The organism is Kouleothrix sp. 19917 (genome assembly GCF_057073505.1).
Window position 1 is genome coordinate 7,494,851 of sequence record NZ_CP097099.1, and the last position, 57,671, is coordinate 7,552,521.

Below are 57,671 nucleotides of genomic sequence, written 5' to 3' on the forward strand. Positions count from 1 at the left end.
AGAAATTCCGTCGCCGGCAGCTCAAACTCGCTCCACACCTCGGCCTCGGCGCCGCGCTTGAACTGCGTGGCGGCGCGACTGCGCGTGCGCTGCTCGGTCATCGCCCGGTCGTAGGCTGGCTCGTCCACCTCCAGCCCCTGCTCGGCGGCGATTTTCTGCGTCAGGTCGAGCGGGAAGCCATACGTGTCCTTGAGCGTAAACGCATCTTCGCCCGGCAGCACGGTGCTGCCCGTCGCCTTGACCTGATTGATCACCGCGCCCAGCCGCGTGATGCCGCCGGCCAGGGTGCGCAGGAACTGGCGTTCTTCAACATCGGTGGTTTCGAGAATGAACTGGCGGCGCAGCTTCAAATCAGGGTAGGCGTCGCCCATCTGCTCGATTACCGTTTCGATCACATCGGCCAGGAACGGCTTCTCGAAGCCAATCGTGCGGCCCTGGTAGGCGGCGCGGCGCAGAATACGGCGCAGCACGTACGAGCGGCCAGTGTTGCCCGGCAGCACGCCATCGGCGATCAGAAACGCCACGGCGCGGCTGTGGTCGGCCACGGCGCGGTAGGGCGCGAAATTGGCGCGGTAGTGCGCTTCGTCGCTGCCAAGCAGGGCAATCGTGCGCTGGATGATCGGCGTGAATGCGTCGGTGTCGTAGTTCGCCTTCACGCCCTGCAAGACCATCGCCATGCGCTCCAGGCCCATGCCGGTATCGACCGAGGGGCGCGGCAGCGGCTGCATGGTGGCGCGGTCGAACTGCATGAACACGTTGTTCCAGATCTCGACATAGTCGGGGTCGTCGCTGTTCACGCCGTCGGGGGTCATCTTGCTCAGGTCGTCGCCCAGGTAGACGGTGATCTCGGAGCAGGGCCCGCACGGGCCGGTGTCGCCCATCACCCAGAAGTTGTCTTTGCGGCCAAAGCGCAGCACGCGGCTCGGGTCGGCACCCGCAGCGATCCACAGCTGCTCGGCTTCTTCGTCCGGCCCGAGGCCCCACTCGTCGTCGCCAGCAAACACCGTGAACCACAGGCGCTCGATCGGCAGCTCAAAGGTCTTGGTCAGCAGGTCCCACGCCATGTTGATCGCATCGCGCTTGAAATAATCGCCAAACGAGAAATTGCCCAACATTTCAAAGAAGGTCTGGTGGCGTGGCGACGGCCCAACTTCCTCAAGGTCGTTGTGCTTGCCCGACACGCGCATGCACTTCTGCGCCGTCACGGCGCGCGAGTAGGGGCGCTGCTCGAGGCCCAGAAACGTGTCTTTGAACTGCACCATGCCCGAGTTCGAAAACAGCAATGTTGGGTCATTCCCCGGTATCAGCGACGAACTCGGCACAATCGTGTGCCCGCGCTGCTCAAAGAACTGTAAATACGTGCGGCGAATCTCCGCGCTCGAAAGATGCTTCATAGAATTAAACATTCCTCACAATGTGCTGATTATCGCGCGCACCCGCAGCAAATGGGCGCAACAATGGTGCAGCGGCGCCGTGGCGATGGGCAGTGCAGCATTTCCATCCGCACTCTCAAGCGCGCCGTAGTACAGCAGGCACAGCAGCTATCGCAACCATTTCATATGGCAGCCATAAAGGCAGAATCGCGCATTCATCTGCGGCATTGTACGGCATCCCACGCGAAACCGTCAACCCTGCACCGGCGTGCGGCGCAAAGCCCGAAACCCTTGCGTTTTGACTTCCGACGCCGTATAATGACCCCATGCTACCGGGTAGCTACGCATCCAGCCCGTCTATTAGGGAAGGCGCATGGAAGAGCAAGAACGAGCTACAGCCGACGAGCACGTTGATCTCGAAGCAAACCACGCCAACGGAACGCCCCACGAGTTGTCTGCTGAAGAGGCAGAAGACCGCGCTTTGATGGAGCAGTTCCTCCGCAACCCCGCGCACGACTACCGCAACCTTCAGTATGGCGACACCGTCGACGGTACCATCATGCGCGTCGACCGGGACGAGATTCTGGTCGACATTGGGTCCAAGGCCGAAGGGGTAGTGCCAGCGCGCGAAATGCAGTCGCTGGCGTCCGAAGACCGGGCTGCGCTGCGGCCGGGTGATGAGCTGCTGGTCTTCGTCGTCCAGATCGAAGACAAGGAAGGGCGCGCGGTACTCTCTGTCGATAAAGCGCGCCAGGAGAAGAGCTGGCGGCGGCTCCAGCAGAGCTTTGATAACAACGAGGTTATCGAGGCCAAGGTCATCAATTACAACAAGGGTGGGTTGCTGGTCAATCTCGACGGTGTGCGGGGCTTTGTCCCGTCGTCGCAGGTCAGCGGCATTAGCCGCGGGCCCGAGACGCAAAAGCAGTCGGATATGGCCAGGATGGTCGGCAGTGCCATGCCGCTCAAAGTCATCGAGATCAATCGTAATCGTAACCGGCTGATTCTTTCCGAGCGCCAGGCCGTCCAGGAGGTTCGCGAGGGCCGCAAGGACGAGCTGCTAACCACCCTGAAGGAAGGGGATGTGCGCACCGGCATGGTCACATCGATCGCTGATTTCGGCGCATTTGTCGATATTGGCGGGGCGGATGGGCTGGTGCACCTCTCGGAGCTATCGTGGAGCCGGGTCAAGCACCCTAGCGAAGTGCTCAAACCAGGCGATAAGGTCCGCGTCTACATCCTGAGTGTCGACAACGACCGCAAGCGCATTGCACTGTCGATCAAGCGCACGCAGAACGAGCCCTGGTCGACGGTCAACGAGCGCTACCAGCTGGGCCAGGTTGTTGAGGGAACAATTACCCAGCTGGCATCATTCGGCGCGTTTGCGCGGATTGAAGATGGTGTCGAAGGCTTGATCCATGTTTCGGAGATGGGTGATGGCCGCGTCCAACATCCCCGCGATGTGGTGCAGGAAGGCGATGTCATCAAGGCGCGAATTATTCGCATCGACCCAGCGCGCAAGCGTATGGGCCTGAGCATGCGCCAGCCTAGCGAGGCAGGTGATTCCAGTACGCCAGAGGCGGAGGAAGAGCCGGAATAGCGCGATGGGGCGGCGGCTGCGAGGGGAGAATACTAGTGGAGAACTACTATGTCCGAACGGGCGTTTGATAAATTTACCAAGCGCGCCAAACAGGTGCTTCAGATTGCCACCGAAGAGGCCCGCGCGTTCAACCATCCATATATTGGCACCGAGCATATTCTGCTTGGCCTGATCAAGGAAGGCGAGGGCGTGGCCGCCCGCGTACTCGATGATCTGGGCGTCAAGCTTTCGCAGGCCCGCCACGCCGTCGAGTTCATCGTCGGCATGGGCGAAGGGCCGACGCGCGAAGGCCAGGATCTGACGGCGCGCGCCAAAAAGGTGATTGCCTACGCGGTCGATGAGGCCAAACGCCTGAACCACCACTACATCGGCACCGAGCACCTGCTGCTTGGGCTGGTGCGCAATGGCGAGGGCGTGGCCACTGGCGTGCTCGATATCATGGGCGTCTCGCTTGAGCAGGTGCGCACCCAGGTGATGCGCGTGCTGCGCCAGGGCACCGGCGCCAGCATGGAGCGATCGTCGTCGGGCTCGCAATCGAACCAGCCGCAGCAGTCGCAGTCGCAGCGCCAGAGCAAAACCCCCTACCTCGACGCGCTGGGCGCCGACCTGACCGAGATGGCCGAAGCCGGCCGGCTCGATCCAGTCGTGGGCCGCCAGCACGAGATCGAGCGCGTGATCCAGATCCTGTCGCGCCGCACCAAGAACAACCCAGCGCTGATTGGCGAGCCGGGCGTTGGCAAAACCGCGATTGTCGAGGGCCTGGCCCAGCGCATCGTCGCCGGCGATGTGCCCGACAGCATCAAGGGCAAGCGCGTTGTCACGCTCGACATGGGCGCGCTGGTGGCTGGCACCAAGTATCGGGGCCAGTTCGAAGAGCGGCTGAAGCGCGTGGTTGACGAGATCAAGGAAACGCGCTGCATTCTGTTCATCGACGAGTTCCACACGATCATTGGCGCGGGCGGCGCGGAAGGCACGCTTGACGCAGCCAACATCCTCAAGCCGGCGCTATCGCGTGGCGAGCTGCAAACCATTGGCGCAACCACGCTCGACGAGTATCGCAAGTACATCGAGCGCGATGCGGCACTGGAGCGGCGCTTCCAGCCCGTGATGGTCGACCAGCCGAGCGAAGACGAAACGATCGAGATCCTGCGCGGCATCAAGAGCCGCTACGAGGATTTCCACCAGCTGCAAATTTCCGACGACGCGATCAAGGCCGCGGCGCACCTTTCGGCGCGCTACGTGCCCGACCGCTTCCTGCCCGACAAAGCAATCGACCTGATTGACGAGGCGGCGGCGCGCGTGCGCATGACGCGTTCGGCCACCCCGCCCTCGTTGCGCGATGCGCTGCGCGGCCTGGAGGCGATTCGCAAGGAAATTGAAGCGGCGATCGAAGACGAGCAGATTGATCTTGCAGCCGACCTGCGCGAAAAAGAAGAGCGCATGAAAGGCCGGATCGCCAAGATCGAGAGCGACATGGGCATCAACGCCGATGCCGAAGTCTCCGAGCGGCCCTACGTCACCGAGGAAGACATTGCCGAGGTGATTGGCATGTGGACGGGCATTCCGGTCAAGCGCCTGCAAGGCGACGAGACGACCCGCCTGCTGCAAATGGAAGAATACCTGCACAATCGCGTTGTCGGCCAGCAGGAAGCGATCGTCACGATCGCCAAGGCGGTGCGGCGCGCGCGCGCGGGCCTGAAAGACCCGAAGCGACCGATTGGCTCGTTCATCTTCCTTGGACCGACGGGCGTGGGCAAGACGGAGCTGGCAAAAACGCTGGCCGAGTTTATGTTCGGCTCGGAAGAGCACCTGATCAAGATCGACATGTCCGAGTTCCAGGAGCGCCACACCACCTCGCGGCTGGTTGGCTCGCCGCCCGGATATGTTGGCTATGGCGAGGGCGGGCAGCTTACCGACGCAGTGCGGCGCAAGCCCTACAGCGTGGTGCTGTTCGACGAAATCGAAAAAGCGCACCCGGATGCGTTCAACCTGCTCTTGCAGGTGCTCGAAGATGGGCAGCTCACCGACGGCAAGGGCCGCCGGGTCGATTTCCGCAACACCATTATTATTATGACGTCGAACGTCGGCACCGAGCACATTCGCCGGGCGTCGCGGATTGGCTTCTCGTCCTTCTCGACGGGCAGCGAACTCGACACCGACGATGTGCGCAAGAAGGTCGACGACGCGCTGAAGCAGCTGTTCCGGCCCGAGTTCCTGAACCGTATTGACGCGACGATCATCTTCCACGCGCTCACCACCGAGGAGATCCACCAGATCACTTCGCTGATGCTCAAGCGCGTGCAGGAGCAGATCAAGGAGCATGGTCTGTCGCTGGAAGTCCGTCAGGACGGCATCGACCTGCTGGCCAAGCGTGGCTACGACCCGGCCTTTGGTGCGCGCCCGCTGCGCCGCATCATCACCAACCTGATCGAGGACCCGCTGTCCGAAGGCGTGCTGGAAGGCCGCTTCCAGACCGGCGACACGGTGGTGATCGACACGGCGACACTGGAAAGCGGCGAAACCTACCTGCGGCTTCGCCCGGCCCGCGAGGTCAAGAGCGAAGTCGAAGAGGTCGAAGGCGCAATCGCCTAACGGTTCGTTTTGAACGGCGAAGGGCTGCGAGCGAAAGTTCGCAGCCCTTTGTTGTGCCTGCGGGCAATGTACTATGCCGAAATGGGACCTTTCGCCCGCAGCAGTGCCCCCCGATCACCTTTTTCGCCTGGGCTCGCGTGGTATAATTGGGCGTGCATTTCACCACCATACCGCATACGCCTGCCCGAACGGAGACACCCTTTCTTGGCAAAAACACGCACTATTTATGTCTGCCAGCAGTGTGGCTCGCAACAAAGCCGCTGGATGGGCAAATGCCCCGACTGCGGCACCTGGGATAGCCTGGTCGAGCAGACCGAGCGCAAAGAGCCGGCTGGCGGTCGCGGCCGTGGCCCGATTGGCGCAGGTGGCGCAAACCAGCCCGTGCCGCTGCGCGACGTGCCGACGGGCGGCTTCACCCGCCTGCCCGTGCTGGGCGACGAGTTCGCGCGCGTGCTGGGCGGCGGCATGGTGCCAGGTAGCCTGGTGCTGATTGGCGGCGACCCCGGCATTGGCAAAACCACCATTCTGAGCCAGGTAGCCGCGCAGTTCGCCGATCAGGTTGGGCCGGCGCTGTACATTTCAGCGGAAGAGTCAATTCAGCAGATTAAACTGCGCGCCGGGCGCATGGGGCTCGACCCCGAACATTTGCTGGTATATTCCGAAACCAGCCTCGACTCGATTCTTGAGCAGATCGCCAATGTTCGCCCGAAGCTTGTGGTGGTCGACTCGATCCAGACCGTGTATCTGGAAGATCTGACCTCGGCGGCGGGCAGCGTCAGCCAGGTGCGCGAAGGCGCGCTGCGGCTGCTGCGGCTGGCGAAAGACACCGGCATCCCAATGTTTCTGGTCGGCCACGTCACCAAAGAAGGCGCGATCGCCGGGCCGCGTGTGCTTGAGCATATTGTCGATGTCGTGCTCTACCTCGAAGGCGAGCGCTTCCACCAGTACCGGCTGCTGCGCGGCGTGAAGAACCGCTTCGGCTCGACCGACGAAGTGGGCGTTTTCGAGATGACCGAGGGCGGCCTCCGCGAAGTGCCAAACCCCTCGCAGGTCTTTCTGGCCGAGCGCAGCGTCGGCACACCCGGCTCGGCGGTGGCCGTGACGATGGAAGGCACACGCCCGCTGCTGGTGGAAGTGCAGGCGCTCACCGCCAACACCAATAGTGCGCAGCCGCGGCGCACCACAAACGGCTTCGACATGAACCGCCTGCTGATGCTGACGGCGGTGCTGAGCAAACGTGTCGGCCTGCCGCTGTTCAATCAGGACATTTATGTCAATATTGTTGGCGGCCTGCGCATCACCGAGCCTGCCGCCGACCTGGCCGTGGCCATCGCAATTGCATCGTCGTACCGCAACCAGCGTGTGCACAGCGACCTGGTGCTGGTGGGCGAAATTGGCCTTTCAGGCGAACTGCGCAGCACCAGCCAGCTCGACCGGCGGCTGGGCGAGGCGGCCAAGCTTGGCTTCAAGCGCTCGCTCTACCCGCGCACCAGCGCGCCGCCCAAAGTCGAGGGCCTGCGCCTTGCCGAGGTGCGCTCGGTTGCGGATGCTGTAGAACTGGCGCTTGAGCGCGGCGCGGCCCGCGAAAACGAAAACGACGAAGATTAATTGATTGACGCTCGTTTGAGGCCCTTATGAACGTTAGCCTCAATTTTCTGGCGCGAATTCTCGGAATGAGTCTGCTTGCCTATATCGGCCATAGCGTCGGCGAAGCGTTGTCTTCCCCCTCGCCCAACGAAACCGAAGCGCTTGCCACCCAGCTGCTGACGCTGGCGGGCGCGGGCCTGGGCCTGCTAACAACGCACCGCTGGACAATCGAGCCGGCGCAGCGTGGCATTCGCTACATTCGCAACATCTCGATCTCCGAACTGACCGCAATTATTTTTGGCGCGCTGATCGGCCTGCTGTTCGCGCTGCTGCTGGCCGTGCCGCTGGCGCAACTGCCGCGTCCGTTTGGCCAGTTCCTGCCGCTGATTGTGGCGCTGGCGCTGGCCTACCTGGGCGCAACCATCTTCTCGGCACGCAAGAAGGAGTTGGGCGGCCTTCTGCGCTCGACCCGCACACCGCTCATTCTGCCCCAACTGCTCGAAAGCGAGCGGCAAACGCGGCGCTACCTGCTCGACACCTCGGCAATTATCGATGGGCGGATTGCGCAGGTAGGCAAAACCGGCTTTATCGACGGCGCGCTGGTGGTGCCGAATTTCGTGCTGAACGAGCTGCAACTGCTGGCCGACTCGGCCGACGATATGCGCCGCGCGAAGGGCCGCCGCGGGCTGGACATTCTCAACGCGATGCAGAAGGAAGGCACGCCGCCGATTGAGATTGCCGAAGTCGAAAACCTGGGCTCGCAGCCGGTGGACGACAAGCTGGTGTTTCTGGCCCGGCAATATCACTGCCCGGTCATCACCAACGATCATAACCTTGGGCGCGTGGCCGAGCTGCAAGGCGTGAAGATCATGAGCCTGAATCAGCTTTCCGACGCGATCCGGCCGCCGGTAGTTTCGGGGCAGGAGCTGCGCGTGCTCATCCGCGACATCGGGCGCGAGCGCGAGCAGGGCATTTCTTTCCTCGACGACGGCACGATGATTGTGGTGGAAGATGCGCGCCGCCTGATTGGGCAGGAAGTCAGCGCGACAGTGACGCGCGTGCACCAGACGCAAACCGGGCGGATTGTGTTTGCGCATCTCAACAATGGCAACGGTCGATCATAAGGCTTTGGTATGCGTGCAGTGATTCAGCGCGTCAGCGCGGCCTCGGTCAGCGTCGAGGGGCAGGTGGTTGGGGAAATTGAACGCGGGCTGCTGGTGCTGCTTGGCGTGGGGCATGGCGACGGCGCGGCCGAAGCCCAGCAGCTAGCTGAGAAAACTGCCAACATGCGCATTTTCCCTGACGATGATGGGCGCTTCAACCGCTCGGCGCTGGATGTGGGCGGGGCGGTGCTGGTGGTCTCGCAGTTCACGCTTTATGCCGACACGCGGCGCGGGCGGCGGCCGGGCTTCAGCGATGCCGCGCTGCCTGAGCTGGCCGCGCCGCTGGTGGAAAGGTTTGGCGCGGCGCTGCACACACTGGGCCTGCGCGTGGCCTACGGGCAATTTGGCGCGCACATGCAGGTGTCGCTGGTCAACGACGGGCCGGTCACGATCATCCTCGACAGCGCGACCTTGCGCGAGGCGCGGAGCAACCACTAGCCACCCGGGCAAGGTGCCGCTAACTTTTTACCACGAAGGCACGAAGATACGAAGTTGGAGATGGCATACATCATGCCTCAATGCATCTTCGCGCCTTGTTGGCAAGCCTATGTAATTTCCGCAACGCTGCCCGCTACAGCAGTTCGCAGGGTGCAGAAGGCAGGTGCTTTTTCGCACTCCAACGCATTTCCGCCAATGCGTGCTTGGCCAATTGTTCTGCAAACCGCTACAGAAAGCCAAACCCTACTGACTTCTGACATCTGACTACTAAATACTGTAAGGCATTCATGAGCCACGAACAGCGCGCCGCCATTCTGCAACAGCTTGCCCACGCGCTTGAGCGGCGCGGCCTGCTCGCGCCAACGCGCATCGCCCTCGATATCATCGCGCCAATGGGCTTTCTGGCCGGCCAGGCCGCGCTTTTCATCCACCCGTTTATCCCCGAAGGGCGCTGGCATTCCTATGTCGCCGCGCTGAGCGATCAAGATGGATGGAAGGCGCTACACGATCTGGTAACAGCGCGTGACTGTTGACAAACGATCTCTTTTGGTTTAGACTTCAAGCCATGTAAGGCCACATGCTGTAAAGAATTGTAGCGGAGTCCGGCCTTGATACTAGCTCCTGCATCGCTACTCCTGATAGTGATTGTCCTTATTGTCATTGTGCTGACTCTGTTGCACCATGCACGCGCAACAGCCATGCAGCAAGCGCCCTCCCGCCGCCCGCTGCGCGCGCTTGAGCCCATTCGCAGCGCATTGGCGCGTGGTGCCGAAACCGGCAAAGCCATTCACCTTTCTCCTGGAAGCGGCGCAATTGGCGCGCGCGGCAGCACCGTCGAAACCGTGGCGGGTTTGCTGGCCGCCGAACGCGTGGCGGGCGAGGCAGCACTGAGCGGTGCGCCCTTGCTCAGCAGCAGTGGCGACGCAGTTACGCATCTTGCGCTGCGTGGCGCGCTGCGGCAGGCATATCAGCGCGCGGGAATGGGGCAGGATTACGACCCGGCGAATGTGCAACTGCTGGCGCACCAGGACCCTACGGCCTACGCGCTTGGCATGACAACACTGTATGGCCGCCAGAAGCTCGAAGCCAGCCAGCTGGTTGGCAGCTTTGGGCAGGAAGTGCTGCTGGCAACCGAGAATGGCTCGCAGCAGGGCGTTCCGCAAGTTGGCGGCGCAACCACCACAACCGCGCTGCCGCTGCTGTACCTCAGCACCGACTCGACGCTGATTGGGGAAGAAATCTACGCCGCCGAGGCATATCTGTCGCGTTCAACCACCCCGCACGCCCGCCTGCTCACTGTCGATGCCCTGCGCACAGTGATCATCATCGCAATAATTGCGATGGTTGCCCTGGCTGCAGCTGGTTTCCAGATTCCGCTGTAAGTACCCACACAAGAGTACGAGGCTGATCGCGTGTCGTTTCTGCGAGATCCAAAACGATTACTGGCAACATTGATCGCCGGCGTTGCCGGCCTCATTGTCTTGCTCGATTTTGCGGGCGCAATTCCCAGCATCGACCTGACGGCACAGTTGATTATCAACTGGGCGGCGCTGCTGGCCGTGCTTGCGCTGCTGGTGGGCTTGCTGAATGTTGTGGGCAGCCACCTGCGGCGCGTGCTGAGCCGCAGCAGCGACTGGATCTATAGCCTGGTGCTGCTGCTTGCGATGCTGCTGACGATTGTGTTTGGGACGATTATTGGGCCAACGAGCGGTGGCTACACCCTGTTCCCGGCCAGCCTGGTCGAACAGCCGATCCGCGACGTGTTCCACGCCGTCTACGAGCCACTGGCCGCGTCTTTCCTTGCGCTGCTGGCTTTCTTCAGCCTGAGCGCAGCCCTGCGCGCATTGCGCCGCCGCACTGCTGATGCGCTGGTGATTGTGATTGTGGCCGCGCTGGTGCTTGCCATGAACGCCCTGCCGCAACTGGCCGGTCTGCCAGTTTTGGGCAGCAGCATCGGCTGGGTTTCGGATTATGTGGCACTGGCCGGCGCGCGCGGCCTGCTGATCGGCGCGGCGCTGGGCGCGGTTGTGGCTGGCGTGCGCGTGTTGCTTGGGTTCGACCAACCGTATCTTGACCGCTAAGGGAGCGCCTGGTGAGCAGCGATCGCTTTGACGACAATCAAAACCTGCCGCCCTGGCTGCGCGACGTTCCACTGCCGCCGCGCCCGCGCGCGAGCGAAGCCGCGCCGCAAAACGCTGCGCCGCCTCCGCCTGCAAGCCCAGCCAATGATCTGCCCGACTGGCTGCGCGACGTAAGCGCCGAGCCAGCCGCCAGCACGCCTTCCCCGGCAGTAAACATCCCTGCCAGTGCAGCCGGCGACCTGCCCGACTGGCTGCGCGGCTTTTCGAGCAGTAATTCGGATGCAGGCACGCAAACGCCACACGATGCAGGCGAACAAACCCAGCCTGGCCGACCGGCCAGCCCGACAAACAGTGCCCTGCCCGACTGGCTGCAGGATCTCGGCGGCAATGGCGCACCAGCCGCGCCCGCCCAATCCAGCGACGCTCCACAGCGCAGCGACCTGCCCGACTGGCTGCGCGAAGTTCAGGACGCCGCGCCACCTGCGGCACCATCGCCGCCAAGCGCAGCGCCAGAGCCGCCAGCGCCGTCGGGTGATGCGCTGCCAAGCTGGCTGGCCGACCTGGCCGATCCCATTCCTGACAGCGAAGCATCCACACCAGGCAGTTGGATGCCCTCGCCCGAAGCGGCCGCGCAGAACACTCCAACTGACAAAGAGGATATGCCAAGCTGGCTGCGGCCCGACGCGCCGCCCCCGGCACCGCCCGCAGCAGCATCGCAGCCTGGCTGGCTGCAGCCGGAAGAACGTGCGCCGCAAACACCCGCTCCAACACCAGCAGCAAACGAAGACGAAGAAACGCTGCCAAGCTGGCTGCGCAGCACGCCCGAAGAAATTCGCTCAAGCGGCGATCTTGCGCCTTTCGCGCTCGATGAGCCCGGCGATGCAAAAGGCCCAGCCGCATCATCGCGTTCGAACTGGCTTTCGGGTGAAACCGAAGATGACACTGGCATGCCATCCTGGCTCCAGCCAGGCAATGCATCAACCGGGCGGGCTGGTTCTTCCACAGAAGAGCCATCGCAGCGGAACGCCCAGTTCAACACGCATGAAGAACCCAGCGGCGACATCCCAAGCTGGCTCGCTGGCGCTTCGGCTAACGCACCCGAACCGCCCGCTACCGGTGGCGACGTTCCCGACTGGCTGGCTGGCGCGTCCGCAAGCGAACCCGAACCGCCCGCTACCGGCGGCGACGTTCCCGACTGGCTGAGCGAAACCGTCACAAACGCGCCAGAACCGCCCGCTACCGGTGGCGACGTTCCCAGCTGGCTGAGCGAAACCGTCACAAACGCGCCAGAACCAGCCAGCAGCGGCGACGTTCCGGATTGGCTTGCTGGCGCTTCGGCTAACGAACCCGAGCAACCTGGCAGCAGTGATGTTCCCAGCTGGCTGAGCGAAACCGTCACCAGCACGCCCGAAACGCCCAGCAGCAGTGATGTTCCCGACTGGCTGAAGGCCCCTGCGCCGTCTACGCCCGCACCGGGCCAGCCCTCTGCCGACAATCTGCCCGAGTGGCTGCGCGATACAGCTGCTGCACCGACCGAATCGGACGCAGCGCCTGCCTGGCTCGGCAATCAGCTCGGCGAACCCGCAGCGCCGCCCAGCGACGACACCCCGCCCGCCTGGCTTGCCAGCGACAGCGCTACCCCGGCCAGCCAACCCACCGCCGAAGGCAGCGACCGCTTGCCTGGCTGGCTCGCCGACACGGCCCCAGCAGACAACCCGGCCGCGCCGCCCGCCGCCGACGATCTGCCAGCCTGGTTGCGCCCTGGCTCCACTCCCGCCAGCCCGCCGCCCGCGCCGCCAGCCGCCGACGATCTGCCGCCCTGGCTGCGCGACGATGCCGGCCAGCCGCTGCCGGTGGCTGGGCCATCCGGCGACGCGAAGCTGCCAACCTGGCTGCATGGCGCCAGCGACGACATTGCCCCAGCCGCGCCAGCTGAAGAAGCAGCGCCCACAAGCACCTGGCTGAATGAAGCGCCCGCTGCCCCTGCCGCACCCGCCGACAGTCTGGTTGGCGGCGTGGAGCTGCCACCCTGGCTGCGGCCACCGGAAGCCGAGCCGGCCAAAGAAGAAATCAACCCAACCGACGCGCGCTCGCTCGACTGGCTGACGCGCCTGGGCTCGCAGGAAGAAGAAGAAGCCGAGCTTGCCCCGCAAACCAGCCGCCTGCGCCCGCCAGCCGTGCCACAACGCAGCGCCGCCCAGATCGAGGCCATCGCGCTGCTTGAGCAGCTGGCGGCCGAGCCTTTCCCAGCGCCGCTCGCCAGCGAGGCGACCGAAACGCCAGCCGTGTGGCAGCGCGTAGGCCTTGAGCGTTTGCTCTACATTGTGCTGGCCGTTGCGGTCGTTCTTGCGCTGCTGGTACCTGCACCCAACTTTCTTGGTATGAACGAAGCGCCTAGCGCGCCCGGCGCCGCCGCCCTGTTTACGCAGATTGACACACTGGGCGAAAACGACATTGTGCTGGTGGGCTACGAATGGGACGCCCGCCGCAGCGGCGAGCTTCGCCCGCTTGAACAGGCTGTTTTCGACCACCTGACTGCGCGGCATGTCAAGCTGGTGCTGATCAGCACCGACCCCCAGGGCTCGCTGCTGCTCTACGACCTGCGCGACCGGCTGGGCGCGGCGGGGTACAAACCCAGCGGCGAAGACTACCTTCTGCTTGGCTACAAACCCGGCGCCGAGCTGGCATTGCGCGCAATGGCTCAGAACTTCCCGGCCACCCTGACATCGGATTTCCAGGGCAATGACGCATCGGGCAGCCTGCTCGCAACCACTCCCGATCACCAGCAGCGCCTGAAGACGCTTGGCGATTTCTCGATGGTGCTGGTGCTTGGCGACGAAGCCAGCGATGTGCAAGGCTGGATGGAGCAGGTGCGGCCCAGCGCGCAGCGCGCCGACGGCAGCTATGTGCCATTTGTCTTTGTGCTGCCTTCCGAAACTGCGCCAATCGTGCAGCCCTACCTCGGCCAGCCGAATGTGCTGCATCTGGCGGGCAAGCAAGGCGCACTGGCCTACCAGCAGCAGCGCGGCACCGCCGATGCGCAGATCGTGACGGAAACCAGCCAGATGCGCTTTAGCCTGCTGCTCTACCTGGCCTTGCTGGTTGCTGGCGCGCTGGTGGTGGGCATTCATAGCGCGGCGACGCGGGGGAGGAACCGGAAGTGACGCCGGTGATTGTAAACACGATTGCGATTGTGCTGACCCTGATGGTGCTAAGCCGCATTGTGGCCGATAACCCGCTGTTTCGCATTGCGCAATATCTGTTCGTTGGCGTGTCGCTTGGTCTGGCCTTTGTGGTGGCCTACCACCAGGTGCTTGCGCCGGCCGTGCGAGAAGTCAGCGCCGGGCAGGATCGCGCCGTGATCTACGGAATTCCGCTGGCGCTGGGCGTGCTGCTGCTGCCGCGCATCAGCCGGCGGCAGGAATTTTCCTGGCTGGCGAACCTGCCGCTGGCGCTGGTTTTTGGCGTGGGCGCGGCGCTGGCAGTGGGCGGCGCGATCATCGGAACGATTGTGCCGCAGATCACCGATAGCGCCAACCGGCCACTCACTGGCGACCCGGCGCAGGTTGCCGGCACAATCGTTCTGGCGCTCGGCACTATCATCACCCTGGCCGCGTTCTATTACACCACGCCGCGCAGCACCGCACTGGCGCGTGTTGCGGCGCAGGTTGCCGCGCTGGGCCACTGGCTGCTGATGGTGGCGTTTGGCTTTTTCTTCGCCAGCGCGGTGCAAAGCTATATGAGCGCCCTGATCGAGCGTGTTGGCGCGGTGCTCCGCTTTTTCGGCCTGCTTGCATAATTGCCACGGTGCGCGCTTGCCGCCCACCCTGAGTCGGTACATCTATGCCACACAATTCCGGCGCTCTGCTGCTTGCAAATATTGGGAGCGTGACCACCCGCGTCACGCTGATCGACGTGGTCGATGGCGAAATGCGCATGATCGGCCAGGCCAGCGTGCCCAGCACCACCGAGCCGCCGTATGAAAACGCGGTGATCGGCATTCTCGACGCGGCGACGCAACTGAGCGAAATTACTGGCCGCCAGCTCATGCGCGATGGCAGCCTGATGCTGCCGCAAACCAACGAGCGCGACGGCGTGAATTCAGTCGTTGCGCACACCAGTGCAACGCCCCCGCTGAATATCGTGATTGCCGCCGTTTCGAATGAAATGTCGGCCCGCAGCGCCGCGCGCGCCAGCCGCTCGACCTACACCACGATCATGCAAACCATCACGCTCGACGACGCGGCCGGGCGGACGAATGGCAGCGCCAGCGATGGCGAGCGCTCGTGGATCGAGCGGCAGGTGCAGACGCTGATGAGCCTGCGCCCGGATCTGGTGATTATTGCGGGCGGGCTGGAAGATGGCGCGCAGGACGCGCTGGTGCGGCTGGCGCATATTGTTGGGCTCACGGCCTTCACCACGCGCGTGGATTCCGACGGCCAGCAGCGCCAGGATATCAACAAGCGGCGCGTGCTGTTCGCCGGCAATACCTTTGCCCGCGAGCGCGTGATCGAGGCGCTGTCGAGCCGCGCCGACCTGCAGGTGATCGACAATGTGCGCCCGGCCCTCGACGGCGAGCGCCTTGAGCCGGTGCGCCAGTCGATTGTGCGCCTGTACAACGAAACTGTGCTGCCAACCATGCCGGGGGCCGCGCCGCTGCGCCGGCTCAGCAATGCGCCGCTTGTAACCACCAGCGACGCAACCGGCCTGATGACGCGCTTTGTGGCCGAAAACTACCGCCGCGCGACCCTGACGATCGATTGCGGCTCGGCCAGCACCGGCGCGTATTTTGCCACTACCGGCGACTATGCGCCCGTGGTGCTTGGCGGCATTGGCACGGGCTACGGCCTCGGCGAGCTGCTAGCCGAGCGCGGCGTGGCGGCGATTGCGCGCTGGCTGCCCTTCGCCATCAGCGAGCGCGACCTGACGCACTGGCTGCTGAACAAAATGCTGCGCCCGCATCAGGTGCCAGCCACACGCGACGATGTGCTGATCGAGCATGCGGTTGCGCGCGAGGCCCTGAGCATGGCGGTAAATTCGCTGCGCGACGAGCGCGCCGGCCTGGCCTACGATTATGTGATCGCTGGTGGCGGGGTGCTGGCACACGCGCCGCAGCCCGGACTGGCCGCGCTTACTATTCTCGATGCGCTGCAACCGAGCGCCGAGGAAAGCGTGCTGGCGATTGAACTGCACCTCGACATGCTTGGCCTGATTGGCTCGTGCGGCGCGCTGGCATTCAGCAACCCCGAAGCGGCGCTGACCGTGTTCGAGCGCGACCTGCTGCGCAACACGCCCCTGGCGACCTGCGTGGTGGCGCTTGGCAGCGGGCGGCCCGGCGAAGGCGCGATCGAGGCCGAGATCAAGGAAGTTGGCGGGCAGGTGCGGCGCATCACCGTGGCGCATGGCGACATTGGCCGGCTGCCGCTGGCACCCAACCGCCGCGCCCAGCTCACGCTGCGCCCGGCCAGCAATGTGCGGATCGGGCGCAACGCCCCCGGCGAAGAAGTTGCCTCGGAAGTGGCCGCAATCAGCGGCAGCGCGCTGGGCGTAATTATCGACGCACGCGGGCGCCCGCTGCGCCTGGCCGACGAGCCAGCCGGCCGCCAGAAACAGCTGTGGGACTGGCTGGTAGGCATTGGCGCGGCGCAAGGCCCCCTGCCCTACCCGGTGGCCGAGGTCATTCCTTCCCCGCCCGTCAGCGTCGGCACGGCCGGGCCCTCGATCACTTTTACCGACAGCAGCGCGCCGGCCATTCCCACTACCCCACCCGGCCAGGTTTCGCTCGACAACGACCTCGCGAAGCTGCGCCAGTCGATCGAAGAGCCGAAAAAACGCGGCTTCATGCGGCGCAAGTAAAGCCCACTACTTCCTGCACTAAGTCTGGTACAAAGTGTCTACGCATCCTGAGTAGACCGATAGGTCGTATCGAAGGGTGCGTCTACATCAGTTCGCACCCTTCGATACGCGGCTGCGCCGCACTCAGGATGCTCACTCTTTCGGCTTGGCATCAGCCTAGTTTCCGCGCCTCACGAGTTGCGGCACCTGCCGCGCCGTGCTATAATGCACCCCGGTAACAAACCAATGGTGCCGGATTGTGTAATGGTAGCACTACGGACTTTGGATCCGTCTGTCCAGGTTCGAATCCTGGTCCGGCAGCCACACGGCCCTTGCGGACATGCCTCAGCACAACGGCAATATGAATAGCTCAGCGCCTCGGCCGTCGCCGGCAGTGGGGCTGTGGTGCACAGTGAAGAATTGCTTCTTCGCTGTTTTTTTTGACTATGAAAACGCCTGAACTTGGCATTGTGGTGATTGCGGCGGGAAAAGGCACGCGCATGCGCTCGGCCTTGCCCAAGGAGCTGCACGAAATTTGCGGCCGCCCGCTGATTGGGCATGTGCTGGCAGTGGCCGACGCGCTGGAAGCCGCCTACACCGTGCTGGTGCTTTCGGAAGAAAAGCTTGGGCCGGTGCAAAGCGCATTCGGGCCGCGCTACGCCTACGCCGTGCAGCACGATCAGCTTGGCACCGGCCACGCCGTTATGCAGGCCAGCCCCGCCGTTCCGCGCCCCACCGACGACGTGCTGGTGCTGTATGGCGACACACCGCTGCTGCGGCCCGCCACCGCCAGCGCCGTGGTCGAGCTGCGGCGCTCGCGCGGCGCGCTGGTGGGCATTATGAGCATGCACGTCGCGCCGCCTTCGGGCTATGGCCGAATTGTGCGCGACGCCGCTGGCGAGGTGGTGGCAATTGTGGAAGAGCGCAACGCCACGCCCGAGCAGTTCGCCATCACCGAGTGCAACAGCGGCGTGATGTGCTTTGACGCGGCGTGGCTGTGGGAAGCGCTCGGTCGTATCACTCCCAACCCTGTCAAGGGCGAATATTACCTGACCGACCTGGCCGAAATGGCGGTTGCCGAGCGCGGCCCCGGCGCGGCGGTGGCTCTGCCCGCCAGCGACCCGACCGAGGCGCTGGGCATCAACGACCGCCAGCAGCTTGCCGAGGCCGGCGCGGTGCTGCGCGAGCGCATCGCCACCGAGCTGATGCTGGCTGGCGTAACGATCATCGACCCACACACAACCTACATCGACGCGGGCGTGACGGTTGGGCGCGACACAACGCTCTGGCCGGGCACGCTCCTGCGCGGCGCCACCAGCGTCGGCGCGAACTGCCAGATCGGGCCGCACGCCACCCTGATCGACACGGTTGCTGGCGACGGCGCGTGCGTGCGGCACGCGCTGGTCGAACGGGCGGCGCTGCCCGCTGGAGCCACTGTTGGCCCATTTGCCCATGTGATTGGCGAGTGACACATAGCGCGCCGCGATTGGGCTTCCCAATGCGGCGGTTAGGACACAGCACGCACTATGGAAGGGCGACTACAGATTTTCAGCGGTAACGCCAACCGCCCGCTGGCCAAAGAAATTGCCAGCCACCTGAACATCAACCTGGGCCGCGCAATGGTGGGCCGCTTCAAGAATGGCGAATCGCGGGTGAAGCTCGAAGAAAACGTGCGCGGCTCGGATGTGTTTGTCATCCAGCCCACCTGCACGCCGGTCAACGAGCACCTGATGGAATTGCTGCTGCTGATCGACGCGCTGCGCCGCGCTTCGGCCGCGCGCGTGACGGCGGTGATGCCCTACTACGGCTACGCCAAGCAGGAAAAGAAAACCACCGGGCGCGAGCCGATTTCGGCCAAGCTGGTGGCCAACCTGATTCGCACAGCCGGGGCACACCGCGTGCTGACCATGGATCTGCACGCGCCGGCAATCGAGGGCTTTTTCGACATTCCCGTCGATCACTTGCAGGCCGGGCCGCTGCTGGCCGAGTATATTCGCGACCTCAACCTGCCGAAGCCGGTGGTTGTTTCGCCCGACGCGGGTGGCGTGGGCCGCGCCAACAGCTTTCGCGAGCGCATTGGCGCGGGGCTGGCGATTATCGCCAAGCAGCGCCCGCAGCCCGACGTGGCCGAGGTGCTTGAGATGGTGGGCGATGTTGAAGGCCGCACCGCCATTATTGTCGACGACATGATTTCAACCGGCGGCACGCTGGCCGAGGCCGCCCGCTCGCTCAAAGAACGCGGCGCGCTGGAGGTACATGCCTGCGCCACCCACGGTATTTTTGCCGGCGATGCCACCAGTATCATCGAAAAATCGATGCTGGTGGAAACGATTGTAACGAATACGATCCCGCTGCCGCCCAACTGCGAGGGCGCGCGCATTCGCGTAATGAGCGTCGCGCCGCTGTTTGCCGAGGCGATCATGCGCATTCACAAAGATCTTTCGCTTAGCGCGCTGTTTTCGTAGGCGCTGGGCGCTGGCTGGGCGAAAGTGCCCACCACTCTTCTATGCGTTGAGGTATCCAAAACATTGGACGTTGAATCTAGCCTTATTGTGGCCGGCATCATATGCTGCCTGGTGCTGCTGGCCTTTACTTCCGCCGCCGATGCGGCCATGGGCGCGATAGGCCGCCACCGCCTGAATGCGCTGCAGGAAGAAGGCGCGCCGCGCGCCGCCCGGGTTGCGCGCCTGCTGGCCGACCCGTATCGCTTCAAGGCGGCTATTCTGCTGCTGAATGCGGCCAGCACCATCACTGCCACTGCCTTCACCCAACTGCTGACGCGCGACTTCGAAACCGGCTGGCGGCTTGCGGCACTCGGTATTCTGCTGCTGCTCATTCTGGTGTTTAGCGAGGCGCTGCCGAAAGCGCTGGCGCTGCGTAACCCCGCCGGCACCGCGCAGGCACTTTCCGGCCCAATGGCGCTGCTCACCGGGCTGTCGTGGCCGCTGATCAGCCTGATCAATCTGCTGATTGGCCCGGCGCTGCGCAGCGTCAGCGGGCACGACCTGGCGAAAATGCCGCTGGTGACGGAAGAGGAGCTGCGCCTGCTGGTGAATGTTGGCGAGGAAGAAGGGCTGATCGAGCCCGACGAGCGCGTGATGATCGAGGGCATTTTCTCGTTTGGCGATACGGTTGTGCGCGAGGTGATGGTGCCGCGCGTCGATATTGTGGCAATGGAGCAAAACGCCACGCTGAACGAGGCGCTGGAGCTGGTGATCGGCCACGGCCATTCGCGCATCCCGGTGTTCCACGAAACGATCGATCAGCTGGTGGGCATTCTGTACGCCAAAGATCTGCTGCCCTGGCTGCGGCACGGCGAGGCCGGGCAGGCGCCTTCGGTGCCGCTGAGCCTGGCGAGTTTGCTGCGCCCGCCGCACTTCGTCCCCGAAACCATGAAGGTCGACGCGCTGCTGAAAGATTTGCAGGCGCGCAAGGTTCATCTGGCGATTGTGGTCGATGAGTATGGCGGCACCGCCGGCGTGGTCACAATCGAAGATTTGCTGGAAGAGATCGTTGGCGAAATTCAGGATGAATACGACGCCGAGGAACAGTCGATGCGGCTGGTGTCGGAAGGCGAGCTGATCGCCGACGCGCGCGTGCTGCTCGACGACCTGAACGATGTGACGGGTTTGCACATCGAGTCGGACGAGTCCGACCGGATTGGCGGACTGGTGTACGAGCGGCTCGGGCGCGTGCCCAAGGCTGGCGACGAAGTGCAGCTTGGCGATGGTATCACCATCACGGTGCTGTCGGTTGAGGGCTTGCGGCCGCGCCAGCTGCGGCTGACCTACCCGCCCACGCACGACCACGACCTGGAGGCAATTGCATCGAAAGGAGCGGCAGCGGACGATGACGACGCGGCCTGACTACAGCGAACTCGTCGCGCACGCACGCGAGGCGCGCGAACGAGCATACTGTCCCTACTCACACTTCGCGGTTGGCGCGGCGGTGCTCACCAGCTCGGGGCGCGTATTTCCCGGCTGTAATGTGGAAAATGCCGCCTACCCGGCCACAATCTGCGCCGAGCGCTCCGCGCTGATGGGCGCCTACGCGGCGGGCGAGCGCACAATCGTCGCGCTTGCGGTGATTGCCGACACGCCCACGCCCGTGAGCCCGTGCGGCACTTGCCGGCAGGTGATGTTCGAGCTTGCGCCTAACGCCACGATCATTCTGGCGAACACCGACGGCGCGACGCAGCCAACCAGCCCGCAGGCGCTGCTGCCCGGCGGCTTCACGCCCGACGATCTTGGTGGGTTGGCAAGTTAAAAAGTTAGCAGGTTGCAGGTTTGCCGAGCGGTTTGCAGGTTAGAACGTTGGCAGGTTGCAGGTTGGCAGGCAGAACGTTTTAACCTGCCAACATGTAACCTGCTAACTTCCAAACATATCACATGTCGGATTTGACGACGGCGTGGCCACCAAACTCGTTGCGCAGCGCGGCCACCACCTTGGCCGCAAACGACTCGTCCTGGCGCGAGAGAAAGCGCATTTGCAGCGCCAGCGTGATCACCGGCGCGGGCACGCCCAGCTCAATCGTTTCATCAACCGTCCAGCGCCCTTCGCCACTGTCGGCTACGTAACCCTTGATGGCGGACAGATCCGCGTCTTTGCCAAAGGCGTCGGCGGCGAGATCGAGCAGCCACGAGCGCACCACGCTGCCATGCTGCCACAGCTCAGCAACGGCCTGAAGATCGTAGCCAAACTCCTTTTTGGCGCGCAGCACCTCGAAGCCCTCGGCATAGGCTTGCATCATGCCATACTCAATGCCATTGTGCACCATTTTCGAGAAGTGGCCGGCGCCGTTCGGCCCAACCCGCCGGTAGCCGTTTTCGGGTGCGAGTGTCTTCAGAATCGGCTCCACCGTGGCGAACACATCGGGCTCGCCGCCTGCCATCATGCAGAAGCCCTCGGAGTAGCCCCACACGCCACCGCTCACGCCAATATCGAGGAAGTGAATGCCGTGCTGTGCAAGCATTTCGGCGTGGTGTATACTATCGCGGTAGTTTGAGTTGCCGCCGTCGATCACAATGTCGCCGGGGCTGAGCATGCCGGCCAGCGCTTCGATCTGCTGGGTGGTGGGCGGGCCAGCCGGGATCATCACCCACACCACGCGCGGCGCGCCCAGCTGCGCAACCATGTCTTCCACCGTGGCCGCGCCGCCACCCCTGGCCGCCCGCAGCGCATCGATCTGCGCAGGCGCGCGATCGTAGCCAACCACCTGATGCCCGCCATCGATCAGGCGGCGCGCCATATTAAAACCCATCCGGCCGAGGCCAATCATTCCAAGTTGCATGGTGTCCCTCGTTTTGCTACGTCTCGGCGGCGCGCAAAATTGCGCCGTTCCTGCCTTCGTTATAGCAGACAGCATACCAGCGCGCAACTGCCAAAACGCGATACCGAAGGGGCATACTGGCATAGTTCTTGCTTTCACAATAGGGGACTTATTCCCAAGGATCCGAACGATTGTGCAGCCACGTCTCACGCAGCTGAGTGGCGGCAGGCGATGAAATGTACCTGGAAAGTGGAGGAAGCGACTGTGGCTACAGCAGAAGAATCACCGCGCGTTGAAAAGGCGCCGGAGCATATTGCGCACGGCGCGCACGACCTGGGCGAGGGCAAGGTTTCGTTTGCGCTGTGGGCGCCCTGGAAGAAGAGTGTCCACCTGATCGGCGATTTCAATGGCTGGGATGCCAGCGCCGACGCAATGGCGGTGGACGAAAGCGGCCTGTGGTGGATCGAGAAGCAGCTCCACGCGGGCGAACACGCCTACCAGTTTGTGATCGACGGCGAAACGACGATCAGCGACCCGTATGCGCGCAAGCTGCGCTGGGAAGGCGGCGACGTGCCGCACGCAATTGTCGAAGTGAATGCCAAGCCCTACGAATGGCACGACGACGGCTTTGGCATCAAGCCCATGAACCAGCTGGTGATCTACGAGCTGCATGTGGGCGACTTCAGCCCCGAAGGGACGTTTGAAGGCGTTGCGAAGCGGCTCGACCATATTGCCAGCCTGGGCATCGACGCCATCGAGCTGATGCCTGTTCAGGAGTTCCCGGGCGACCAGAGCTGGGGCTACAACCCGGCCTATTTCTTCGCGCCCGAAAGCTCGTATGGCACCGCCGAAGACCTGAAGAACCTGATCGACGCGGCCCACCAGCGCGGCATCGGCATTATTCTCGACATGGTGTTCAACCACACCACCGGCGACGCGCCGCTGAACCGGCTGTATCCCTACGACCAGAACCCCTACATGAGCAGCGACGGCAACCCCTATGGCTTCCCCGACCTGAACCACTGGAACGACGCCACCAAACGCCTGATCGCCGACATCCAGAGCTACTGGCTGAGCGAGTACCACATCGACGGCTTCCGCTACGATTATGTCGAGGGCATCGAGTGGGATGGCGTGAACGGCATGAGCTTTATCACCTGGTCGGCGCGGCAATCCAAGCCCTACGCCTACCTGATTGCCGAGCATATTGTGGGCGACACCGCTGCCGTAGTGCGCGAAACCGAAACCGACGCCTCGTGGCACTGGCAGTTCACGAAAACGCTGGGCGCGCAGCTCCGCGAGGGCGAATACCAGGGCTTCGAGTATGGCGACCTGGGCGCGCTGGAGCGAGTGCTGACCTTTGGCGGCGACGGCTACACCGACAACGCCCAGCCGATCAACTACCTGGAAAGCCACGACGAAGAGCGGATCATGTTTGTGGCGATGAGCAACCCGGCGATTGGCGAGGCCGGCGCAGTGCGCAAGAGCATGCTTGGCGCGATTGCGCTGTTCACCGCGCAGGGCGTGCCGATGCTGTATTCCGGGCAGGAGTTTGGCGCGCATGGCGAAAAAACCATTGGCGTGAGCAAGCTGCCCTGGGAATATATGGACAGCGACTCGGGCAAGGCTATGTACCACCACTACGCCACGCTGGCCTACATGCGCCACACCCAGGCGGCCCTGCAGACCAACAACTTCCAGGTGCTGCTGGCCGACCCCGAAAAGAAGGTGTTTGTTTACCACCGCTGGGCCGACAACGGCAGCGATATTGTGGTGGCGCTCAACTTCTCGCCCGCCGACCAGCACATCGCAATCGATTTCCCGCAGACCGGCACCTGGCACGAATGGCTGCACGACTACGACGAGCAGGTGGGCGACGGCCCGGTCGAGGTCGATCTGCCCGACTCGTTCGGCAAAGTGTGGGTGTTCCAGGGCCAATAACGCATGGGCAGGAAAGAACGCGGAGGCCAGGTGCGGCCTTCGCGTTCTTTTATTTGTAGCACTATGTAACTCGCCTGTTTCCCTGGCACGGCATAATAGCCGTGTCAGACGCGCCGCGCCGCTAGAAAGCGCAGTGCTGGCACACGAAATGGAGCATTGTTATGGCAACCGAGCCCGCAACCCCACCCACACTGGCCGAGCTTGAATCGCGCTTTCCTGTGCAGCACATTCGCGCAGATAGGCAGTCGCTGGCCTACCGGCAGGCTGGCGAAGGCCCGCCGCTGCTGCTGCTGCACGGCTGGGGCGCATCTTCGCGCTACTGGCTGGGCACGCTGGCCCGCCTTGGCACAACGCACACCTGCTACGCGCCCGACCTGCCCGGCTTTGGCGCATCGCCGCCGCTCAGCAGCGCCGCCGGCATTTCGCAGCTCGCCAGCCTGATTGGCGCCTTCGCCAGCGCGCTCGGTCTGGAGCAGTTCGACCTGAACGGCCACTCGTTTGGCGCGTCGGTGGCAATCTGCATGGCGGCGCAGCAACCCGCGCGCGTGCGCCGGCTGGTCGTCACCAGCTTTGGCGTGCGCCCAAACGCCTTCGAGCGGGCTTGGCTGGGGGTCGCGCAGGGCCACGCCGCGCTGGCGCTCGCGGCTAGCCAGCCGCTGGTGGAACTAGCCCGCCCTGTGCTGCGGCCGCTTGGCGCGCTGGCCGCGCAAACGCTTGGCACCAGCCCGTTCGCCGCCGCGCTGGCCGGCTGGTATGTGGCGCGCCTTCCCGACGACCCAACGCTCTTGCAGGCCGGCAGCGACGACATGGCGCGCATGGATTTCGGCGCACACCTGGCCTGCGTGGCCAGCATTGGTGACCCAGCGCTGCCTGCGGCGCTGCGCGCGGTGCAGGCACCTACGCTATTCATCGGCGGCGACCATGATCGCGTGGCCAGCCCCGCAGAGCTGCGCGCCGCCAGCGCACTGGTGCCGGGCAGCACTAGCGTGGTGCTGGCGCGCTGCGGGCACATCCCGATGGTCGAGCAGGAGGCCGCCTACCACGCAGCGATCGGCGCGTTTCTGGCGGCATAATCGCCACCTCGTCTAGCCCAATAACCTTTCAGCGTGGCCACAAAGACTCAAAGACACCAAGATTTTATAGCCTCCTGAAGTCCTTCGTGCCTTTGTGCCTTCGTGGTAATCGTTCCTGGCTGCCGTATTTGAAAGGTATTGCGTCTAGCCCTTGGTCACGCGCGCCTCCACCCGGTCGAGCCGCGCATTGACGTCGTCGAGCATCTCGGTGAGCAGCTCGGTTTTGCTGAGCAGCGTGCTCACGCCTAGCTCGGCCTTCAGGTTCACCTGGTAGTCGAGCTCGCTGCGAATACGGTCTTTCGTATCCTGGCGGTTCTGGCTCATCATAATCACCGGGGCCTGAATGGCGGCCAGCATCGAAAGAAACAGGTTCAACAGAATAAAGGGGTATTCGTCCCAGCGCCAGGGCATGAAAATATTCAGCAGAACCCAGACTGCCAAAAATGCCCCGAAGGAGAAGATGAAGCGCCAGCTGCCGCCGAACTTCGCCACCGCATCGGCCACGCGCTCGCCAAGCGTTTCTTTCTCGTCGATCACTTCGTTGGGGTCGCGGCTGACGCGCCGGCGCAGCAAGTTGTCGGTGCGGCGCACGCGCTTGGCGAGCGCAACCATCACATCCTGCGCCATATGCGGCTTTTGCAGCATCAGGTCGAGAAATTCGTGCCGGTTCAATACGAGCGTGCTGGTGCGCTGCACACTGGCAGCCGTGGCCGAGCGTGTTCCTCCATCCAGCAGCGAAAGCTCGCCAAAGAAATCGCCCGACTCCAGCACTTCCAGCACCAGCTTCTCGCCGTCGTCGTCGATGATCGACAGTTCGACCTGCCCGGCCTGAACGATATACAGCGTGCCGCCAAGCTGGTCGGCACTGAAGATGACCTGACCGGGCCGAAAGTGCTGCTCGTCCATAATGCCGGCAATTGCGGCAAGCTCGTCGTCGTCCATCCCGATAAACAGCGGGATCGTTTTCAGCATGCGCGGCTCGGCTGGCATGGCGTGTCTCCTGCGCTTATTTTCGTAGAAATTGCTTCGCAATTATAGTATGACTTACGCTGCCGCGTTATCTTGCATTCAGGGAGCGAAAAATTGCCGCCTCCTGATTCTGCTAAGTCGCACGGGCAGGCGCGTGGAAGATGGTAAAATACCGCTGCGCGGCACACTGAGCGCCAGCGCCCAAAAGAGGAACTGCGTGAAGATCTATACAAAAACCGGCGACGCTGGCGAAACCGGGCTGTGGGGCGGCCTGCGCGTGCCGAAGGATGCCGCCCGCGTCGAGGCCTATGGCACCGTCGATGAGTGCAACGCCGCGATTGGCGTGGCCCGTGCCGCCCTGGCCGCCGCGCCGGCCGGCAATCTCGACGCGCTGCTGGCCGCGATTCAAAACCAGCTCTTTGTGGTTGGGGCCGACCTCGCCACGCCCGACGAGGCCGCCTACATCCCGCGCATTGGCGACGACGCCATTCAGCAGCTTGAGCAGGTGATCGACAGCGCCGAGGCCGAGCTTGAGCAGTTGCGCCAGTTTATTCTGCCGGGCGGCACAGCCGCAGCCGCGCAGCTGCACCTTGCGCGCACGATCTGCCGGCGTGCCGAGCGCTGCGTGGTGGCGCTGGCCCGCGAGGAAGAGATCAACCCGCAGGTGGGCATTTTTCTCAACCGCCTGTCGGATTGCCTGTTTGTGCTGGCGCGCACGGCCAACGCCCGCGCCGGCGTGCCCGACGTGCCGTGGAACAACCCGCGCCAGCAGCAAGCCCAATGATTGTTACCCTGCCCGCCGCCAGCGCCGCGCCACGCTCGTATATCCTGCACGAGCGCGCCGCTCAGTTTCATGGCGCGGGCGCGGGCTACCTTTCGATCAAGTCGTTTCGCGGCGGGCAGGCGCGCTATGCCGTTGGGCGGGCGCGCTTCGCAGTGGACGAGCACGCCTACCTGGTGCTGAACCACGGCCGCGACTACGAGATCGAAATCGAAAGCGCTGCGCCGGTCGAGTCGCTGTGCGTGTTTTTCGCGCCCCCGCTGGCCGCCACCGCCCTGCGCGACAGCACCAGCCCGCACGCGCAGCTCCTGGCCGACCCCGCCCGGCCCACGCCTGAGCCATTATTTTTCGAGCGCACCTACCCGCACGGCGACGCGATTTCACGCCGGCTGGGCGCGCTGCGCCACGCGCTCAGCGCGGGCCAGGCCGAGCTGGGCTGGCTCGACGAGCAGGTGCACGAATTACTGCGCGCCCTGCTGATGCAGCGCAACGAGCTGCAGCGCGAAGTCGAGCAATTGCCGGCCGCACGCCCCGCCACCCGCGACGAGCTGTACCGCCGCTTGCACCTCGCGCGCGATTTCGCGGCGGCCTGTTTCGAGCAGCCGCTCACGCTCGCCGCCCTGGCCGACGTCGCGGGCATGTCGGCCAACCACCTGCTGCGCACCTTCAGGCACGCCTTCGGGCAAACGCCCTACCAGTACCTCACGGCCCAGCGCATTCTGGCGGCGCAGCGGCGGCTGGCCGGCAGCGACGAGCCGATCTCGTCGATTTGCCTGGCGGTGGGCTTCGAAAGCCTGGGCGCGTTTAGCTGGCTGTTCCGCCGCCACACCGGCATGTCGCCCAGCGAGTACCGCCGCCAAAGCCGGTGATTTTGAAGAAGCGCGCCGCGCCGGGCGGGGATATACTGCAACAGCGCGCGGCAAAGGGCCGTGCTGAAGCATCCGCAAGCCACAAGGAGCGTGCATATGTCCGAAGAACAAATCCAGCTCGGGCCACTCGGCCAGATCGCGCTGACCGTCGCTAACCTCGACGCAGCGGTGGCATTCTACCGCGACGCTGTTGGGCTGCCCTTTCTGTTCGCCTTCCCGAACCTGGCCTTTTTCGACTGCGGCGGCGTGCGGCTGATGCTTTCCACGCCCGAGGCTGGCGAGGTGGTGGCGAATGGCGCGACGCTTTACTTCACGGTAAGCGACATTCAGGCGGCCTACGCGCAGCTCCAGGCGCGTGGCGTGCCGTTTGTCGACGCGCCGCACGCAATTGCCGACATGGGCAGCTATACGCTTTGGATGGCCTTTTTCCGCGACCCCGACGGGCACCTGCTGGGGATCATGGCCGAGGTGGCGAAGTAGGTTGCCGGTTGGCGAGTTGCAGGTTTGAACGTTGGCAGGTTGCAGGTTCGCCGGTTGACAGGTTGCAGGTTTGAACGTTGGCAGGTTGCAGTAACTTTCGAACCTGCAACCTTCAAACTTATAACTTCTTCGTGCCTTCGTGGTTCCGTACCCCAAAGCTCTGCGCTCTTTGCGCTCTTTGCGGTGAACTATCGGCAATTGTCGGGTTGAAGTGAGGAACAGCAGCATGGATATGGAATTGTTCAGCACCTACCAGCGCGAGGCGCGCAAGACGTGGGGCGTGATCGACGTGAACCACCCGATTGTCTACCCGACGCTCGGGCTGGTGAATGAGGCGGGCGAGGTGGCGGGCAAGATCAAGAAGATTTTTCGCGACAAGGGTGGCGCAATTGGCGACGCCGACCGCGAGGCGCTGAAGTACGAGCTGGGCGACGTGCTGTGGTACCTCACGCAGATCTGCACCGAGCTTGATCTGACGCTGGAGGAAGTCGCCGCTGCGAATATCGAGAAGCTGTTTTCGCGGCTGGAGCGCGGGCAAATTCGCGGCGAGGGCGACGAGCGCTAACAGAAGTCGGGAATCAGAAATCAGGAGTCAGAAGGCGTGCTGAGAGCTGCACCCCTTCTGACTTCTGTTTTTGCCTGTGGGCTGCGCTCCAACACCATCACTACTGCTCGGGCGCGTTATTGCTCCTGAATGCCTGATTTCAGACTTGCAAATCCTTCCAGAAGCACCTCTGCAAGCGGCTTGTTCGTTGTGTCCTGCTGGTTCCAGGTGTCCAGCGACAGGCGCACTACGCCGATACACGCCATTGCAACCATCCGCAGCACAGGCCGCCGTTGCGGCTGACGCCAGACTTCGCAAAGGGTGGCGAATAAGGCTTGCTCGTATTCCTCATAGGCGACCTGCTTGCGGGCACGCAGCGACTCGCTGGAGCGCAGCAACCTGTCGATGACCCGCATTTCCTCGTTGGCATAGGGCGCAAGATGCCGAACGAAAACATCGCGCACGGCGTCCAGCGGGTGTTCGTCCGGTGAGACGGTGAGCACATCCGCCCACACCGCCTTCCACGCTTCGCTCTGCCAGACAAACAGAACATCCTCTTTCGATTTGAAGTAGGAAAAGAAGGTTCGGCGCGAAATACCGGCTTCCGCTGCAATGGTATCCAGCGTGGTGTTTTCGTAGCCGTTAGCAAGGAACAGCCGCAGGCCGGTTGCTGCGATGCGCTGTTGCGTCGCACGGCGTTTCTGCTCTCGCAACCCTTCAGCTGTTCCAGGGGCGTTGGCATTCATACGATTTCTCGCTCATTGACAAATTACACTCAGTGCATTATATTTAACACCAAGTGCAATTATTTTCTGCATCTAGTATACCATTTACTACAAAAGAGGACAACACATGGATCGCTGGACGACATCTGATATTCCTGCGCAAAACGGCCGTTCCGTCGTGGTTACGGGCACGGGCGGGTTAGGTTTTCAAGACGCGCTGGCGCTGGCCCGCGCCGGGGCCGACGTGACGATTGCTGGCCGCAACCCGGCGAAAGGCGCAGCCGCGGTCGAGCAGATTCGCGCTGCGGTGCCGAACGCCCGCGTCCAGTTCGAGGAAGTTGACCTGGGGCGGCTGGAATCAGTCGCGGCATGTGCTGAGCGCCTGCGAAACAGCCGTGCGAAGCTGGACGTACTGATCAACAACGCCGCAGTGATGACGCCGCCGCAGCGCCAAACCACCGCCGATGGCTTTGAATTGCAGTTTGGCACGAACTACCTTGGCCACTTTGCGCTAACCGCGCAGCTGCTGCCACTGCTGCAACAAGGCGACGCGCCACACGTCATCAATTTATCCAGCATCGCCGCGCGCCAGGGCAGCATCGACTTCGACGATCTGCAGGCCGAGCGCAACTACCAGCCCATGCCGGCGTATGCGCAATCCAAGCTGGCAAGCCTGCTCTTTGCCTTCGAGCTTCAGCGGCGCAGCACAGCGGCGGGCTGGGAAATCACCAGCATCGCGGCCCACCCGGGCATCTCGCGCACCGACCTGCTGACCAACGCACCGGGGCGGCAGAGCATGTCGGGGCTGGCGCGCCGCTGGCTCTGGTTTCTGTTCCAGCCAGCTGCACAGGGCGCGCTGCCGACGCTGTACGCAGCAACATCGCCTCAGGCCGCGCCAGGAGCGTATTATGGGCCGAATATGTTCAACGAAACGCGCGGATACCCCACGCTGGCGAACGTGCCGCCCCAGGCACGCGACGCCGCGGTTGCCGCCCGGCTCTGGGATGTGTCGGAGCAGCTGACGGGCGTTCGCTTTGCGCCAGCGGGCCTTGTTGAGGCTTGATTCTTCTTGACTACAAGCGAACGATTCGGTTCGCCGGATCGAAACAGCCCCATTCCGAAAAAATGGAATGGGGCTGTTTTTATTCTGCGAATATACGGGCTATGCTGGGCTGCTACTTCTTGAGCTGCTCGACGAAGTACTTGCGCAGCTTGGCAACCTTGGGCGCTACCACCGCGCGGCAGTAGGGCTGGTTGCTGTTGTTCACGAAATATTCCTGGTGGTAATCCTCGGCGCGGTAGAAGGTCGGCACCGGCGAAACCTCCGTCACCACCGGGCCATCCCAGATGCCTGCCTCGTTGATCTGGGCAATCACCTGCTCGGCGTCGGCCTTCTGCTCGGGCGAGTGGTAGTAAATCGCGGAGCGGTACTGCGTGCCCACGTCCGCGCCCTGGCGGTTGGGCGTCGTCGGGTCGTGGATGGTGAAGAAGACTTCCAGCAGCTGGCGGAACGAGACCGCCTGCGGGTCGAAGGTGATCTGCACCACCTCGGCGTGGCCGGTCATGCCGGTGCACACCTGCCGGTAAGTCGGGTTCGGCACCTGCCCGCCGGCATAGCCCGACTCCACTTCAGACACGCCGCGCAGCTCATCAAACACAGCCTCAAGGCACCAGAAACAGCCGCCGGCAAGCGTGGCTACCTCGGTGTGGCCGTTCTGCCTCCCGGATGTATCGGTCATTGTAAGCTCTTCTTTCTGTGGTGCGGTCGCCATATTCTGCATTGCGAAGCGTTTGCGCCGCGGGTTTTATTCTACACTTCATAGTCCTGCCAGGGGCGGAAACGTTACAGCCCGTCCATCCCGCCCGGCGCGACTTCGCTGGCGAGCTGTTCGAGGAACTGGCGCATGAAGTGCGTGCGCCGCTCGCCCTCGGCGCGGCCAGCGGGCGTCTGCATCGTGCCGGCCAGGCCCAGCAGCTTCACAAAGAAATGATCCACGGCGTTGATCTGGTCGTCGGGCGCGCGGCCCTGCGGAAAGGGCGCGGCAGGATCATACAGGCGGCGGCCCATCTGCCCGCTGAGCATCAGGCAGCGCGCCACGCCGATCGCGCCAATCGCGTCGAGCCGGTCGGCATCCTGCACTACGCGCGCCTCGGGCGTGCGCGGCGCGATCTGCGCCGAGAAGCTGTGCGCCTCGATTGCGTGGTGAATGCCGGGCAGGTGCGCTTCCGGGTAGCCCGCGCCGCGCAAAAACTCAATGGCGGCGTCGGCGGCCCTGCCCGAGGCGCGCGCGCGGTCGGGCGAGTTCTTCGGCACGATCACACAGTCGTGAAGCCATGCCGCCGGCACAACCGTCCACAGATCGGCGTTTTCCGCTGCGGCGAGCGCGGTAGCGGTGCCAACCACGCGGCGGATGTGCGCGAGGTCGTGCGCGGCGTCGGCGGGGTACTGCGCGCCCGCGAGAAACTGTTCGCACTGGCGCGCCCAGCCTTCGAGCGCGGCGGGAAGTGGTGGCATTAGGTTCCTTTCATGCGAGGGCTGCGCGCCCTCGCGCTCCCTTTTGAGATAATTTGTCTGGGCGGACTGTTTTTTGTCTGGGCGGACCTGCGTGTCCGCCCCCCGAAAGCAGTTTGCTCAGGCCGCACGGCCGCAGGGTGCGCCGGCACCCTGCACCCCGGCTGGGGCTTGCGCCCCAGACCCCAAATTTGATGTGGCCGCCTTGCTCAACGTTTGTCTGTCATGCCTCCGTTATGTTCACCGCTGGCAGCGCTCGATACAGGTATCGTCAATGTGTATAGCTTTCAGGTGAAGCAAACGTATCTCGTTCGATGCCTGCTTTTATGCATAACGGAGGCATGACCACGCGCTATACATTCGACACTGGCGTTCTTTGCCGGAGGGTCTGGGGAACCGGCTCGGTTCCCCAGCGGGGTGCAGGGGCAGAGCCGCCTGCAAAAGATATACAGCACTCAAACTGGCTCGGTTCCCCAGCGGGGTGCAGGGGCAGCGCGCCCTGCAAAAGATATACAGCACTCAAACTGGCTCGGTTCCCCAGCGGGGTGCAGGGGCAGAGCCGCCCGCAAAACATTTCACTCTACGCCTCGCCCTCCTCCACCTGAAAGCGATAGCCCACGCCCGGCTCGGTGAGAATGTGGCGCGGGCGGGCCGGGTTCGCTTCCAGCTTGCGCCGCAGCTGGGTGATAAATACGCGCAGCGTCGGCACATCCTGCTCGTAGGCTGGCCCCCACACCGTGCGCAGCAATGTGCGGTGGGTCAGCGCACGGCCAGGTTGCGTTGCCAGCGCCCGCAGCAAATCGTATTCTTTGGGCGTCAGGTGCACTTCCTGCCCGCCAGCGAACACCTGCCGCCTGGTAAAATCGATCAGCAGCGCGCCAGCCTGAAGCACTGGCTCACCACTGGCGGCGCGGGCGGCGTGGCGCAACGCAACGCGCATGCGGGCCAGCAGCTCATCGATGCCGAACGGCTTGGTCAGGTAGTCGTCGGCCCCCAGGTCGAGCGCCTGCACCTTGTCGCTTTCGGCGTCGCGCACCGTCAGCACAATAATCGGCACCTGCGACCATGTGCGCAGCTGGCGGCAGACATCCAGGCCGTCCATGCCCGGCAAACCCAGGTCGAGCAGCACAATGTCGGGCCGCCAGCTCCGCGCCAGATCCAGCGCAGCCGGGCCATCGCCCGCCACAGCCACCTCGTAGCCGCGCGCGCCAAGCGTGGTGCGCAGCAGCCGCCCAATCTGCGGCTCGTCGTCCACCACCAGCACGCGCGCATTCACAGAAGGTCCTCGTGCGCGTGCGGCGCGGGCAGCTCGACCGGCTCCAGCGGCAGCGTGAACACAAACGTCGCGCCACCGCCCGGCGTTGATTCCGCCCAGATGCGCCCGCCGTGCGCTTCCACAATGCCCTTGCAGATCGCCAGCCCCAGGCCGGTGCCGTCGGCGTGGCGCTCGGGCGGCGTGGCGCGCACAAATTTCTCGAAAATGCGCTTTTCCAGGCCCGCTGGGATGCCCGGCCCGTGGTCGCGCACGGTCACGCGCACGGCATCGCCCGCCGCTGCCGCCGCGATTTCGATTGGCGAATCGGCGGGCGTGTACTTGAGCGCATTTTCCAGCAAATTCGTCAGCACCTGGTCGATCTCGGTGTAGCTGGCGTACACCAGCGGCAGGTCGGCAGGAAGGTCGACGCTGAGCGGGCGGGCACCGGCGCGCGGGCGCAGGCGATCGGCAACCGCGCCAATCTGCTCGCCCAGGTCGTGCCAGTCGCGGGCAGGGTGCAGCGCGCCGCTCTCGATCCGCGACATTTCGAGCAAATTGCCCACCAGCCGGTTCAGATGGTCGGTTTCGTCGTCGACGGCATGGAGCAGCTCGCGGCGCGTGTCGGCATCCCAGGGCACGCCCTCATCGAGCAGGTTCGTCACCGCGCCTTTGATCACCGAAAGCGGCGTGCGCAGGTCGTGCGAGACGGACGAGAGCAGCGCGCCTTTGACGCGCTCGGCCTCGGCCTGGGCGCGCATGCGGGCGGCTTCTTCGGCCAGCTGCGCCCGTTCGAGCACCAGCACCAGCTGCGCGGCAATCGTTTCCAGGCGGGCGCGCTCGTCGTCGCTCAGCTCGTTGTGCACCGAGCGCTGCGCCACGCGCAGCACGCCCAGCACGCGCGGGCCAACCCGCAAAAAGGTGTCGATGTTGTGTGCTGGAGTCGGCGGCAGCGCGCCCGCCACAGCGCGCTCGCTCAGCAGGCCCTTTTCGTCGTAGATCAGCACGCTGCACAGCGGCACATTTACCAATTGCAGCGTGGTTTGCGCCAGCAGCGGCAGCGCGCGATCCAGCGTCACCTCGGCGCTGAGCGTCTGGCTCAGGTTGTACAGTGCCGAAAGATCGGCGGCGGTGCGCTCGGCGGCGTTGGCCTGGGCGCGCGCGCGGCTGGCCAGCGTGCTTGTGACCACCGCCACCAGCAGAAAGGTCAGCAGGCGCACAATATCTTCGGGGTTGGCGACGGCCAGGGTGTGCAGCGGCGGCACAAAAAAGAAATTAAACGCCAGAAACGCCAGCACCGAGGCCAGAATCGCTGGCACCAGGCCGACGGTGGTGGCGCTTGCAAACACGACCAGCAGGTACAGCAGGGCGATATTTGTTTCGTGCAGGGGCGGCAGCTGCGTCAGCACAACTGTGATCAGCGCAACACCGCCGACGCTCAGGGCATAGCGTCGCTGGGCGCTCCAATGCCGGATTGTGTTCATGGGATGCGGTCTACCTTTCCATGCTCCTCACGCGATGCCCGCCATGATACCAGCTTCTGGCGCATCTTTATACTTCCTTTACGCCCCGCCCCCAAACCCTTACACCGTTTTGACGCCAAAAATCCTACACTATGCCTGCGTTCAACAGGAACGCACGGAGCGCAGCGAATGGAGGATTTCGATGGATCTGCTGTTTCTTGGCATAACAGTGCTGCTGTTCGCCCTTTCGTGGGGCTTTGTGGCGCTGTGCGAGCGACTGTAAGGAGGGGGCCATGACCGCACTCTACCTGGTGGGCGGCGCAATCGCGCTGGCGCTGCTCGTGTACCTGGCCGTTGCGCTACTCAAACCGGAGCTGTTCTGATGACACTCAATGGCATACTGCAAATCGTCGCCTACCTGGCCCTGCTGATCGCGCTGGTCAAGCCGCTGGGCTGGTATATGGCGCGTATCTACGAAGGCGAGCCGGCCGGGCTGAACCGCTGGCTGGGTGGGCTTGAGCGCGGGCTGTACCGCCTGCTCGGCACCAGCGAGCGCGAGGAGATGAACTGGAAGACCTACACGCTGGCGATGCTGCTGTTCAACCTGCTTGGCTTCCTGTTCGTCTACCTGCTCCAGCGCGGCCAGTCGGTTGCGCCGCTCAATCCACAGGCGCTCGGCAGTGTCGCGCCCGATTCGTCGTTCAACACGGCGATCAGTTTTGTGACGAACACGAACTGGCAGGGCTACGGCGGCGAAACGACCATGAGCTACCTGACGCAGATGCTCGGCCTGACGGTGCAGAATTTTGTGTCGGCCGCCAGCGGCATGGCCACGCTGGTCGCGCTGGTGCGCGGCTTGCGCCTGCGCTCGGCGCAGACGATTGGCAACTTCTGGGTCGACATCACGCGCACGACGCTGTACATTCTGCTGCCGCTGGCGATTGTGCTGGCGCTGGCGCTGAGCGCGCAGGGCGTGGTGCAGAACTTCAGCCCGTATCGCACGGTCGCGCTGGTGCAGGCAAGCAGCGACACCCAGGGCAATGCCGTGACGCAGCAGGTGCTGCCGATGGGGCCGGCCGCCTCGCAGATTGCGATCAAGCAGCTTGGCACGAATGGCGGCGGCTTCTTCAACACCAACTCGGCGCACCCGTTTGAAAACCCGACGCCGCTGACCAACCTGCTCGAAATGCTCAGCATTCTGCTTATCCCGGCGGCGCTGTGCTACACCTTCGGCAAAATGGTGGGCGACACGCGCCAGGGCTGGGCCATCCTCGCGGCCATGACGATCATCTTCGTCCCGCTGATGTTGGGCGCGGTGGCGGCTGAGCAAAGCGGCAACCCGCATATCGCGGCGCTGGGCGTGGACACAACCGCCAGCGCGACGCAGCCGGGCGGCAATATGGAAGGCAAGGAATTGCGCTTCGGTATCGCCAACTCGGCGCTCTGGGCCAGCGCAACCACCGCCGCCTCGAACGGCTCGGTCAACGCCATGCACGACTCGTTTACGCCGCTGGGCGGGCTGGTGCCGATGTTCCTGATGAAGCTGGGCGAAGTGATTTTTGGCGGCGTCGGCTCGGGGCTGTATGGCATGCTGGTGTTTGCGATCATTGCGGTGTTTGTGGCAGGCCTGATGGTTGGGCGCACGCCCGAGTACCTGGGCAAGAAGATCGAAGCCTATGAGATGAAAATGGCCTCGCTGATTATTCTCATCCCCGGCGCGCTGGTGCTGATTGGCACCGCCGTGGCGCTGATGAGTGCGGCTGGCACGGCGACGATTGCGAACCCCGGCGCGCACGGCTACAGCGAGGTGCTGTACGCCTTTGCCTCGGCTGGCAACAACAACGGCAGCGCCTTCGCCGGCCTGGGCGCGAACACGCCTTTCTACAACACGGCGCTGGGTATTGCGATGTTCTTTTCGCGCTACTGGCTGGCCATTCCCACGCTGGCGATTGCTGGCTCGCTGGCGCGCAAAAAGGCTGTGCCGGCTGGCCCTGGCACGCTGGGCACGCACACGCCGCTGTTTGTGGCAATGCTGGTGGGCGTGGTGCTGATCGTCGGCGCGCTGACCTTTATTCCCGCGCTCGCGCTCGGCCCGATTGTCGAACATTTGATGATGATCCAGTAGGCAGCAGGCAGTGAGCAGTAGGCAGTAACACTGCGATGCCTACTGCTCACTGCCGACCGCCGACTGCCGACTTTGAGGAAAATTATGACACTCCAACCCAACAAGGCCCGCCCGCTGTTCGACCCGCCGATTTTGCGGCGCGCCGTGGCCGATTCGTTCCGCAAGCTCGACCCGCGCCATCAGGTCAAGAATCCGGTGATGTTCGTTGTCGAGGTGGGCAGCGTCCTCACCACCGCGCTGGCCGCCCAGGCGCTGTTCAGCCAGGGCGACCCTTCGCTGGCTCAGGATTCAGCTCCCGCCGGCTTCGTTGTGGCAATTGCGCTGTGGCTGTGGTTCACCGTGCTGTTCGCGAACTTCGCGGAGGCAATGGCCGAGGGGCGCGGCAAGGCCCAGGCCGATACGCTGCGCAAGGCGCGCCGCGACGTGCAGGCGAAAAAAGTGCTGAATTTTGATGTCTCAGTGTTGAGTTCTGGCGATAGCGCAACGCAAACCTCAAAACTCAGCACGCAAAACTGCTCGGCAAACGATCTGCGCAAAGGCGATGTCGTGCTGGTCGAGGCGGGCGAATTCATCCCGATGGACGGCGAGGCGATTGCGGGCGTGGCCTCGGTGGACGAAAGCGCGATCACCGGCGAAAGCGCGCCCGTCATTCGCGAAAGCGGCGGCGACCGCTCGGCCGTGACGGGTGGCACGCGCGTGCTGAGCGACTGGCTGGTGGTAAAAATTTCCACCAACCCCGGCGAGACGTTTCTCGACCGCATGATTAGCATGGTCGAGGGCGCGAAACGGCAAAAGACACCTAACGAAATCGCGCTGAATATCCTGCTGGCCTCGCTAACGATCATCTTTCTGCTCGCCACCGTCACGCTGCTGCCCTACTCGATCTACAGCGTGCAGGCGGCCGGGCAGGGCACGCCCGTCACGGTCACCGTGCTGGTGGCGCTGCTGGTCTGTCTCATTCCCACCACCATCGGCGGGCTGCTGAGCGCGATTGGCATCGCGGGCATGGACCGCATGATCCAGGCGAATGTGATTGCGATGTCGGGGCGCGCGGTCGAGGCCGCTGGTGACGTGGATGTGCTGCTGCTCGACAAAACTGGCACAATCACGCTTGGCAACCGCCAGGCCACCGCGTTCATCCCGGCCAATGGCGACGGCCCGCAGACCCTGGCCGACGCCGCGCAGCTTTCGAGCCTGGCCGACGAAACGCCCGAGGGGCGCAGCATTGTGGTGCTGGCGAAAGAACAGTACAACATTCGCGAGCGCGACATCCACGCGCTGAACGCCGAGTTCGTGCCATTCACTGCGCAAACGCGCATGAGCGGCGTGAACCTCGACGGCCACGCCATCCGCAAGGGCGCGGCCGACGCGATCGAGGCGTATGTATGCGAGCAGGGCGGCCACTTCCCGCCAGCAGTGCGCGACACCGTCGAAACGATTTCGCGCCAGGGCGGCACGCCGCTGGTGGTGGCCGACGGCGCGCGCGTGCTTGGCACCATTCAGCTCAAGGATATTGTGAAGGGCGGCATCAAGGAGCGCTTTGCCGAGCTGCGGCGCATGGGCATCAAAACCGTGATGATCACCGGCGACAACCCGCTCACCGCCGCGTCAATCGCGGCCGAGGCCGGCGTCGATGATTTCCTGGCCCAGGCCACGCCCGAGGCCAAGCTCAAGCTCATCCGCGAGTACCAGACTGGCGGGCGGCTGGTGGCGATGACGGGCGACGGCACCAATGACGCGCCCGCGCTGGCGCAGGCCGATGTGGCCGTGGCGATGAACAGCGGCACGCAGGCGGCCAAAGAAGCCGGCAACATGGTCGACCTTGATTCGAACCCGACCAAGCTGATCGAGGTGGTCGAAATTGGCAAGCAGCTGCTGATGACGCGCGGCGCGCTGACGACTTTCAGCATTGCGAACGACATCGCCAAGTACTTCGCGATCATTCCGGCGGCGTTTGCCAGCACCTACCCGGTGCTGAATCGTCTGAACGTGATGGGCCTGGCGACGCCCGAAAGCGCGATTCTGTCGGCGGTGATCTTCAACGCGCTGATCATCGTCTTTCTCATCCCGCTGGCGCTGCGCGGCGTGCGCTACCGCGCGGTGGGCGCGGCCACGCTGCTGCGCGACAACCTGCTGATCTACGGCCTGGGCGGCATCGTCGTGCCGTTCATTGGCATCAAGATCATCGACCTGGCGCTGGTGGCGCTGGGGCTGGCGTAGGATTTACGATTGACGATTTGCGATTGACGATTGGCTAAACAGCGAATGTACCGGCGTATCGCATACGCCCAACAACCGACGAAATTTCACCGCAAAGGGCACGAAGCGTTGCAGGTTTGAATGTTTGAATGTTGCAGGTTACTACGAATTGCCAACTGCAAACTGCATACTGCCAACTGCCCGCTGCCGACGAACCTTCGTCCATCGTCTTTCGTCCTCCGTCTACCCGAAATACAGCTTCAAGAAAGAAGTTAGAACCATGGCAACGCTTCGCACACAATTCCGCCCGGCGCTCATCGCGCTGCTGGCGCTCACCTTCATCACTGGCGTAATCTACCCGCTGCTGGTCACGGGCATCGCGCAGGTCGCCTTTCCCTCGCAGGCGAACGGCAGCGTGATCACCAACACCGCTGGTCAGCCCGTTGGCTCGGCGCTGATTGGGCAGGAATGGAGCGCCCCGAAATATTTCTGGGGGCGGCCCTCGGCCACCGCGCCCGCGCCTTACACCGCCTTTAATGGCGATGCGCTCACCGGCTCGTCGGGCTCGAACGCCGGCCCGCTCAACCCAGCGCTGATCGGGCCGGACGGCGCGATTCAGACGCGCATCGACGCCTTGAAGCAGGCCGACCCCGCGAACACCGCGCCCATCCCAGTCGATCTGGTCACTGCGTCGGCCAGCGGGCTCGACCCGCACATCAGCCCGGCCGCCGCCGACTATCAGGTGGCGCGCGTCGCGCAGGCGCGTGGCCTCGACGCGGCGCAGGTGCGCGCACTGGTGGCAGCACACACCGAAGGGCGGCAGCTTGGCTTTCTTGGCGAGCCGCGCGTGAACGTGCTGGAGCTGAATCTGGCGCTCGACGCGCTGAAGTAGGAGCACCGCAATGGACATGATCGATCTGGCCCACCCGCCCGCCGATTGGCGGACTGTTGTGGCGGAGCTGCGCGCTTCCGGCAAAACCGTGCTGCTCACGCTCGATGGCACACTGTGCGGCATTCTCATTCCGCAGGCCGAGCCGCGGCCCGCCGCACACGCCGCGCCCGAGCCAGCCGCGCCCAGGCCCGAGCTGCGCACCTACCTGGAGATGCTGCGCGACGACGCGAGCCTGCTGCCGGTGCGCGATGGCCAGCCGCTGGAATTTGTCACCATGATGAATTCCAGCTATATTGACCCGCAGCAGCTCTACCAGTTCCGCAACCCGCGCACCGGCGAGTTCTTTATCTACCGCGCGCGCGAGCTTCAGCAAGCCATCGGCCGCGTTTTCGCCAGCGTCGATTTCATCCCGCAGCGCCCGAAAGATTTCGTCAGCGGCAAGTCGTGATATGGAAACGAAATAGAAGCGTGTGAGCGCATCCTGAGTAGCGGCGCAGCTGCGTATCGAAGAGTGCGCCAGTCTATTTCACCCAGATGCGGCACGTTCTAACCTGACTTCCAAAGCGTGTGAGCGCATCCTGAGTAGCGGCGCAGCCGCGTATCGAAGGGTGCGCCCGCCCATTTCACACTGCCTATCACCATCACCAGAAAGCACCGCTGTGACAGACTCGCGCCCCGACCCCGACGCACTGCTCGCCCGCGTGCAGGCCGAGCACGAGCGCGCGCGCGGCCGGCTGAAAATCTTCTTTGGCGCGTCGGCCGGCGTGGGCAAAACCTACGCCATGCTCGAAGCCGGCCACGAGCAGCGCGCCGCCGGCGTCGACGTGGTGGCGGGTTATGTCGAAACGCACCGCCGCGCCGAAACCGAGGCCCTGCTCGACGGACTGGAGCTGCTGCCGCGCCGGCGCGTGCCCTACCACGGCGCGACGCTGGAAGAGTTCGACCTCGACGCCGCGCTGGCCCGCCGCCCCGAGCTCATTCTCGTCGACGAGCTGGCGCACAGCAATGCGCCCGAGTCGCGCCACCCCAAGCGCTGGCAGGATGTCGAAGAATTGCTCGACGCCGGGGTAGACGTGTACACCACCGTCAATGTTCAGCACATCGAAAGCCTGAACGACGTGGTCGCGCAGATCACGGGCGTGCTGGTGCGCGAAACCGTGCCCGACCGCGTGGTCGAGCAGGCCGACGACGTGGAGCTGATCGACCTGACGCCCGACGACCTCTTGCAGCGCCTGAAAGAAGGCAAGGTCTACATCGCGCAGCAGGCCGAGCACGCGCTGCAAAACTTCTTCCGCAAAGGCAACCTGATCGCCCTGCGCGAGCTGGCCCTGCGCCGCACTGCCGACCGCGTCGATGCGCAGATGCGCGGCTACCGCGAGGCCCACGCCATTCCGCAAACCTGGCCAGCCGCCGAGCGCATTCTGGTAAGCATCGGGCCGGGCGCGCAGAACGACCGGCTGGTGCGCGCGGGCCGCCGCATGGCCGCCGGCCTCCACGCCGAGTGGCTCGTCGTCACGGTTGAGAATGCCGCCACCGCGCGCCTGCCCGAAGCCGAGCGCGAGCGCATGGCGCAAACCCTGCGCCTGGCCGACCAGCTTGGCGCGGAAACCGTCACGCTCAGCGGGCCGCATGTCAGCGAGGCCGTGCTGGCCTATGCGCGATCGCGCAACGTCTCCAAAATCGTGGTTGGCAAGCCGGCCCGCCCGCGCTGGCAAGACGTGCTGCTCGGCTCGACGGTGGACGAGCTGGTGCGCGCCAGCGGCGACATCGACATTTATGTCATCACTGGCGAGCGCGGCGATGCACCCAGCGAAGGGCCGCGCCTGCGCGTCGAGCGCACCAGCAGCAACGCAAGCTACCTGTGGGGGCCGCTCGCCGTTGGCCTTGCTACGGCGCTGGCCTGGCCGCTTGCGCCCTACGTCGCGCCCGCCAACCTCGTCATGGTCTACCTGATCGGGGTAGTGCTGGTGGCGGCGCGCTTCGGGCGCGGGCCATCGATCCTGGCCGCCGTGCTGAGCGTCGCCGCATTCGATTTCTTCTTTGTGCCGCCCTTTTTCACCTTTGCCGTCTCGGATGTCGAGTATGCGATTACCTTCGCGGTGATGTTGCTGGTTGGCCTGACGATCAGCACGCTGACGGTGCGGCTGCGCGGGCAGGCCGCGATTGCGCAGCAGCGCGAGCGCCGTGTGTCGTCGCTGTACGCGCTCAGCCGCGAGTTCGCCAGCAACCGCAGCCTGGAAAAAGTGCTGCGCGCGGCGGTGCGCAATATCGGGCAAACCTTCGGCAGCCAGGTCGTCATTCTGCTGCCAACCGGCGGCCAGCTCCAGCCGTGGGGGCGCAGCGCCGGCTGGTGGGGCGAGGGCATCAGCGAGCGCACCGTCTTCGCGCCCGACCCGCACGACCAGGGCGTGGCGCGCTGGGTGTTCGATCACGGCAAAATGGCCGGGCAGGGCACCGACACGCTGCCTGCCGCGCAGGGCCTCTACCTGCCGCTCGTCGCCTCACTCGGCATTGTTGGCGTGCTGGGCGTGCGGCCCGCCCAGCGGCGCGCGCTCACGCCCGAGCAGCTGCAACTGCTCGAAACCTTTGCCAGCCAGACCGCCCTGGCGCTTGAGCGTATCGAGCTGGCCGAAGAAGCCCAGCGCGCCCAGCTTCGCGCCGAAACCGAGCGCCTGCGCAGCTCGCTGCTGAGCGCCGTCTCGCACGATCTGCGCACGCCGCTGGCTGCGATCACCGGGGCCACCAGCACGCTGCGCGACCAGCACGCCGCGCTCGACCCGGCCACCCGCGACGAGCTGCTGCAAACCGCCGCCGACGAAGCCGAGCGCCTGAATCGCCTGGTGAGCAACCTGCTCGACATGACTCGTCTGGAGGCCGGCGCGGTGCAGGTGCAGAAAGAATGGCAGCCGCTCGAAGAAGTGATCGGCGCGGCGCTGGCCCGCCTCGACACGCAGCTACGCGACCGGCCGGTCGGCATCGACCTGCCCGACGACATGCTGCTGGTGCCGCTCGACAGTGTGCTGTTCGAGCAGGTGCTGATCAACCTGCTGGAAAACGCGATCAAGTACGCGCCGCCCGCCAGCCCAATCGACATCCGCGCCGCCGCGAGTGGCGACAGCGTCACGCTCGAAGTGGCCGACCGCGGGCCGGGCATCCCGCCCGGCGACGAGCAGCGCATCTTCGAAAAATTCTACCGCGCGGCGGGCAGCGGCGCGAGCGGCGCGGGCCTGGGGCTGGCGATCTGCTGGGGTATTGTCGCGGCGCACGGCGGGCGCATCTGGGCCAGCAACCGGCCGGGCGGTGGCAGCATCTTCCACATCGTGCTACCATTGGGCGGCGCGCCGCCCGCGTTGCGAGATACCATATAACCACCAAGGCACGAAGACACCAAGTTTTAACGACGTCTTCAGGATTCAGGTGTCAGTATTCAGAAGCTTTTGGCTTCCTGAAGCCTTCTTATAACACCAAAGTTGTTCGATTGATCTGGCCGCTCTCTTTAATCTCATTCGCATCCCATCCATATGCTGTAATTTCGCGCAAAGCGCGAAATTACAGCATAAAAAAAGAAAAGTACCTTGCTGCCGCAGGCTATAAACGCATAACGTGCTGCTGCAGGCTAAAAAAGCAGAACTGCTTCCGCAGATCATAAAATAATGGAAACAGAACAAACTCAGGCGCATATTCTCGTGATCGACGACGAGCCAGCCATCCGTCGTTTCCTGCGTGCGACGCTCACCGGGCACGGCTATACCCTGCTCGAAGCCGCAACCGCGCAGGCGGGCATTGCGCTGGCCGCCGAGCGCCAGCCCAACGTCATTCTGCTCGACCTCGGCCTGCCCGACCTCGACGGGCTCGACGTTACCAAGCAGCTACGCGAGTGGACCAGCACGCCGATCATTGTGCTGTCGGCGCGCGGGCAGGAGCACGACAAAGTTGCCGCGCTTGAAGCCGGCGCCGACGATTACCTCACCAAGCCGTTCGGCGTTGCCGAGCTGATGGCGCGCATCAAAGTCGCGCTGCGCCACGCCGCCCGCAGCGCCCAGCCCTCCGGCGAAAGCGTGTTTGCGGTTGGCAGCCTGCGCGTCGATCTGAGCCGGCGGCTGGTGCAGGTGAATGGCGCCGAGGTGCATCTTTCGCCCATCGAGTACAAGCTGCTCGCCACGCTCATCCGCCACGCCGGCAAGGTCATTACGCACCAGCAGTTGCTGCGCGAGGTCTGGGGCCCGGGCTACGGCGAAGAAGCGCACTATCTGCGCGTGTATATGGGCCAGCTGCGCCACAAGCTCGAAGCGACACCCGCCCGCCCGCGCTACCTGCTCACCGAGCCGGGCGTTGGCTACCGCCTGCAGGTGGAGTAGCGGCGCGCGGGGATTGGTAATGATACGCATCCTGAGTAGCGCGAAGCGCGTACCGAAGGGTGCGCTTTCCTAATGACACACTACAACGCATAGCGTCGTATCATCCTTGCATCTTCATCTTCTCCGCCAGCGCCAGAAAGAAATCCAGCGCGGCGGGGTTGCGCAGCGAACCGGCGCTCAGCGCGACTTCGGGCGCGTGGCCCAGCAGAATGCGCCGGATCGGCACCTCCAGCTTCTTTCCGCTCAGCGTATACGGCACCTCGCCAATCGCAAAGATCGCGTCGGGCACGTGGCGCGGCGAAATCTCGCGCCGCAGCGTTTGCCGAATGCGCGTCTGGAGCGCATCATCCAGCGCCACGCCCTCGCGCAGCACCACAAACAGCGGCATGTACGACTCGCGGCCCAGCAGCTCCAGATCGACAATTAGGCTATCCACGATCTCAGGGATCGACTCAACTGCCCGGTAGATTTCGCTCGTGCCCATGCGAATGCCCTGCCGGTTGATTGTCGAGTCCGAGCGCCCGTAGATCACGCAGCCGCCGCGCGCATTGATCTTGATCCAATCGCCATGCCGCCACACGCCGGGGTACATGTCGAAGTAGCTCGCCAGGTAGCGCGCGTTGCCGGGGTCGTTCCAGAAAAACAGCGGCATCGAAGGCATGGGCGCGGTGATCACCAGCTCGCCCACTTCATCCAGCAGCGGGCGGCCATCGGGGTCGAATGACTGCACCAGCGCGCCCAGCGACGCGCCCTGAATTTCGCCTGCGTAGATCGGCTGGATGCGCGCGCCGCCCACAAACGCCGTGCACACGTCCGTTCCGCCACTCAGCGATTCCAGCGCCAGGCGCGGGTTGATGTGCTCATAGATCCACGCAAACCCACTCGACGCCAGCGGCGAGCCGGTCGAGCCGAGGGCACGGATGGCGCTCAGGTCATAGCGCTCGTTCGGGCGAATTTCCGCCTTCATGCAGGCCGCGATAAACGCCGCCGAAGTGCCAAAGTAGGTCGCCCCAGCGCGCGCGGCCAGCTCCCACAGCGCGTTCATGTCGGGCCAGGCCGGGCTGCCGTCGTACAGGATCACGCTGCACCCGGTCAGCAAGCTGCCGACCAGGTAGTTCCACATCATCCAGCCAGTGCTGGTGAACCAGAAAAAGCGGTCGGCTGGCGTGATGTCGTTGTGGAAAGTCAGCGCCTTGAGGTGTTCGAGCAGAATGCCGCCGTGGCCCTGCACAATCGGCTTGGGCAGGCCAGTCGTACCCGACGAGTACAAGATCCACAGCGGGTGATCGAAGGGCAGTTGCGCGAACTGGTAGTCGGCGGGTGCCACTGGCGCGGCGAGTGCGTCGACCCAGAGGATCGTGTCTGGCAAGGCGTCGGCGCTCAGGCATGGCAGCAGGATGGTTTGCCGCAGGCTTGGCAGCGCGGCCTGCAGTTCGCCCACAATCGCGCGCCGGTCGAAGGGCTTGCCGCCATACACGTAGCCATCGGTCGCAATCAGCACGCTCGGCGCAATCTGCGTGAAGCGGTCGAGCACGCTGCGGGTGCCGAAGTCTGGCGCGCAGCACGACCAGATCGCGCCAATGCTTGCCGCCGCCAGCAGCGCCACAATCGCCTCGGGCACGTTCGGCAGGTAGCCCACCACCCGGTCGCCGGCCTGCACGCCCATGCGGCGCAGCGCCGCCGCCAGCCGCTGGCTCTGGTCGAGCACTTCCTCCCAGCTCAGGGTCACAAGCGGCTGGCCCTCGGCCTGGTAGAAGATCATCGGGCGCTCGGCGCTGCGCTTGCGGAAGATATTTTCGGCGTAGTTCAGCCGCGCGCCGGGGAACCACTGCGCGCCCGGCATGGCGCGCTCGGCCAGCACCACGCTCCCGCGCTCCGAGGCCAGCACGCCGCTGTAGTCCCACACGCTGCCCCAGAATTCTTCCAGCCGCTCCACCGACCAGCGCCACAGCGCGGGGTAATCGTCAAAATCGAGGCCGCGCTCGTCGCGCAGCCAGCGCATATAGTCGCTCAGGTTGGCGCGGGCACTATCCTCAGCGCTTGGCTGCCAGAGCAGGTCGCCTTCGTGTATTGTCGCCATTGCGGGCCTCCTTGCTTCGGCCGGCACGCCATTGGGCCGGGCTGCGCACCATTATAGAGCAATGGGCCACGGCAGGCACCAAGTTCACCGCGCGAAAGCTGGTGAGGCCACAAAGACTCGCAGATTGAAGCTACATTCGGTGATCTCCGTGCACTCTGTGGCTCAACCGCCCTACGCTTTACAAACGTCCGCAATCTGCGAAATCTGCGGAAGATAGAGCATAGCGCGCACCCTTCGATACACGCTTCGCGCTACTCAGGATGCGCTTCTGATGCACATTGCTTCATTAGCCTTTGCGAAATCTGCGGATGCAGCTACCTGGCTTTTCTAACCACAAAGACTCGAAGAATCAAAGAGTGAAGCTACACTCGGTGATCTCTGTGCGCTCTGTGGCTCAACCGCCCTGCGCTTTACAAACGTCCGCAATCTGCGAAATCTGTGGACAAATTCCTGCATCCTCAAAACAACAGCGAAGCCCCGCCATCCACATAGATTTCGACCCCTGACACATGCCGGCTCAGGTCGGAAGCCAGGAACAGGCACACATCCGCCACCTCACGCGGCTCGGCGCGGCCCTTGTTGATCGCCGGGTTGCCCTTCGGTAGCTGGATGGCGATCGCAATGCTCTCGGTATTGCGCCGCTCGGTGCGCTGCCCGATGTTGGTGCGGATCGCGCCCGGGCATACCGCGTTGCAGCGGATGTTGTGCGGCCCCAGCTCCAGCGCCAGCATTTTGATAAACACCACCTGCGCGGCCTTCGAGGTGCTGTACGCGCTCGCCCCGGGGTACGCGAAGCTGCGCGTGCCATTCACACTGCTGGTGGTGATGATGCTGCCGCCGCCCGCGCGCTTGAGGTGCGGCACGGTGAAATGCGCGGTCAGGTAGGTGCCTTTCAGGTTCGTGTCGATCGTGCGGTCCCAATCCTCAGGCTCCAGCTCCTCGATTGGCGCGAACACGCCATTAATGCCGGCGTTCGCATACACAATATTGAGCTGCCCGAAATGCGCCACCGCCTGCGCCACCGCCCGCTCGACCGAGGCGGGCTCGCGCACATCGCATTCCACAAACAGGGCATCGCCGCCACGCGCCGCAATCGTCGCACGCACCTGCTCGCCGGCCTCGGGCTGCATATCGGCCAGCACCACCCGCGCCCCTTCTTCGGCAAAACGTTCGGCCGTGCCCGCGCCAATTCCGCTCGCCCCGCCGGTAATAAACGCCACTTTTCCGTCAAGCATTCCCATGTGCGCCAACCCTTCCTGGTGCATCAAAAAGCCTCGCTGCTGCGCATTCTGGTGCAAGCGCTTGCATCGCTGCGATGATAGGGGAGAAGCGCGTGCCTGTCAATATTCGCAGGAGTCAGAAGTGAGAAGTCAGGAGTCAGAAGGGTTTTGCATGAGATGGGACACGGATAAACGCTGACGAACGCCGATGGATGGTTTCATATCCAACTCGTCCGCGCTCTCCGCGTGCGTCCGCGTCCTGTTTATTCATATTGGACGCGGATAAACACTGACGAACGCCGATGGATGGTTTCATATCCAACTCATCCGCGCTCTCCGCGTGCGTCCGCGTCCTGTTTATTCATATTGGACGCGGATAAACGCTGACGAACGCCGATAGATGGTTTCATATCCAACTCATCCGCGCTCTCCGCGTGCGTCCGCGTCCTGTTTATAGCCGTGTTGACAAAGCCAGGCCCAGCGTGTAGGATAAGAAAACGCAAGCGCTTGCAATATGCACTACCATTCTGCCCCGCCCACCAGCCGCTCTTGTGCGAGGCACGCAGCCATGCCCGACCTGACGCTCGACGATATTGCCCGGATGGCCGGCGTTTCGCCGTCCACGGTGTCGCGCGTGCTGAACAATCTCGTCGGCACGCGCTCCAAGGCGCGGGCGCGGGTGCTCAAAGTGCTGGCCGAAACGTCATTTCAGCCCAACGCCGCCGCGCGCTCGCTGGCCTCGCAGCGCTCGCAGGTGATTGGCCTGCTGGTTCCCGCGCCCGCCAGCACCGTGCTTCACAACCCCACCGTGCTGCAATTTGCCGAACAGGTCACGCAATCGTGCCACGAGCGCGGCTATTTGCTCAGTCTGTTCCTGCTCGGCAGCGCCGACGACGAGCAGCTTGCTCTGCCCAAGATCACGCGCCGCGGCTTCGTGGATGGCATCATCGTGCGCGGCGCCGACGACCGTGCCAGCGAGCCGCTGCTGCGCCGCCTTTCGGCCAGCGGCGTGCCATTTGTCGCGCTTGGCCGGCCCCGCGACCTCGAGCACGTCAGCTATGTTGCGGTTGACCATAGCAGCGCCGCGCACAGCGCCATCAGCCACCTGCTCGGCCATGGCCGGCGGCGCGTCGCGCTGCTGGTTGGCTCGCTCGAAACCTTTGCCAGCCAGGAGCGGCTGGCCGGCTATCGCAGCGCCCTGGCCGAGAGGCGCATCCCGTTTGACGACAATCTCGTCGCGGCGGCCGGCATGAACAACGGCTACAGCGCAACCCAGCAGCTCTTGCAGCACGGGCCCGACGCGATCTTTCTGCCCACACGCATGGCGCTCGACGTGCTGCGCGCCATCGGTAATGCCGGGCTGCGCGTGCCCGCCGACATTGCGCTGGTCGGCTTTGAAGACCTGCCGCTCGCCCAGCAGACCGACCCGCCGCTCACGGTGGTGCGCCAGCCAATGCCCGCCATGGGCAAGCACCTGGTCAGCATGCTGCTCGACATTATGGAAAATGGCGCCGATCCGCCGCGCCGCGTGGTCTTTCCGCAGGAGCTTTTCATTCGCCAGTCGTGCGGCGCGCTTGCTTCCTGATACGCTTTCAGCGCAGGGGTTGATTGTTCCTATGCACTACGCACTACGCACTTTTGGCACCATAGTGCGTTATGCGTATATCACAACGTATAGTTCCTAAATTCGTGACAACCTCACCCTATTTCACCAAAGGAGGCGTACCGTGGACAGTTTCCGGTCGAAGAAGATCGCCACCAACCCGGTCACCGAAAAGCTGCGCGGCGGGCAGCCATGCGTCGGCAGCTGGCTCACGCTTTGCTCGCCTGTTTCGGCCGAAAGCCTGGCCAACATGGGCTGGGATTGGCTGGTGGTCGACGTTCAGCACAGCCCGGTCGGCTTTGACACCATGGTCAACTGTTTTCGCGCCATCCAGCTTGGCGGCGCGGTGCCGCTGGCGCGCGTGCCCTGGAACGAAACAATCTGGATTCAGCGCACGCTCGACGCTGGCGCGCTCGGGCTGGTGGTGCCAATGGTCAACTCGCGCGCCGACGCCGAGGCCACCGTCAGCAACATGCGCTACGCCACGCGCGGCCAGCGCAGCTACACCACCAGCCGCGTCGCCGCCTACCTCGACGTTGATTACCGCACCTGGGCCGACGACAACCTGGCCGTGATTGTGATGATCGAAACGATTCAGGCGGTCGAGCAGGCCGAGGCCATCCTGAGCGTCGATGGCGTGGTTGGCTGCTTTATCGGACCGAACGACCTCGCGCTCTCTATGGGCATCACCATGAAGGAAACCGGGCCGGGAACCGAGCACGAAGCCGCCATGCTCCACGTGCTCGAAGCGGCGAAAAAAGTCGGGCGCGCGGCCGGCAAACACTGCTTCACCGCTGGCGAGGTCAGCATGCGCATCGGCCAGGGCTTCCAGTTCCTGGCGCTCGCCAGCGACGGCGCGTTTCTCGCCAAAGCCGCGCAGGCCGAGCTAAATGCGGTCGATTTCGCCGGCACCGCCAGCGCCAGCGCGCAGGACCTTTCTGGCAAACTGTATTAAGCCGCCACTCAACGAGGAGTTCCGCCAATGAAGCCAAAAGTCTGGACCGAGGTTGCGCTGCATCCCGAGGCGCTGGCGCGTCTGCAAGCCGTCGCCGAGGTTGTGGGCGGCAGCTACGATACCCTGCCCGGCGCCGAAGCCGCCGTGATCGGGTCGAGCCAGGTCAGCACCGCGTTCATCGAGCAGGCCGGGCCGGGGCTGAAACTGGTTGTGCGCCACGGCATTGGCTACAACACGCTCGACGTGCCGACGGCCACGCAGTATGGCGTGATGTGCGCCAACACGCCCGACGCCCCCACCGAAAGCACCGCCGAGCAGGCTGTGGGCTTGCTGCTGGCTGTCGCCAAAGTGATTGCAAAATCCGACCGCTGGCTGCGCAACAACGCGCCGTGGACGCTCAACGACCTGCGCGGCGTGGAAGTGCGCGATCGCGTGCTCGGCGTGGTTGGCTACGGCCGCATCGGGCGGCGCGTGGCCGAAATCTGCGCGCTCGGCCTGCGCATGCCCACCATCATCTTCGATCCATTTCTGAGCAGCGCGGCCACCCTGCCCGAGGGCATGACGCAGGTCGATAGCCTGGAAGCACTGCTGCCGCAGGCCGACTTCCTCACGCTGCACACGCCGCTCATGCCCGAAACCACCCACCTGATGAGCGACGCGCAGTTCGCCATGATGAAGCCGGGTTCATTCCTGATCAACGTCAGCCGCGGGCCGGTGGTCGATGAGGCCGCGCTGATTCGCGCGCTCCAAAGCGGGCATCTCGGCGGCGCGGGCCTGGATGTGTTCGACCCCGAGCCGCCCAGCCCCGACAACCCGCTCCTGCGCATGGAAAATGTCGTTGTGACGCCACACGTCGCCAGCAACACCGACAAGGGCTACTGGCGCATGTCGCAGGGCGTGGTCGATCAGGTCATTCAGGTGCTGAATGGCGAGTGCCCGGCCTGCCTGATCGACGCCGCCGCCTGGCCCGGGCGTATGCAGACGCAGTAATATTTGATCCACAGATTACGCAGATTGCACAGATTGACTTTCTCAAGCACAACACAATCTGCGTCATCTGCGTAATCTGTGGATAATCTCGCAAAAATATGAGCAATACACATCTTGAACACCTTGGCCCAAACGCGCGCGACCTCGCCGAGCGTTCGCTGAACTGGATGGATGGTTGCTGGAACGACGCGGCTGGCCTGTTCCAGATGCCCAATCGCGCCTTCTACGAAGATGGCAATGTGCGCGCGGACGTTCACCTTGTGCGCGAAACTGCCTGGTACGCGCTTGGCCTGCTGCTGCGCAACCAGTCCGGCGACGCCGCCCGCGCCAGCCGCGCCATTGACGCGCTGCTGAACTACCAGTTCGACGCGCCCGGCGAGCCCTATCACGGCACATGGTATCGTTCGCCGCACGAGCCGCTGCCCCCGCCCGGCGCGGTCGTCTGGCGCGACTACGACCCGAACTGGCGCGAGTTCATCGGCACGGCGCTGGCCGTCGCGCTGCTCGAATACCCGGCACTGCTGCCCGAACCATTGATCGCCCGCATCGACACCGCGCTGCGCCGCGCAATTGCCGGCACGCTGGCGCGGAATGTGCCCGCAAGCTACACCAACATCGCGCTGATGACGGCCTTTCTGCTCGATTTTGGCGCGGCGCGCTTCCGCGAACCGGCGTGGCGGGCTAAATCCGAGCAGCTCGCCGCCGAGACTCTTCAGCGTTTCCGCGCCAACCGCACCTTCGACGAATACAACTCGCCAACCTACTACGCAATCGACCTGTATGCGCTGGCGCTGTGGCGTTCTTACGCATCCGCGCCAGCGTTGCGCGCAGCCGGGGCCGAAATGGAAGCTGCGCTGTGGAGCGACATTGCGCAGTTCTACCACGCTGGGATGCGCAACCTCGCCGGCCCCTACGACCGCAGCTATGGCATGGACATGCGCCGCTACGTGGCAGGCGTGGGCATGTGGATCTGGCTGGGGTGTGGCTACGCGCGCGCGCCCTTCCCCGACCTCAGCCAGCCATTCGAGCACAGCTGGGATTTCGCGATTGCGCCGCTGGTTGCGCTGCTGGGCGCGCACATCCCCGCCGAGGCGCTGCCGCACTTCCTCGCATTCCAGGGTGAGCGCCAGGTCGAGCGGGTGATCGCTACCGAACCGCGGCGCGTTGCCACCGCCTGGCTCGGCCCGCGCCTCATGCTCGGCGCAGAAGACTCGTCCAGCAGCCACGTCATGAACGAGCAGTTTCACCCCGCAACCGCGCACTGGCAGGCTGCGGGCGGGCAGCTTGGCTGGCTGCGGCTGCGCACCAGCGCGCCCACCGACGCCTGGGCCGAGCGCGAGCGCCTGTCACTCGTTTGCGCGCAGCCCGCCAGCCACGACTCAACCCTTGTGTTTCAGATCGCGGCGGAAGGTGTCGATCTTGCTGCGCTGCGCCACGACCATTGGGCGCTGCCGGGGCTTTCCGTGCGCGTCGAGACAAACGCAGCCGGCCCGCATGTCACGCGCAACGGCGACCTGGCCGAGATTCGCTACACTGCTGACGCCACAAACGCGCCGGTTCGCTTCACGCTATGGTTCGAGCAGGAGTAATCGCGAAGGCAAGCACGTACTTCTGCCAGCTTGCTTCTGTCACCAATGTATCCTCCATCGTATCAGGGCAGGCACCTAGTGCATTATCAAGAAAGCAATGCGGAAATCGGGTAAGAGTTTCTGCATTGTAATCACCAAAACCTATCCCCCCTTCCCTGAACCCTGCGCTGAAAGCGCACTATCAGGCACCTGCCCGCACATATTCATCACCCAATCTTCCAGGCGCGCAGGCCAAGAAACACCGGGAATTCGCGGTTGGCAAGGTTCTCGGCGCGCGCGTGCGGCCCTTCCGGCGCACTTTGGTAGGTTGGCAGCTCCAGCAGCCGGTCGATCAGGAGGCCACTGTCGGCCAGGGCGCGCACATAGGCCTCAAGCGGGCGGTGGTAGCTGCGTGTTGCGCCACGCCCGCCAGGGTAGCTCTTGAGCGGCACCGCCAGCGGCGTCAGGTAGCGATCGACTCGCCGGTAGCGCAGCTTGCGACCTTCATCCCACCCCCAGCCACTCTGGCGCGGCACCCGAAAACAGGGATGTGTCATCAGAATCACCAGCCGCCCGCTGGGGCGCAGCGCCCACGCCGCCGACGCCAGCACCGCATCAAGCGGGTCCATGTCCTGCACGCTCAGCAGAAACACCGCGCCATCGAAAGAGCTGGCGCGCAGCCCATGCAGCTGGTCGAGGCGGGCCGCATCGCCAAGCAGAAACTTGCCGTGCGCGCCATGCGTGCGGCGCGCATAGGCAAGCAGGCGCGGGCTCGCATCGACCCCGAGATAGCTCGCGCCGGCCTCGGCAATTGCTGGGGCCAGCACGCCCGGCCCTGCACCAATATCCAGAATCTGCTCGCCGGGTGCGGGTGCAAGCAGGCCAAGCACTGCCGGGATCGCCAGGTAGCGGTGGTGCTCGCTGCCCGCTTCACCGACCCAGCCAGCATACCAATTGGCCACCGGGTCCCATCCTGCGCCCTGGCCAAACCGGCGACGTTTGCGCTGATCCATGGTGGACGTTCCTCTCTGCGTGTATCGGCACCGGGCGCATATTGCGCCATCGCGCGCCGGGAACCTGGTCGTCCGTCACGTACTGCAGCCGAGCAATCACCAGTCGTAATCGAGTACACATAGGTCCTCCATAGTGAAAAATGATGAACGAAAACACAAAGCCGGGCCAGTGTGCGTGCGCCTGCACACACCCCGGCCCGGCAAAAAGAAAGGCCGCAGGCACTACGCCTACGGCCCGATGGTTCGCGAGAGAAGGAAGATCAGTCGCTCAGCATCCGCAGCGGCGCAGCCAGGCTGCACGCATCGTCGACTCCGAGCACGCGGGTGCGATACTCGACGCAAACGATCTGGACGCTGACGAAAGTCACCGACACGGTTAACTCCTAACCTTCCTTAGATAGTGGCCGCAGAATACCACGGCACAATACTTGTGTCAATCGGGCAGCAGGAGCATTCAGTGCCTCCGCTTACAGCATTCGTCACAATGGATGAGCCGTCAATCTTGTACGCGATAGCTTTCTGATGCCTTAGTGCTGCTGACGACTGGCTTCTGCTGACTGCCGACTGCTTTACGCCAGCGCCATGCCAGGGATGCGCTTGCGAATGGCCCCCAGCTCGGGGCTGATGACGCAGCCAGGCAAGCGCGATCTGCGCGCGGCTGACACCGTGAGCCTCCGCGACCAGCCAGGGTGCGTGGTGGCACGCTTGCGCGCGACCGGGCGTGCGGCACATGCCAAGCACCTGGCTGCCCGGCATCCCGATGAACTGGCCGGCACCAGCACTGCGGGGTAACAGCAAGCGCTCCTGGGCTTGACTCTTCCAGGTGAACCAGGCGCAGAAGCACTTGTGCGCTGTTTCAGTGCATGACGGCGGGCGAAGTCTCAGCACCGGCAGCGTTGGCGCGCATCGACGCGGCGGCGTCGGCGTCGCGCAGCGTGAAGGCGATCAGCGCGCCAATCAGCGCCAGGGCAGCGGCAGATGCAAATGCTGCGTAGTAACCGGCGAACTGAGGCAGCCCCGCGCCAGACGCGGTGCCCATTGCCGCGAGGAGGCTGCTCGCCAGCGCCACGCCTGACGCGCCCCCAAGCTGATTCTGGGCTTGAAACAACACCGAGGCACGCCCGGTCTCGGCGGGAGAGATTGTGGCGAATGCGGCCACGCCAACCGGCAAGAAAACGTATGCCATGCCCGCACCCGTTGCAAACATCAGCAAGCGCACAATCCACAGGCTGGTGCCCGGCCCAACGGTGCAGAACAGCGCGATCATGACGGCGACCCACAGCAGCCCAAAGCCCATCAGGCGGCGCGGGCCAACCCGCGAGTATAGCCGCCCGACGATCTGCGACGAGGCCAGCACACCGAGCGCTTCGGGGAATGTCGACAGCCCGGTCTCAAACGCTGTGTGGCCGAGGCCCTGTTGCAGAAATAGCGGCACCGCGAACAGCAGGCCAATAAAGCCAGCCTGGCCGAACAGCGAAACAAGGTTTGAGGTGCGAAACAGGTGGTTGCCAAACAGCCGCGGCTGGATCATCGGGTTCGCCAGGCGCAGCTCGATAAACACCATCGCAATCAGCGCGGCCAGGCCAATCGCCAGACACGCCAGAATGCGCCAGGAACCCCAGCCATACACACTACTCTGGGTGATGGAATACATCAGCAGCGCAAAACCAGCGCTCGCCAGCACAAAACCTTTCAGATCGAAGCCACCCGCCTGCGGCTCGCGGTGCTCGCGCAGGTACATGAAGCCGAACAGCAAGGTGACCAGCCCGAGCGGCACATTCACAAAAAACACCCAGTGCCACGAAAAGTGATCGACCAGGAAGCCGCCGAGCACTGGCCCGCTGGCCGGCGCGATCACCGTCGGCACAATCATAATCCGCGACACGCGCACGCGCTCGTGCGGCAGAAAGGTTCGGTACAGCATCGCCGTGCCAATTGGCGTCAGCACGCCAGATGCAGCGCCTTGCAGAATACGCGCACCCACAAGCTGGCCCAGCGTCATTGATAACCCGCACAGCGCCGAGGCGAAGGCGAACAGCGCCAGTGCTGCCAGAAATATGCGCTTGCTGCCCCAGCGATCGCCAACCCAGCCAGCCACCGGGATCGTCACCGCCATGCTCACGAGGTACGCCACCACAATCACATCGGTGGCAGCAATGCCAACACCGAAATCGCGACTGATCGTAGAAAGCGCCACGTTGACAATCGTCCCATCCATAATACTCATGAACAACGAGGCCACAAAAACCAAAAACACCGCTACGCGCGGGCTTGTCAGTCGTCCTATCACAACGCCAAACTCCTAATTACTCTGGCAAGAAAGTTCGTGTATACAACGGGCAAGCTTCCAGGAAGCTACTCTGGCTACCAGATTGAAGGAAAACTGGCTTGAGCTTCCTGGAAGCTGAGTACAGGGAAATTTATTTTCCAGAGTACTAATCCTGTTTCATCAATCGCATGAACGAACTTCCAAAAAGTTTCCATGCTGGTGCATTATACCTGAGGCTGTGGGCAGAATTGCGCTGCGGAGTATCAACGGCAGGGCCAGCCAATGTTGAAATGGTATCAAAAGTTTTGCGCGTGTTGGCTAGGCCGATGCCTTCAACCGTGGTCAGAAAGGCGACGCATTCAAGCTCGACGAGACACTAAACTCGGACGCGCTGCACCTTCAGATCTACCCGGTTATTGTTGGGGCTGGCAAGCGGCTGTTTGGGGAAACGGGCGCGACAAAGCGGCTACGGCTCAGATCTGCGAAAACTGTTGGCAGCGGCTTTCACATTCTGATCTACGAGCGCAATAGGTGATAGTGGTGCGGTGAGGGTTTTCACGAATATGGACGAAGAAATGCGCGAGGCATTGGTGGCTGTGCCTGCACCAACGCCCCGAGTGGCCGTATTCTACAGAGATCGCCTGAAGCCATCGCGTGCAATCGCCTGCTCGAACCTCGCCTGGTCTAATGTGAGGCCAAATCCCGGCGTATTCGGTACCGATACCCATCCATCCTGAATGGTGTAGCCCGAGGTATCGATTTCTGCGGTCGTCGCTTCGTCCCACTCAGCATACGTAAAACGCTGGATCGCGCCCGCCAGATGGCAGGACGCATAGTTGCCGTAATAGCCGCCATAGTGGTGCGGTGCCGAGCGCACGCCCACGGCATCCAGCTCGCGGCCAAGCGCCAGCCAGCGCGTGAAGCCATAGCCAAAAATATCGTACTGAATCACGTCGATCAGCCCTGCGCTTGCCCATTGGATGAGCCGTGGGTCGGCCTTGCCTTCGCCGTCGGCAATCAGCACCGGCAGGTCGTGCTGCGACAGCCAGTCGCGCAGGTCGCGGTACAGCACATCATCTTCATGGAAGGCTTCTTCCAGCCAAACGATCCCGCAGCCTGCGGTCTCGGCTAGGACATGCTTGGCAAGGTTGAGGTTGTAGCCATTGTTGGCATCCAGCATGATCGCCGCCTCTGGACCGACGGCCGCGCGCACTGCTCGGATGATTGCGATATCGCGCCGTGTGCCCTGCTCGAGCGCAAGGTGCCGCGCGCCACGCCCAACCTTGATTTTGAAGGCACGGTGGCCACGATCATAGCCCTCGCGGGCCTCGGACGCAATCAGCTCAGCGGCGGCCTCATCCGAATCGAGGTGCAGATCGTCGAAGTAGAGCGTGGTGTCGTAGCACGGCACCCGAAACGGCTCGCTCACCGTGGCGCCTGCAAGCGAGGCAGCCAGGGCATACACTGGCAGGGCGGCCCGCTGGCCAGCGAGATCCCAGAGCGGATACTCGAATGGCAGCCACGGCTCGCGCACGCCACGGCTATTTTCGAACAGCTCGCCAAGCGGCTGGCCCAGCAGCACCGTGGTGCGCTCTGGCTCGCCATAATAGGTGCCAAAGCCCCGCGCGCCATCCTCGTTGGTGATGCGCAGGATCGGCACGTTGATGGCGATGCCGTGCTCGCCCAGGCGAGCATTGCTGCCAGCCTTGCGTGGCCGCTGGGCCTGCAGCCGCGCCCACTCGACAGCCACGATGCGTTGGGTATCCATAGGTATGTGTCCGTCCATTGTCACACTCTGGCATTTCAGGAAGTTGCCTGCACACAAGGCACAGCAGGGCGTATGATACCACGGTTG

The 57,671-nt window shown here is 63.9% G+C and carries 48 protein-coding genes and 1 tRNA gene (1 of these 49 cut by a window edge); 36 read left to right on the forward strand and 13 right to left on the reverse strand.

All coding sequences use genetic code 11. The annotated features are described in order from the left end of the window. A protein-coding gene (gene alaS, locus M1P90_RS30195; protein ID WP_483699420.1) for an alanine--tRNA ligase crosses the window boundary here: on the reverse strand, nucleotides 1–1,394 show its beginning. Its footprint begins 1,399 nt before the window's first position; only the first 1,394 of its 2,793 coding nucleotides appear in the window; it begins with the start codon at nucleotides 1,392–1,394; the stop codon falls past the left edge of the window. 352 nt (nucleotides 1,395–1,746) lie between these two features. On the opposite strand from alaS, the gene rpsA reads away from it, so the two are divergent. The 16 genes from rpsA to cdd all read left to right on the forward strand — a co-directional run bounded on the left by rpsA (nucleotide 1,747) and on the right by cdd (nucleotide 20,932). Then, nucleotides 1,747–2,970 carry a 30S ribosomal protein S1 gene (gene rpsA, locus M1P90_RS30200; protein ID WP_483699422.1) on the forward strand — a complete coding sequence of 408 codons (1,224 nt, stop codon included), beginning with the start codon at nucleotides 1,747–1,749 and terminating at the stop codon, nucleotides 2,968–2,970. A 48-nt stretch (nucleotides 2,971–3,018) separates the two neighbouring features. Continuing rightward, nucleotides 3,019–5,562, forward strand: coding sequence for an ATP-dependent Clp protease ATP-binding subunit (locus M1P90_RS30205; RefSeq protein ID WP_483699423.1), 2,544 nt, complete (start codon nucleotides 3,019–3,021; stop codon nucleotides 5,560–5,562). A gap of 204 nt (nucleotides 5,563–5,766) precedes the next feature. Further along, complete coding sequence (gene radA, locus M1P90_RS30210) at nucleotides 5,767–7,170, forward strand: DNA repair protein RadA (protein ID WP_483699425.1); 1,404 nt, start codon at nucleotides 5,767–5,769, stop codon at nucleotides 7,168–7,170. A gap of 26 nt (nucleotides 7,171–7,196) precedes the next feature. Beyond that, nucleotides 7,197–8,273: a PIN/TRAM domain-containing protein gene (locus M1P90_RS30215; RefSeq protein ID WP_483699427.1), complete on the forward strand. Its 1,077-nt coding sequence runs from the start codon at nucleotides 7,197–7,199 to the stop codon at nucleotides 8,271–8,273. Between the two features lie 9 nt (nucleotides 8,274–8,282). Then, nucleotides 8,283–8,750: a D-aminoacyl-tRNA deacylase gene (gene dtd / locus M1P90_RS30220; RefSeq protein ID WP_483699428.1), complete on the forward strand. Its 468-nt coding sequence runs from the start codon at nucleotides 8,283–8,285 to the stop codon at nucleotides 8,748–8,750. 287 nt (nucleotides 8,751–9,037) lie between these two features. Continuing rightward, a complete protein-coding gene (locus tag M1P90_RS30225) occupies nucleotides 9,038–9,283 on the forward strand; it encodes a hypothetical protein (RefSeq protein WP_483699430.1) in 246 nt (81 codons plus the stop codon). A 75-nt stretch (nucleotides 9,284–9,358) separates the two neighbouring features. Further along, on the forward strand, nucleotides 9,359–10,132 hold the full coding sequence (locus tag M1P90_RS30230; protein ID WP_483699431.1) for a DUF6754 domain-containing protein: 774 nt from the start codon (nucleotides 9,359–9,361) through the stop codon (nucleotides 10,130–10,132). Between the two features lie 30 nt (nucleotides 10,133–10,162). Continuing rightward, nucleotides 10,163–10,831: a hypothetical protein gene (locus M1P90_RS30235; RefSeq protein ID WP_483699433.1), complete on the forward strand. Its 669-nt coding sequence runs from the start codon at nucleotides 10,163–10,165 to the stop codon at nucleotides 10,829–10,831. Nucleotides 10,832–10,842: 11 nt separating this feature from the next. Further along, nucleotides 10,843–13,995: a hypothetical protein gene (locus M1P90_RS30240; RefSeq protein ID WP_483699435.1), complete on the forward strand. Its 3,153-nt coding sequence runs from the start codon at nucleotides 10,843–10,845 to the stop codon at nucleotides 13,993–13,995. Beyond that, nucleotides 13,992–14,630, forward strand: a complete 639-nt coding sequence (locus M1P90_RS30245; protein ID WP_483699436.1) for a hypothetical protein — start codon at nucleotides 13,992–13,994, stop codon at nucleotides 14,628–14,630. Before M1P90_RS30240 ends, M1P90_RS30245 begins: the two co-directional genes overlap by 4 nt. Nucleotides 14,631–14,674: 44 nt before the next feature. Further along, nucleotides 14,675–16,687 (forward strand): glutamate mutase L, encoded by a 2,013-nt coding sequence (locus M1P90_RS30250; protein ID WP_483699437.1) that lies wholly within the window; start codon nucleotides 14,675–14,677, stop codon nucleotides 16,685–16,687. A 229-nt stretch (nucleotides 16,688–16,916) separates the two neighbouring features. Continuing rightward, a tRNA-Gln gene (locus M1P90_RS30255) sits at nucleotides 16,917–16,990 on the forward strand. 122 nt (nucleotides 16,991–17,112) lie between these two features. Beyond that, nucleotides 17,113–18,135, forward strand: coding sequence for a bifunctional UDP-N-acetylglucosamine diphosphorylase/glucosamine-1-phosphate N-acetyltransferase GlmU (locus M1P90_RS30260; RefSeq protein WP_483699439.1), 1,023 nt, complete (start codon nucleotides 17,113–17,115; stop codon nucleotides 18,133–18,135). A gap of 57 nt (nucleotides 18,136–18,192) precedes the next feature. Further along, nucleotides 18,193–19,131 (forward strand): ribose-phosphate diphosphokinase, encoded by a 939-nt coding sequence (locus tag M1P90_RS30265; RefSeq protein WP_483699440.1) that lies wholly within the window; start codon nucleotides 18,193–18,195, stop codon nucleotides 19,129–19,131. A gap of 63 nt (nucleotides 19,132–19,194) precedes the next feature. Then, nucleotides 19,195–20,532 (forward strand): hemolysin family protein, encoded by a 1,338-nt coding sequence (locus tag M1P90_RS30270; RefSeq protein ID WP_483699443.1) that lies wholly within the window; start codon nucleotides 19,195–19,197, stop codon nucleotides 20,530–20,532. Beyond that, nucleotides 20,516–20,932 carry a cytidine deaminase gene (gene cdd / locus M1P90_RS30275; protein WP_483699444.1) on the forward strand — a complete coding sequence of 139 codons (417 nt, stop codon included), beginning with the start codon at nucleotides 20,516–20,518 and terminating at the stop codon, nucleotides 20,930–20,932. Before M1P90_RS30270 ends, cdd begins: the two co-directional genes overlap by 17 nt. Before the next feature lie 118 nt (nucleotides 20,933–21,050). On the opposite strand, the gene gnd is transcribed toward cdd, so the two are convergent. After that, nucleotides 21,051–21,956, reverse strand: a complete 906-nt coding sequence (gene gnd, locus M1P90_RS30280; RefSeq protein WP_483699445.1) for a phosphogluconate dehydrogenase (NAD(+)-dependent, decarboxylating) — start codon at nucleotides 21,954–21,956, stop codon at nucleotides 21,051–21,053. A 243-nt stretch (nucleotides 21,957–22,199) separates the two neighbouring features. Between gnd and M1P90_RS30285 the strand changes: the two genes are divergently transcribed. Beyond that, the gene (locus tag M1P90_RS30285; protein ID WP_483699447.1) at nucleotides 22,200–23,876 is read left to right on the forward strand and encodes an alpha-amylase family glycosyl hydrolase; all 1,677 of its coding nucleotides are present in this window, start codon (nucleotides 22,200–22,202) and stop codon (nucleotides 23,874–23,876) included. A gap of 161 nt (nucleotides 23,877–24,037) precedes the next feature. Then, on the forward strand, nucleotides 24,038–24,949 hold the full coding sequence (locus M1P90_RS30290; RefSeq protein ID WP_483699449.1) for an alpha/beta fold hydrolase: 912 nt from the start codon (nucleotides 24,038–24,040) through the stop codon (nucleotides 24,947–24,949). 144 nt (nucleotides 24,950–25,093) lie between these two features. Here M1P90_RS30290 and M1P90_RS30295 read toward each other — a convergent pair whose 3' ends face one another. After that, nucleotides 25,094–25,939: a DUF1003 domain-containing protein gene (locus M1P90_RS30295; protein WP_483699451.1), complete on the reverse strand. Its 846-nt coding sequence runs from the start codon at nucleotides 25,937–25,939 to the stop codon at nucleotides 25,094–25,096. A gap of 196 nt (nucleotides 25,940–26,135) precedes the next feature. On the opposite strand from M1P90_RS30295, the gene M1P90_RS30300 reads away from it, so the two are divergent. The 4 genes from M1P90_RS30300 (at nucleotide 26,136) to M1P90_RS30315 (ending at nucleotide 28,613) form a co-directional block, all read left to right on the forward strand. Beyond that, nucleotides 26,136–26,702 carry a cob(I)yrinic acid a,c-diamide adenosyltransferase gene (locus tag M1P90_RS30300; RefSeq protein WP_483699453.1) on the forward strand — a complete coding sequence of 189 codons (567 nt, stop codon included), beginning with the start codon at nucleotides 26,136–26,138 and terminating at the stop codon, nucleotides 26,700–26,702. Next, nucleotides 26,699–27,568, forward strand: a complete 870-nt coding sequence (locus tag M1P90_RS30305) for a helix-turn-helix domain-containing protein (RefSeq protein WP_483699455.1) — start codon at nucleotides 26,699–26,701, stop codon at nucleotides 27,566–27,568. The genes M1P90_RS30300 and M1P90_RS30305 overlap by 4 nt, the downstream gene beginning before the upstream one ends. A gap of 96 nt (nucleotides 27,569–27,664) precedes the next feature. Then, on the forward strand, nucleotides 27,665–28,048 hold the full coding sequence (locus M1P90_RS30310) for a VOC family protein (protein ID WP_483699457.1): 384 nt from the start codon (nucleotides 27,665–27,667) through the stop codon (nucleotides 28,046–28,048). Nucleotides 28,049–28,274: 226 nt separating this feature from the next. Beyond that, the gene (locus M1P90_RS30315; RefSeq protein ID WP_483699459.1) at nucleotides 28,275–28,613 is read left to right on the forward strand and encodes a nucleoside triphosphate pyrophosphohydrolase family protein; all 339 of its coding nucleotides are present in this window, start codon (nucleotides 28,275–28,277) and stop codon (nucleotides 28,611–28,613) included. Nucleotides 28,614–28,729: 116 nt separating this feature from the next. Here M1P90_RS30315 and M1P90_RS30320 read toward each other — a convergent pair whose 3' ends face one another. Continuing rightward, nucleotides 28,730–29,338, reverse strand: a complete 609-nt coding sequence (locus tag M1P90_RS30320; RefSeq protein ID WP_483699461.1) for a TetR/AcrR family transcriptional regulator — start codon at nucleotides 29,336–29,338, stop codon at nucleotides 28,730–28,732. 106 nt (nucleotides 29,339–29,444) lie between these two features. Here M1P90_RS30320 and M1P90_RS30325 point away from each other — a divergent pair, with 106 nt between their 5' ends. Then, nucleotides 29,445–30,380 (forward strand): SDR family oxidoreductase, encoded by a 936-nt coding sequence (locus M1P90_RS30325; protein ID WP_483699463.1) that lies wholly within the window; start codon nucleotides 29,445–29,447, stop codon nucleotides 30,378–30,380. A 112-nt stretch (nucleotides 30,381–30,492) separates the two neighbouring features. On the opposite strand, the gene msrA is transcribed toward M1P90_RS30325, so the two are convergent. The 4 genes from msrA to M1P90_RS30345 form a co-directional block, all read right to left on the reverse strand. Continuing rightward, entirely contained in the window at nucleotides 30,493–31,056 is a 564-nt protein-coding gene (gene msrA, locus M1P90_RS30330; RefSeq protein ID WP_483699465.1) for a peptide-methionine (S)-S-oxide reductase MsrA, read from the reverse strand. Nucleotides 31,057–31,160: 104 nt separating this feature from the next. After that, nucleotides 31,161–31,832, reverse strand: coding sequence for an HD domain-containing protein (locus tag M1P90_RS30335; RefSeq protein WP_483699466.1), 672 nt, complete (start codon nucleotides 31,830–31,832; stop codon nucleotides 31,161–31,163). Between the two features lie 577 nt (nucleotides 31,833–32,409). Continuing rightward, a complete protein-coding gene (locus M1P90_RS30340) occupies nucleotides 32,410–33,105 on the reverse strand; it encodes a response regulator (protein WP_483699468.1) in 696 nt (231 codons plus the stop codon). Then, entirely contained in the window at nucleotides 33,102–34,565 is a 1,464-nt protein-coding gene (locus M1P90_RS30345) for an ATP-binding protein (RefSeq protein WP_483699469.1), read from the reverse strand. Before M1P90_RS30345 ends, M1P90_RS30340 begins: the two co-directional genes overlap by 4 nt. A gap of 272 nt (nucleotides 34,566–34,837) precedes the next feature. Here M1P90_RS30345 and kdpF point away from each other — a divergent pair, with 272 nt between their 5' ends. From kdpF to M1P90_RS30380, 7 genes are all read left to right on the forward strand, one after another. Continuing rightward, nucleotides 34,838–34,927, forward strand: coding sequence for a K(+)-transporting ATPase subunit F (gene kdpF, locus M1P90_RS30350; protein WP_483699471.1), 90 nt, complete (start codon nucleotides 34,838–34,840; stop codon nucleotides 34,925–34,927). Next, on the forward strand, nucleotides 34,927–36,669 hold the full coding sequence (gene kdpA, locus M1P90_RS30355; protein WP_483699473.1) for a potassium-transporting ATPase subunit KdpA: 1,743 nt from the start codon (nucleotides 34,927–34,929) through the stop codon (nucleotides 36,667–36,669). The genes kdpF and kdpA overlap by 1 nt, the downstream gene beginning before the upstream one ends. Nucleotides 36,670–36,753: 84 nt before the next feature. Further along, nucleotides 36,754–38,889 carry a potassium-transporting ATPase subunit KdpB gene (kdpB, locus tag M1P90_RS30360; RefSeq protein ID WP_483699474.1) on the forward strand — a complete coding sequence of 712 codons (2,136 nt, stop codon included), beginning with the start codon at nucleotides 36,754–36,756 and terminating at the stop codon, nucleotides 38,887–38,889. Between the two features lie 259 nt (nucleotides 38,890–39,148). Then, nucleotides 39,149–39,760, forward strand: coding sequence for a potassium-transporting ATPase subunit KdpC (gene kdpC, locus M1P90_RS30365; protein ID WP_483699475.1), 612 nt, complete (start codon nucleotides 39,149–39,151; stop codon nucleotides 39,758–39,760). Nucleotides 39,761–39,770: 10 nt separating this feature from the next. Further along, on the forward strand, nucleotides 39,771–40,208 hold the full coding sequence (locus M1P90_RS30370) for a hypothetical protein (RefSeq protein ID WP_483699476.1): 438 nt from the start codon (nucleotides 39,771–39,773) through the stop codon (nucleotides 40,206–40,208). A 211-nt stretch (nucleotides 40,209–40,419) separates the two neighbouring features. Further along, entirely contained in the window at nucleotides 40,420–43,128 is a 2,709-nt protein-coding gene (locus M1P90_RS30375) for a DUF4118 domain-containing protein (RefSeq protein ID WP_483699477.1), read from the forward strand. A gap of 285 nt (nucleotides 43,129–43,413) precedes the next feature. After that, entirely contained in the window at nucleotides 43,414–44,118 is a 705-nt protein-coding gene (locus tag M1P90_RS30380) for a response regulator (protein WP_483699478.1), read from the forward strand. A 100-nt stretch (nucleotides 44,119–44,218) separates the two neighbouring features. Here M1P90_RS30380 and M1P90_RS30385 read toward each other — a convergent pair whose 3' ends face one another. Both M1P90_RS30385 and M1P90_RS30390 read right to left on the reverse strand, forming a co-directional pair. Then, nucleotides 44,219–46,198, reverse strand: coding sequence for an acetoacetate--CoA ligase (locus M1P90_RS30385; protein ID WP_483699480.1), 1,980 nt, complete (start codon nucleotides 46,196–46,198; stop codon nucleotides 44,219–44,221). A gap of 458 nt (nucleotides 46,199–46,656) precedes the next feature. Further along, nucleotides 46,657–47,433, reverse strand: a complete 777-nt coding sequence (locus tag M1P90_RS30390; RefSeq protein WP_483699481.1) for an SDR family oxidoreductase — start codon at nucleotides 47,431–47,433, stop codon at nucleotides 46,657–46,659. Nucleotides 47,434–47,986: 553 nt separating this feature from the next. Here M1P90_RS30390 and M1P90_RS30395 point away from each other — a divergent pair. The 4 genes from M1P90_RS30395 to M1P90_RS30410 all read left to right on the forward strand — a co-directional run bounded on the left by M1P90_RS30395 (nucleotide 47,987) and on the right by M1P90_RS30410 (nucleotide 52,555). Next, nucleotides 47,987–49,003 (forward strand): LacI family DNA-binding transcriptional regulator, encoded by a 1,017-nt coding sequence (locus M1P90_RS30395; protein ID WP_483699482.1) that lies wholly within the window; start codon nucleotides 47,987–47,989, stop codon nucleotides 49,001–49,003. 142 nt (nucleotides 49,004–49,145) lie between these two features. Further along, nucleotides 49,146–49,976, forward strand: a complete 831-nt coding sequence (locus tag M1P90_RS30400) for an HpcH/HpaI aldolase family protein (RefSeq protein ID WP_483699484.1) — start codon at nucleotides 49,146–49,148, stop codon at nucleotides 49,974–49,976. Between the two features lie 27 nt (nucleotides 49,977–50,003). Beyond that, on the forward strand, nucleotides 50,004–50,966 hold the full coding sequence (locus M1P90_RS30405; protein ID WP_483699485.1) for a hydroxyacid dehydrogenase: 963 nt from the start codon (nucleotides 50,004–50,006) through the stop codon (nucleotides 50,964–50,966). A 98-nt stretch (nucleotides 50,967–51,064) separates the two neighbouring features. Next, a complete protein-coding gene (locus M1P90_RS30410) occupies nucleotides 51,065–52,555 on the forward strand; it encodes a hypothetical protein (protein WP_483699487.1) in 1,491 nt (496 codons plus the stop codon). A gap of 206 nt (nucleotides 52,556–52,761) precedes the next feature. On the opposite strand, the gene M1P90_RS30415 is transcribed toward M1P90_RS30410, so the two are convergent. Then, nucleotides 52,762–53,547 (reverse strand): class I SAM-dependent methyltransferase, encoded by a 786-nt coding sequence (locus M1P90_RS30415; RefSeq protein ID WP_483699488.1) that lies wholly within the window; start codon nucleotides 53,545–53,547, stop codon nucleotides 52,762–52,764. A 597-nt stretch (nucleotides 53,548–54,144) separates the two neighbouring features. On the opposite strand from M1P90_RS30415, the gene M1P90_RS30420 reads away from it, so the two are divergent. Next, nucleotides 54,145–54,339 carry a hypothetical protein gene (locus tag M1P90_RS30420; protein WP_483699490.1) on the forward strand — a complete coding sequence of 65 codons (195 nt, stop codon included), beginning with the start codon at nucleotides 54,145–54,147 and terminating at the stop codon, nucleotides 54,337–54,339. A gap of 64 nt (nucleotides 54,340–54,403) precedes the next feature. Here the strand turns inward: M1P90_RS30420 and M1P90_RS30425 are convergent, their stop codons facing one another. Further along, nucleotides 54,404–55,837: a DHA2 family efflux MFS transporter permease subunit gene (locus M1P90_RS30425; RefSeq protein ID WP_483699492.1), complete on the reverse strand. Its 1,434-nt coding sequence runs from the start codon at nucleotides 55,835–55,837 to the stop codon at nucleotides 54,404–54,406. Between the two features lie 370 nt (nucleotides 55,838–56,207). Here M1P90_RS30425 and M1P90_RS30430 point away from each other — a divergent pair, with 370 nt between their 5' ends. Continuing rightward, a complete protein-coding gene (locus tag M1P90_RS30430; RefSeq protein WP_483704709.1) occupies nucleotides 56,208–56,351 on the forward strand; it encodes a hypothetical protein in 144 nt (47 codons plus the stop codon). 93 nt (nucleotides 56,352–56,444) lie between these two features. Here the strand turns inward: M1P90_RS30430 and M1P90_RS30435 are convergent, their stop codons facing one another. Continuing rightward, nucleotides 56,445–57,584, reverse strand: a complete 1,140-nt coding sequence (locus M1P90_RS30435) for an enolase C-terminal domain-like protein (RefSeq protein WP_483699493.1) — start codon at nucleotides 57,582–57,584, stop codon at nucleotides 56,445–56,447. Nucleotides 57,585–57,671: the final 87 nt, after the last annotated feature.

Excerpts from the sequence above, each read along its gene's own strand:
- M1P90_RS30380 (WP_483699478.1), top strand. The coding sequence starts at position 43,414 with ATGGAAACAGAACAAACTCAGGCGCATATTCTCGTGATCGACGACGAG.
- kdpC (WP_483699475.1), top strand. The coding sequence starts at position 39,149 with ATGGCAACGCTTCGCACACAATTCCGCCCGGCGCTCATCGCGCTGCTG.
- M1P90_RS30345 (WP_483699469.1), bottom strand. The coding sequence starts at position 34,565 with ATGAACACAATCCGGCATTGGAGCGCCCAGCGACGCTATGCCCTGAGC.
- M1P90_RS30315 (WP_483699459.1), top strand. The coding sequence starts at position 28,275 with ATGGATATGGAATTGTTCAGCACCTACCAGCGCGAGGCGCGCAAGACG.
- kdpB (WP_483699474.1), top strand. The coding sequence starts at position 36,754 with ATGACACTCCAACCCAACAAGGCCCGCCCGCTGTTCGACCCGCCGATT.
- M1P90_RS30290 (WP_483699449.1), top strand. The coding sequence starts at position 24,038 with ATGGCAACCGAGCCCGCAACCCCACCCACACTGGCCGAGCTTGAATCG.
- kdpA (WP_483699473.1), top strand. The coding sequence starts at position 34,927 with ATGACACTCAATGGCATACTGCAAATCGTCGCCTACCTGGCCCTGCTG.
- M1P90_RS30325 (WP_483699463.1), top strand. The coding sequence starts at position 29,445 with ATGGATCGCTGGACGACATCTGATATTCCTGCGCAAAACGGCCGTTCC.
- M1P90_RS30250 (WP_483699437.1), top strand. The coding sequence starts at position 14,675 with ATGCCACACAATTCCGGCGCTCTGCTGCTTGCAAATATTGGGAGCGTG.
- M1P90_RS30295 (WP_483699451.1), bottom strand. The coding sequence starts at position 25,939 with ATGCCAGCCGAGCCGCGCATGCTGAAAACGATCCCGCTGTTTATCGGG.
- M1P90_RS30310 (WP_483699457.1), top strand. The coding sequence starts at position 27,665 with ATGTCCGAAGAACAAATCCAGCTCGGGCCACTCGGCCAGATCGCGCTG.
- M1P90_RS30370 (WP_483699476.1), top strand. The coding sequence starts at position 39,771 with ATGGACATGATCGATCTGGCCCACCCGCCCGCCGATTGGCGGACTGTT.
- M1P90_RS30260 (WP_483699439.1), top strand. The coding sequence starts at position 17,113 with ATGAAAACGCCTGAACTTGGCATTGTGGTGATTGCGGCGGGAAAAGGC.
- M1P90_RS30305 (WP_483699455.1), top strand. The coding sequence starts at position 26,699 with ATGATTGTTACCCTGCCCGCCGCCAGCGCCGCGCCACGCTCGTATATC.
- M1P90_RS30405 (WP_483699485.1), top strand. The coding sequence starts at position 50,004 with ATGAAGCCAAAAGTCTGGACCGAGGTTGCGCTGCATCCCGAGGCGCTG.
- M1P90_RS30410 (WP_483699487.1), top strand. The coding sequence starts at position 51,065 with ATGAGCAATACACATCTTGAACACCTTGGCCCAAACGCGCGCGACCTC.
- M1P90_RS30385 (WP_483699480.1), bottom strand. The coding sequence starts at position 46,198 with ATGGCGACAATACACGAAGGCGACCTGCTCTGGCAGCCAAGCGCTGAG.
- M1P90_RS30435 (WP_483699493.1), bottom strand. The coding sequence starts at position 57,584 with ATGGATACCCAACGCATCGTGGCTGTCGAGTGGGCGCGGCTGCAGGCC.
- rpsA (WP_483699422.1), top strand. The coding sequence starts at position 1,747 with ATGGAAGAGCAAGAACGAGCTACAGCCGACGAGCACGTTGATCTCGAA.
- msrA (WP_483699465.1), bottom strand. The coding sequence starts at position 31,056 with ATGACCGATACATCCGGGAGGCAGAACGGCCACACCGAGGTAGCCACG.
- M1P90_RS30395 (WP_483699482.1), top strand. The coding sequence starts at position 47,987 with ATGCCCGACCTGACGCTCGACGATATTGCCCGGATGGCCGGCGTTTCG.
- M1P90_RS30265 (WP_483699440.1), top strand. The coding sequence starts at position 18,193 with ATGGAAGGGCGACTACAGATTTTCAGCGGTAACGCCAACCGCCCGCTG.
- gnd (WP_483699445.1), bottom strand. The coding sequence starts at position 21,956 with ATGCAACTTGGAATGATTGGCCTCGGCCGGATGGGTTTTAATATGGCG.
- kdpF (WP_483699471.1), top strand. The coding sequence starts at position 34,838 with ATGACCGCACTCTACCTGGTGGGCGGCGCAATCGCGCTGGCGCTGCTC.
- M1P90_RS30215 (WP_483699427.1), top strand. The coding sequence starts at position 7,197 with ATGAACGTTAGCCTCAATTTTCTGGCGCGAATTCTCGGAATGAGTCTG.
- M1P90_RS30335 (WP_483699466.1), bottom strand. The coding sequence starts at position 31,832 with ATGCCACCACTTCCCGCCGCGCTCGAAGGCTGGGCGCGCCAGTGCGAA.
- dtd (WP_483699428.1), top strand. The coding sequence starts at position 8,283 with ATGCGTGCAGTGATTCAGCGCGTCAGCGCGGCCTCGGTCAGCGTCGAG.
- M1P90_RS30415 (WP_483699488.1), bottom strand. The coding sequence starts at position 53,547 with ATGGATCAGCGCAAACGTCGCCGGTTTGGCCAGGGCGCAGGATGGGAC.
- M1P90_RS30225 (WP_483699430.1), top strand. The coding sequence starts at position 9,038 with ATGAGCCACGAACAGCGCGCCGCCATTCTGCAACAGCTTGCCCACGCG.
- M1P90_RS30320 (WP_483699461.1), bottom strand. The coding sequence starts at position 29,338 with ATGAATGCCAACGCCCCTGGAACAGCTGAAGGGTTGCGAGAGCAGAAA.
- M1P90_RS30390 (WP_483699481.1), bottom strand. The coding sequence starts at position 47,433 with ATGCTTGACGGAAAAGTGGCGTTTATTACCGGCGGGGCGAGCGGAATT.
- cdd (WP_483699444.1), top strand. The coding sequence starts at position 20,516 with ATGACGACGCGGCCTGACTACAGCGAACTCGTCGCGCACGCACGCGAG.
- M1P90_RS30205 (WP_483699423.1), top strand. The coding sequence starts at position 3,019 with ATGTCCGAACGGGCGTTTGATAAATTTACCAAGCGCGCCAAACAGGTG.